The sequence below is a fragment of the Paracoccus chinensis genome, assembly GCF_900102885.1.
Classification (GTDB): domain Bacteria; phylum Pseudomonadota; class Alphaproteobacteria; order Rhodobacterales; family Rhodobacteraceae; genus Paracoccus; species Paracoccus chinensis.
In genome coordinates this window covers 55,631-111,028 of the sequence record NZ_FNGE01000009.1, presented here as the reverse complement: position 1 = coordinate 111,028, position 55,398 = coordinate 55,631, and the positions used below count along the sequence as shown (strand labels likewise).

Annotated in this window: 55 protein-coding genes and 1 pseudogene (1 of these 56 running past the window's edge); 37 read left to right on the top strand and 19 right to left on the bottom strand. The window is 68.5% G+C overall.

Features of this window, described 5'->3' with window-relative positions; genetic code table 11:
* The 3 genes from BLQ03_RS11045 to pdxH form a co-directional block, all read right to left on the bottom strand.
* Positions 1-132, bottom strand: the 5' end (the start) of a protein-coding gene (locus BLQ03_RS11045) for a DUF192 domain-containing protein (RefSeq protein WP_090755959.1). Its footprint begins 363 nt before the window's first position; the window shows 132 of its 495 coding nt (coding positions 1-132); it begins with the start codon at positions 130-132; its stop codon lies off the left edge, out of view.
* A complete protein-coding gene (locus BLQ03_RS11040; RefSeq protein ID WP_090755956.1) occupies positions 129-803 on the bottom strand; it encodes a cold-shock protein in 675 nt (224 codons plus the stop codon). The genes BLQ03_RS11045 and BLQ03_RS11040 overlap by 4 nt, the downstream gene beginning before the upstream one ends.
* Before the next feature lie 178 nt (positions 804-981).
* Positions 982-1,593, bottom strand: coding sequence for a pyridoxamine 5'-phosphate oxidase (gene pdxH / locus BLQ03_RS11035; protein WP_090755954.1), 612 nt, complete (start codon positions 1,591-1,593; stop codon positions 982-984).
* A 62-nt stretch (positions 1,594-1,655) separates the two neighbouring features.
* On the opposite strand from pdxH, the gene fabI reads away from it, so the two are divergent.
* The 3 genes from fabI to gpt are packed head-to-tail and all read left to right on the top strand — an operon-like array spanning position 1,656 to position 3,659.
* Positions 1,656-2,498 (top strand): enoyl-ACP reductase FabI, encoded by an 843-nt coding sequence (gene fabI / locus BLQ03_RS11030; RefSeq protein WP_090755951.1) that lies wholly within the window; start codon positions 1,656-1,658, stop codon positions 2,496-2,498.
* 10 nt (positions 2,499-2,508) lie between these two features.
* On the top strand, positions 2,509-3,120 hold the full coding sequence (locus BLQ03_RS11025; RefSeq protein ID WP_090755948.1) for a LysE family translocator: 612 nt from the start codon (positions 2,509-2,511) through the stop codon (positions 3,118-3,120).
* A gap of 14 nt (positions 3,121-3,134) precedes the next feature.
* Positions 3,135-3,659 carry a xanthine phosphoribosyltransferase gene (gene gpt, locus BLQ03_RS11020; RefSeq protein WP_090755945.1) on the top strand — a complete coding sequence of 175 codons (525 nt, stop codon included), beginning with the start codon at positions 3,135-3,137 and terminating at the stop codon, positions 3,657-3,659.
* A 33-nt stretch (positions 3,660-3,692) separates the two neighbouring features.
* Here gpt and BLQ03_RS18335 read toward each other — a convergent pair whose 3' ends face one another.
* On the bottom strand, positions 3,693-3,863 hold the full coding sequence (locus tag BLQ03_RS18335) for a hypothetical protein (RefSeq protein ID WP_175558846.1): 171 nt from the start codon (positions 3,861-3,863) through the stop codon (positions 3,693-3,695).
* Between the two features lie 18 nt (positions 3,864-3,881).
* Positions 3,882-4,067, bottom strand: a complete 186-nt coding sequence (locus BLQ03_RS11015; RefSeq protein ID WP_090755943.1) for a hypothetical protein — start codon at positions 4,065-4,067, stop codon at positions 3,882-3,884.
* Positions 4,068-4,175: 108 nt separating this feature from the next.
* On the opposite strand from BLQ03_RS11015, the gene BLQ03_RS18330 reads away from it, so the two are divergent.
* Positions 4,176-4,346 (top strand): hypothetical protein, encoded by a 171-nt coding sequence (locus BLQ03_RS18330; RefSeq protein WP_175558845.1) that lies wholly within the window; start codon positions 4,176-4,178, stop codon positions 4,344-4,346.
* A gap of 187 nt (positions 4,347-4,533) precedes the next feature.
* Here BLQ03_RS18330 and trpE read toward each other — a convergent pair whose 3' ends face one another.
* From trpE to BLQ03_RS10995, 4 genes are all read right to left on the bottom strand, one after another.
* Positions 4,534-6,036, bottom strand: coding sequence for an anthranilate synthase component I (gene trpE, locus BLQ03_RS11010; protein WP_090755940.1), 1,503 nt, complete (start codon positions 6,034-6,036; stop codon positions 4,534-4,536).
* Entirely contained in the window at positions 6,036-7,922 is a 1,887-nt protein-coding gene (locus tag BLQ03_RS11005; protein ID WP_245688843.1) for a peptidylprolyl isomerase, read from the bottom strand. The genes trpE and BLQ03_RS11005 overlap by 1 nt, the downstream gene beginning before the upstream one ends.
* 80 nt (positions 7,923-8,002) lie before the next feature.
* A complete protein-coding gene (locus tag BLQ03_RS11000; RefSeq protein WP_175558850.1) occupies positions 8,003-9,181 on the bottom strand; it encodes an aminotransferase in 1,179 nt (392 codons plus the stop codon).
* On the bottom strand, positions 9,178-10,374 hold the full coding sequence (locus BLQ03_RS10995) for a hypothetical protein (protein ID WP_139166701.1): 1,197 nt from the start codon (positions 10,372-10,374) through the stop codon (positions 9,178-9,180). The genes BLQ03_RS11000 and BLQ03_RS10995 overlap by 4 nt, the downstream gene beginning before the upstream one ends.
* Positions 10,375-10,556: 182 nt before the next feature.
* Here BLQ03_RS10995 and BLQ03_RS10990 point away from each other — a divergent pair, with 182 nt between their 5' ends.
* From BLQ03_RS10990 to BLQ03_RS10955, 8 genes and pseudogenes are all read left to right on the top strand, one after another.
* Positions 10,557-11,207 (top strand): anthranilate synthase component II, encoded by a 651-nt coding sequence (locus BLQ03_RS10990; RefSeq protein ID WP_090755931.1) that lies wholly within the window; start codon positions 10,557-10,559, stop codon positions 11,205-11,207.
* Positions 11,204-12,232 carry an anthranilate phosphoribosyltransferase gene (gene trpD, locus BLQ03_RS10985; RefSeq protein ID WP_090755928.1) on the top strand — a complete coding sequence of 343 codons (1,029 nt, stop codon included), beginning with the start codon at positions 11,204-11,206 and terminating at the stop codon, positions 12,230-12,232. Before BLQ03_RS10990 ends, trpD begins: the two co-directional genes overlap by 4 nt.
* A gap of 48 nt (positions 12,233-12,280) precedes the next feature.
* Positions 12,281-12,934, top strand: coding sequence for a uracil-DNA glycosylase (locus BLQ03_RS10980; RefSeq protein ID WP_090755926.1), 654 nt, complete (start codon positions 12,281-12,283; stop codon positions 12,932-12,934).
* Between the two features lie 123 nt (positions 12,935-13,057).
* On the top strand, positions 13,058-13,846 hold the full coding sequence (trpC, locus tag BLQ03_RS10975) for an indole-3-glycerol phosphate synthase TrpC (protein ID WP_090755923.1): 789 nt from the start codon (positions 13,058-13,060) through the stop codon (positions 13,844-13,846).
* Complete coding sequence (moaC, locus tag BLQ03_RS10970; protein WP_090755920.1) at positions 13,843-14,316, top strand: cyclic pyranopterin monophosphate synthase MoaC; 474 nt, start codon at positions 13,843-13,845, stop codon at positions 14,314-14,316. Before trpC ends, moaC begins: the two co-directional genes overlap by 4 nt.
* Positions 14,313-15,500, top strand: coding sequence for a molybdopterin molybdotransferase MoeA (locus BLQ03_RS10965; protein WP_090755917.1), 1,188 nt, complete (start codon positions 14,313-14,315; stop codon positions 15,498-15,500). Before moaC ends, BLQ03_RS10965 begins: the two co-directional genes overlap by 4 nt.
* 99 nt (positions 15,501-15,599) lie before the next feature.
* Positions 15,600-16,310, top strand: a complete 711-nt coding sequence (lexA, locus tag BLQ03_RS10960) for a transcriptional repressor LexA (RefSeq protein ID WP_090755914.1) — start codon at positions 15,600-15,602, stop codon at positions 16,308-16,310.
* 1,385 nt (positions 16,311-17,695) lie between these two features.
* Positions 17,696-18,490, top strand: a pseudogene (locus BLQ03_RS10955) (IS5 family transposase); the annotation flags it as partial.
* A 56-nt stretch (positions 18,491-18,546) separates the two neighbouring features.
* On the opposite strand, the gene recG reads toward BLQ03_RS10955, so the two are convergent.
* On the bottom strand, positions 18,547-20,862 hold the full coding sequence (recG, locus tag BLQ03_RS10950) for an ATP-dependent DNA helicase RecG (protein WP_090755911.1): 2,316 nt from the start codon (positions 20,860-20,862) through the stop codon (positions 18,547-18,549).
* Positions 20,838-23,075, bottom strand: a complete 2,238-nt coding sequence (ligA, locus tag BLQ03_RS10945) for an NAD-dependent DNA ligase LigA (protein ID WP_090755909.1) — start codon at positions 23,073-23,075, stop codon at positions 20,838-20,840. Before ligA ends, recG begins: the two co-directional genes overlap by 25 nt.
* Before the next feature lie 159 nt (positions 23,076-23,234).
* Here ligA and BLQ03_RS10940 point away from each other — a divergent pair, with 159 nt between their 5' ends.
* The 5 genes from BLQ03_RS10940 (at position 23,235) to BLQ03_RS10920 (ending at position 27,701) form a co-directional block, all read left to right on the top strand.
* Positions 23,235-24,233 (top strand): serine hydrolase domain-containing protein, encoded by a 999-nt coding sequence (locus BLQ03_RS10940; protein WP_175558844.1) that lies wholly within the window; start codon positions 23,235-23,237, stop codon positions 24,231-24,233.
* A 32-nt stretch (positions 24,234-24,265) separates the two neighbouring features.
* The gene (locus tag BLQ03_RS10935) at positions 24,266-26,077 is read left to right on the top strand and encodes an ABC-F family ATP-binding cassette domain-containing protein (RefSeq protein ID WP_090755904.1); all 1,812 of its coding nucleotides are present in this window, start codon (positions 24,266-24,268) and stop codon (positions 26,075-26,077) included.
* Positions 26,078-26,346: 269 nt separating this feature from the next.
* Positions 26,347-26,733, top strand: coding sequence for a 50S ribosomal protein L21 (gene rplU, locus BLQ03_RS10930; protein WP_090755902.1), 387 nt, complete (start codon positions 26,347-26,349; stop codon positions 26,731-26,733).
* Between the two features lie 3 nt (positions 26,734-26,736).
* The gene (rpmA, locus tag BLQ03_RS10925; protein ID WP_090755900.1) at positions 26,737-27,006 is read left to right on the top strand and encodes a 50S ribosomal protein L27; all 270 of its coding nucleotides are present in this window, start codon (positions 26,737-26,739) and stop codon (positions 27,004-27,006) included.
* 104 nt (positions 27,007-27,110) lie between these two features.
* Positions 27,111-27,701 (top strand): GNAT family N-acetyltransferase, encoded by a 591-nt coding sequence (locus BLQ03_RS10920; protein ID WP_090755897.1) that lies wholly within the window; start codon positions 27,111-27,113, stop codon positions 27,699-27,701.
* A 3-nt stretch (positions 27,702-27,704) separates the two neighbouring features.
* Here the strand turns inward: BLQ03_RS10920 and BLQ03_RS10915 are convergent, their stop codons facing one another.
* Positions 27,705-28,199 (bottom strand): hypothetical protein, encoded by a 495-nt coding sequence (locus BLQ03_RS10915; protein ID WP_090755894.1) that lies wholly within the window; start codon positions 28,197-28,199, stop codon positions 27,705-27,707.
* Between the two features lie 131 nt (positions 28,200-28,330).
* On the opposite strand from BLQ03_RS10915, the gene BLQ03_RS10910 reads away from it, so the two are divergent.
* Entirely contained in the window at positions 28,331-28,741 is a 411-nt protein-coding gene (locus tag BLQ03_RS10910) for a SufE family protein (protein ID WP_090755892.1), read from the top strand.
* A gap of 4 nt (positions 28,742-28,745) precedes the next feature.
* Here BLQ03_RS10910 and BLQ03_RS10905 read toward each other — a convergent pair whose 3' ends face one another.
* The gene (locus BLQ03_RS10905) at positions 28,746-29,294 is read right to left on the bottom strand and encodes a glutathione peroxidase (protein ID WP_090755889.1); all 549 of its coding nucleotides are present in this window, start codon (positions 29,292-29,294) and stop codon (positions 28,746-28,748) included.
* Positions 29,291-30,451: a tRNA 2-thiouridine(34) synthase MnmA gene (gene mnmA / locus BLQ03_RS10900; RefSeq protein WP_090755886.1), complete on the bottom strand. Its 1,161-nt coding sequence runs from the start codon at positions 30,449-30,451 to the stop codon at positions 29,291-29,293. The genes BLQ03_RS10905 and mnmA overlap by 4 nt, the downstream gene beginning before the upstream one ends.
* Before the next feature lie 150 nt (positions 30,452-30,601).
* Between mnmA and sciP the strand changes: the two genes are divergently transcribed.
* The 4 genes from sciP (at position 30,602) to BLQ03_RS10880 (ending at position 33,781) form a co-directional block, all read left to right on the top strand.
* Positions 30,602-30,913 carry a CtrA inhibitor SciP gene (sciP, locus tag BLQ03_RS10895; protein ID WP_090755882.1) on the top strand — a complete coding sequence of 104 codons (312 nt, stop codon included), beginning with the start codon at positions 30,602-30,604 and terminating at the stop codon, positions 30,911-30,913.
* A gap of 59 nt (positions 30,914-30,972) precedes the next feature.
* Entirely contained in the window at positions 30,973-31,686 is a 714-nt protein-coding gene (gene ctrA, locus BLQ03_RS10890; RefSeq protein ID WP_090755879.1) for a response regulator transcription factor CtrA, read from the top strand.
* A 197-nt stretch (positions 31,687-31,883) separates the two neighbouring features.
* Positions 31,884-32,849 (top strand): nucleoside hydrolase, encoded by a 966-nt coding sequence (locus tag BLQ03_RS10885; RefSeq protein WP_090755876.1) that lies wholly within the window; start codon positions 31,884-31,886, stop codon positions 32,847-32,849.
* A gap of 323 nt (positions 32,850-33,172) precedes the next feature.
* The gene (locus tag BLQ03_RS10880) at positions 33,173-33,781 is read left to right on the top strand and encodes a YitT family protein (RefSeq protein WP_090755873.1); all 609 of its coding nucleotides are present in this window, start codon (positions 33,173-33,175) and stop codon (positions 33,779-33,781) included.
* Positions 33,782-33,783: 2 nt separating this feature from the next.
* On the opposite strand, the gene BLQ03_RS10875 is transcribed toward BLQ03_RS10880, so the two are convergent.
* Entirely contained in the window at positions 33,784-34,137 is a 354-nt protein-coding gene (locus BLQ03_RS10875) for an arsenate reductase family protein (RefSeq protein WP_245688842.1), read from the bottom strand.
* Between the two features lie 89 nt (positions 34,138-34,226).
* The gene (locus BLQ03_RS10870; protein WP_090755867.1) at positions 34,227-35,597 is read right to left on the bottom strand and encodes a DUF3422 family protein; all 1,371 of its coding nucleotides are present in this window, start codon (positions 35,595-35,597) and stop codon (positions 34,227-34,229) included.
* Between the two features lie 131 nt (positions 35,598-35,728).
* Here BLQ03_RS10870 and BLQ03_RS10865 point away from each other — a divergent pair, with 131 nt between their 5' ends.
* Positions 35,729-36,238 carry a L,D-transpeptidase family protein gene (locus tag BLQ03_RS10865; protein ID WP_090755864.1) on the top strand — a complete coding sequence of 170 codons (510 nt, stop codon included), beginning with the start codon at positions 35,729-35,731 and terminating at the stop codon, positions 36,236-36,238.
* A gap of 75 nt (positions 36,239-36,313) precedes the next feature.
* On the opposite strand, the gene BLQ03_RS10860 is transcribed toward BLQ03_RS10865, so the two are convergent.
* From BLQ03_RS10860 to BLQ03_RS10850, 3 genes are all read right to left on the bottom strand, one after another.
* Positions 36,314-37,771 (bottom strand): NAD(P)(+) transhydrogenase (Re/Si-specific) subunit beta, encoded by a 1,458-nt coding sequence (locus tag BLQ03_RS10860; protein ID WP_090756121.1) that lies wholly within the window; start codon positions 37,769-37,771, stop codon positions 36,314-36,316.
* A 72-nt stretch (positions 37,772-37,843) separates the two neighbouring features.
* Positions 37,844-39,418 carry a Re/Si-specific NAD(P)(+) transhydrogenase subunit alpha gene (locus tag BLQ03_RS10855; RefSeq protein ID WP_090755861.1) on the bottom strand — a complete coding sequence of 525 codons (1,575 nt, stop codon included), beginning with the start codon at positions 39,416-39,418 and terminating at the stop codon, positions 37,844-37,846.
* A 180-nt stretch (positions 39,419-39,598) separates the two neighbouring features.
* Positions 39,599-40,201 (bottom strand): hypothetical protein, encoded by a 603-nt coding sequence (locus BLQ03_RS10850; protein ID WP_090755858.1) that lies wholly within the window; start codon positions 40,199-40,201, stop codon positions 39,599-39,601.
* Between the two features lie 163 nt (positions 40,202-40,364).
* Here BLQ03_RS10850 and pepN point away from each other — a divergent pair, with 163 nt between their 5' ends.
* The 14 genes from pepN (at position 40,365) to trpB (ending at position 55,375) form a co-directional block, all read left to right on the top strand.
* Positions 40,365-42,926, top strand: a complete 2,562-nt coding sequence (gene pepN, locus BLQ03_RS10845) for an aminopeptidase N (protein ID WP_090755854.1) — start codon at positions 40,365-40,367, stop codon at positions 42,924-42,926.
* Positions 42,927-42,968: 42 nt separating this feature from the next.
* Positions 42,969-43,916, top strand: coding sequence for a lysophospholipid acyltransferase family protein (locus BLQ03_RS10840; protein WP_245688841.1), 948 nt, complete (start codon positions 42,969-42,971; stop codon positions 43,914-43,916).
* Between the two features lie 194 nt (positions 43,917-44,110).
* Positions 44,111-44,827: a lipoyl(octanoyl) transferase LipB gene (gene lipB, locus BLQ03_RS10835; RefSeq protein ID WP_090755851.1), complete on the top strand. Its 717-nt coding sequence runs from the start codon at positions 44,111-44,113 to the stop codon at positions 44,825-44,827.
* Positions 44,828-44,922: 95 nt separating this feature from the next.
* Positions 44,923-45,444 (top strand): c-type cytochrome, encoded by a 522-nt coding sequence (locus BLQ03_RS10830; protein WP_090755848.1) that lies wholly within the window; start codon positions 44,923-44,925, stop codon positions 45,442-45,444.
* Positions 45,445-45,633: 189 nt separating this feature from the next.
* Positions 45,634-47,313, top strand: a complete 1,680-nt coding sequence (locus tag BLQ03_RS10825; RefSeq protein ID WP_090755845.1) for a cytochrome c oxidase subunit I — start codon at positions 45,634-45,636, stop codon at positions 47,311-47,313.
* 75 nt (positions 47,314-47,388) lie between these two features.
* Positions 47,389-47,901 (top strand): DUF2244 domain-containing protein, encoded by a 513-nt coding sequence (locus BLQ03_RS10820; RefSeq protein ID WP_090755842.1) that lies wholly within the window; start codon positions 47,389-47,391, stop codon positions 47,899-47,901.
* A 67-nt stretch (positions 47,902-47,968) separates the two neighbouring features.
* Positions 47,969-49,252 (top strand): TCR/Tet family MFS transporter, encoded by a 1,284-nt coding sequence (locus tag BLQ03_RS10815; protein ID WP_090755839.1) that lies wholly within the window; start codon positions 47,969-47,971, stop codon positions 49,250-49,252.
* Positions 49,253-49,280: 28 nt separating this feature from the next.
* Positions 49,281-50,180, top strand: a complete 900-nt coding sequence (locus tag BLQ03_RS10810; RefSeq protein ID WP_090755836.1) for an alpha/beta hydrolase fold domain-containing protein — start codon at positions 49,281-49,283, stop codon at positions 50,178-50,180.
* 144 nt (positions 50,181-50,324) lie between these two features.
* Entirely contained in the window at positions 50,325-52,040 is a 1,716-nt protein-coding gene (gene rpsA / locus BLQ03_RS10805) for a 30S ribosomal protein S1 (RefSeq protein WP_090756116.1), read from the top strand.
* A gap of 167 nt (positions 52,041-52,207) precedes the next feature.
* A complete protein-coding gene (gene ihfB, locus BLQ03_RS10800) occupies positions 52,208-52,504 on the top strand; it encodes an integration host factor subunit beta (protein WP_090755833.1) in 297 nt (98 codons plus the stop codon).
* Between the two features lie 100 nt (positions 52,505-52,604).
* Entirely contained in the window at positions 52,605-53,045 is a 441-nt protein-coding gene (locus tag BLQ03_RS10795; RefSeq protein ID WP_090755830.1) for a LapA family protein, read from the top strand.
* 3 nt (positions 53,046-53,048) lie between these two features.
* Positions 53,049-53,684 (top strand): phosphoribosylanthranilate isomerase, encoded by a 636-nt coding sequence (locus BLQ03_RS10790; protein ID WP_090755827.1) that lies wholly within the window; start codon positions 53,049-53,051, stop codon positions 53,682-53,684.
* A complete protein-coding gene (locus BLQ03_RS10785; protein WP_090755824.1) occupies positions 53,681-54,133 on the top strand; it encodes a GNAT family N-acetyltransferase in 453 nt (150 codons plus the stop codon). The genes BLQ03_RS10790 and BLQ03_RS10785 overlap by 4 nt, the downstream gene beginning before the upstream one ends.
* A gap of 15 nt (positions 54,134-54,148) precedes the next feature.
* Positions 54,149-55,375, top strand: coding sequence for a tryptophan synthase subunit beta (trpB, locus tag BLQ03_RS10780; protein ID WP_090755822.1), 1,227 nt, complete (start codon positions 54,149-54,151; stop codon positions 55,373-55,375).
* The last annotated feature ends 23 nt before the right edge of the window (positions 55,376-55,398 follow it).

Sequence of the window (55,398 nt, the reverse complement as noted above, 5' to 3'; positions counted from 1 at the left end):
CTCGACCGTGACGCGCTGTTCCCGGCCGTCGGGGGTCAGCAGGATCGCCGCATCCGGCGCGCAACTCGCTGCCTGTGCCACGCTGCCGGTCACGACCAGCGCCAGAGCGGCCAAGGCGGCGGCCCGTTTCATTGTGGGGCCTTGCTGTTCAGCGTCAGCTTGGGCCGGGTGGAGGTCGACAGCGTCCGCATCCGCTCCACGATCCTGGTTTCGCCCTTCCCCTCAGTGGAGCAAGCGCCGCCCTTGGGGGGTTCTCCTCTCGTGCCAAGCTCGTTTTCCGACACCGCCTTCTCCCACGCGACGATCTGGGCGGCGATCATGCCGCGCGCGGCCGTGAAGACGCGCAGGCCCACCGCCTCTCCGGGTACGAGATCGGCAAAGCCGCCGCGGCGCAAGACCTCGAGATGCAGGAAGACGTCGCCCTTGCGGCCGAAAAGATTGGCGAAGCCGAAGCCCTTGTTGCGGTCGAACCACTTGACCCGCGCGGGCAGCAGCGGCAGCGCGCGCAGCTCATCCTCGCCCAGTTCCTCAAGCTCCGCGATGGGCGCACCAGATTCGGAGGGCGCGGGCGCGATCGACAGCACCTCGGTCGCCTGACGGCCGCGCGCGGTCTGGATCGCCCGCACCTCGACCAGGGCGCCTTCCACCACCGAGCTTTGCCCGAAGTTCCGCAGGACATTCCCATGCAGCAGGACATCCGGCCCGCCGGTTATGTCAGCCAGGAAGCCGAACCCCTTCGCGGGATCGAACCACTTGATCTGCCCCTTTACATATTGTCCCAGCGTGGGGTCTTCGCCGTTCATCCCGACCAGCCTCATGTGTGCCCCGAGGTTTGTCCCGGCCAGGCATCACGTCCAAGTTGTAGATTGGCGCCGCCGAGCGAGCGCAGCGGCCAAGGTAACACAACCGTCCCGCGAGGAAACCCCTGCTCCCGCGTCAGTTCAGTAGAATCTTTCCAAATTGTTTCAAAACAGTCGCATCTCAGGGTTGCAGGCGAACTATATCCCAACCTTCATCCGTGTGCCGTGTCCAGCGGAACCGGTCATGCAGGCGGAAGGCACCGTCGGCCCAGAACTCGATCTGGACGGGCGTGATGCGGAAACCGCCCCAGAAGGGGGGCCGCTTCGGGTTCAGCCCGTGACGCAACCCTTGACGCGCGACCTCGGCCATCAGCGTGCCCCGGCTGTCCAGCGGCTGGCTCTGCCGGCTGGACCAGGCGCCGATGCGGGATTCGAGCGCGCGGCTGGCGTAATAGGCGTCGGCCTGAGGCCCCTCCTCGCGGGTGACGGTGCCGCGGACCCGGACCTGCCGGCGCAGCGACTTCCAGTGCATGACAAAGGCGGCCTTGCCGGTTTCCGAGATCTGGCGGCCCTTGGCGCTGTCATAATTCGTGTAGAAGACGAAGGCGCCCCGCGGCCCGGGCTCGATTTCCTTCAGCAGGACCATGCGGACGTCGGGCAGGCCCTCGGCATCCACGGTGGCCAGCGCGATGGCGTTGGGGTCGTTGGGCTCGGTCCGGGTGGCCTCGTCCAGCCAGCGGCGGGCGATGGCAAAGGGATCGTCGCCTTCGAAGATGCCGGTGCGGTCGCTCATCTTGATGCCCCTCTGGCTTTGCCCTAATCCTCACCAAAGGTTGAAATCGCGAGGGACGACCCATGTCAAGCGAAGCCCCGGCAGCGGGTCTGATGGCGGGAAAGCGGGGCCTCATCATGGGGCTGGCCAACGACAAGTCGATCGCGTGGGGCATCGCCCGCGCGCTGGCGGACCAAGGCGCGGAACTCGCCTTTTCCTATCAGGGCGAGGCGCTGAAGAAGCGGGTCGAGCCGCTGGCCGCGCAGCTGGGCTCGGACATCGTGCTGCCCTGCGACGTTGCGGACATGGACTCGGTGGATGCGCTGTTCGCGTCGCTGAAGGACCGCTGGGGGCAGTTGGACTTCCTCGTCCACGCCATCGGCTTTTCCGACAAGGAAGAGCTGCGCGGCCGCTATGTGGACACGACGCGCGACAACTTCCTGATGACGATGGACATCTCGGTCTATTCCTTCACGGCCGTGACGCAGCGGGCGGTGGCGATGATGCCGCGCGGCGGGTCCGTCCTGACGATGACCTATTACGGGGCCGAGCGGGTGATGCCGCATTACAACGTCATGGGCGTGGCGAAGGCCGCGCTCGAGGCCTCGGTCCGCTACCTGGCCGAGGACCTGGGCAAGGACGGCATCCGGGTGAACGCGATCTCGGCGGGTCCGATCAAGACGCTGGCGGCCTCGGGGATCGGGGACTTCCGCTACATCCTCAAGTGGAACGAGCTGAACTCGCCCCTGCGCCGGAACGTCACCACCGAGGACGTGGGCAAGTCGGCGCTGTACCTGCTGTCGGATTTGGGGTCGGGTGTCACGGGAGAGACGCATCACGTTGACGCGGGTTACCACGTCGTCGGCATGAAGGCGGTGGATGCGCCCGACATCGACGCGGTCACGGGGCGCAAGGCCGCCGAATGATGCGCCGCTGATGGCCGCGATCACCCTGCCCGCGCTGGGACTGTTCGTCACGACCCTGGGCGTGGCGATCCTGTCGCCCGGCCCTGCGATCATTGCCGCCAGCCGCTCGGCCGCCGCGCGCGGGCGGCAGGCGTCGATGCCTTATGCGATGGGGCTGGCGATCGGGGCGTCCTTCTGGTGCCTGTTTGCGCTTTTCGGCCTGACGGTGCTGTTCCGGGTCCTGCCGCAGTCCTACACGGTCCTGCGCTTCCTAGGCGGCGCTTACCTCCTCTGGATCGCCATCCAGATGTGGCGCCACGCCGCCGACCCGCTGGCGATGGAGGGCGAGTCGGTCGCGGGTCCAGGCTTCCGGCAGGGGCTGGCGCTGAACCTGTCCAACCCCAAGCCCGCGCTGTTCTACGCGGGCGTCATCATGACGATCTTCCCTGCCCTTTCGACGGCGGGCGCGGCCGTCATTTATCTGGTGGCGCTGTCCGTCGAGGTCTGCTTTTACGCCGCCGTGACGGTTCTGATGGCGACAGGCCCCATGCGGCGCGGCTATCGTGCCGCCAAGACGGCGATCGACCGCATCGCCGGCACCCTGATCGGAGCGCTTGGCCTGACGCTGATCCTCCGCCACTGAAAAGGAGTTCGCCCATGTCCCGCCCCGAGGGCCGCCCGGAACGCCTGCCGCATGAACGCGGCTTCCATGTCAGCTGGGACCAGATGCACCGCGACGCGCGGGCGCTGGCCTGGCGCTTGCAGGACAAGGCCCCGCAGGGCGGCGGCGACTGGCGCGCGGTGGTGGCGATCACGCGGGGCGGCATGGTCCCGGCGATGATCGTCGCCCGGGAACTCGACATCCGCACCATCGACACGATCAGCGTGAAATCCTATCGCAAGGGCGAACAGGGTGAGTTGCAAGTGCTGAAGGCCCCCGACCCCGCGATGATGGGCGACGGCGAGGGCGTGCTGGTCGTGGACGATCTCGTGGACAGCGGCCGCACGCTGGAACTCGTGCGCCAGATGTATCCCAAGGCGCATTTCGCGACGGTCTATGCCAAGCCCAAGGGCCAGCCGATGGTCCAGACCTACATCACCGAGGTTAGCCAGGACACCTGGATCTTCTTCCCCTGGGACCTCGCGCTGCAATATGTCGAGCCCTACCGCGGCAGCGACTAGGCGAAAGGCCGGGGATCTCCCCGGCCTTCTTCGTCATCCCGCGGCCTTGCCCGCGTCGGCTGGGGGCACGTTGCCTTCCTTGGTCTGGGGATCGCGGATCGCCGCCTCCTGCTCGGTCTGCTGGCGCTTCATGCGCTCGGCATTGTCGCGGCTCACGTCCTCGGTGCGCTGATAGCGGACGTTTTCGGCGTCAAGGTTTCCCATGTGACTTTCCTTCTCGGTTCAGGCGCCGACATCGTCGGGGCCGCGTGCTTCGGTCGGCTGGGTGCCGTTCGCGGGGATGCCGTCGCGCACCGAGTCGCCCGTGTATTCGTTCTGCAGCGACGGCGCCGGCTCATCGGCGGACTCGCCCCGCTTGACGTCGCTGTTCGCGTGGCGCGGCTCGGTCGGATTTTCGGGATGGGGCATGATCGTCTCCGTTGTCATGGGGACAGAACCGGCACAACGTGGGGGTGGTTCCCCGGAACCGCGAAACACCCCGGACGTTCGTCTGATCCACCATGCAGGGAGGAAAGCATGGCCAAGGAAATCCGCCGCTACGAACTGGCGCTGGACACCGACGAGGAGGAGGCTGGCCTGATGAAGGCGCGGATGCGGGTCGAGGAGGCCCAGCGCATCCGCCGCGAGCAGGAGGAGGCGGCGCCCTCCCCGAAGATCAGCGCGACCCGAACCGCCCGCGCAGGCTGATCGTCAGGGCGGAAGCGCAGATCAGCATTGCCGCTGCGCCGAATCCCGGCGCAGCGCGTCTACCGTTTGCCACGCATGGCCTGCTCTCCAGAGAGCAGCCCCGTTCTTCTTTGCGCAAATATACCGAGATCGTCGTATACGATGATGGGGGCCAGCCCCCGGTCCGGTGCCTCGACCCAGCGCCGCGCTATCCGTTCCCGCGAACGAAGCGGCCCGCGCCCTCGGCCGCGCGGACCATGGCGCGCGACTTGTGGACGCATTCCATGAACTCGGCTTCGGGGTCGCTGTCATAGACGACGCCGCCGCCCGATTGGACGTAAAGCGTGCCGTCCTTGACCACGCCGGTCCGCAGGGCGATGCACATGTCCATCTCGCCGTTAGCCGCGAAATAGCCGATAGCGCCGCCGTAGATGCCGCGCTTCTCGGGCTCCAGCTCGTCTATGATCTCCATCGCGCGGACCTTGGGGGCGCCGCTGACGGTGCCCGCGGGCAGACCCGCCAGCAGCGCGGAAAGGGCGTCCTCGTCCTCGCGCAGTTCTCCCACTACGTTCGAGACGATGTGCATGACGTGGGAATAGCGCTCGATGATGAACTCCTCGGTCGGGCGCACGGTGCCGAGTTTGGCCACCCGGCCCACGTCGTTGCGGCCGAGGTCCAGCAGCATCAGGTGCTCGGCCAGTTCCTTTTCGTCGGCCAGCAGGCTCGCCTCGTTGGCGCGGTCCTCGTCGGGAGTCGCGCCGCGCGGCCGGGTGCCCGCGATGGGTCGGATCGTCACCTCGCCATCGCGGACGCGGACGAGGATCTCGGGGCTGGCGCCCACGATCTGGAAGCCGCCCATGTTCAGGAAGAACATGAAGGGAGAAGGATTCGTCCGCCGCAGGCTGCGGTAGAGCGCAAAGGGCGGCAGCGGGAAGTCGATGGCCCAGCGCTGCGAGGGCACGCATTGGAAGATGTCGCCCGCACGGATGTAATCCTTGGCCCTTTCCACCGCCGCGACATAGCCGTCGCGGGTGAAGTTCGACCGGGGCTCGCCGATGGTGCCGGTGTCGCCCAGCGCGCGGGGCTCGGCCGGCTGGCGGTCGAGCGAACGCAGCGCCTCCATCACCCGCTCGGCGGCCTGGGCATAGGCCGCGCGCGCGGGGACGCCCGCGTCGTGCCAGGCGGGGGCGCAAAGCAGCACCTCGCCCTTCACCCCGTCCAGCACGGCCACGACCGAAGGGCGCAGCAGCATGGCGTCGGGCACGCCGATGGGATCGGGGTTCACATGCGGCAGATGCTCGACCAGCCGGATCATGTCGTAACCGAGATAGCCGAACAGCCCCGCGCCGCTGGCTGGCACCCCTTCGGGCATCTCGATGCGGCTTTCCGCGATCAGCGCGCGCAGGGATTCCAGCGGCGGGCGCGGGTCGTCCTCGAAGGTGTCGGAATAACGCGCCTGCCGGTTGATGCGGGCCCGCGTGCCCCGGCATTCCCAGATCAGGTCGGGCTTCATGCCGACAATGGAATAGCGGCCCCGCACTTCGCCCCCGGTCACGCTTTCCAGCATGAAGGACAAGGGCGCAGCCTCGGCCAGCTTCAGCATCAGACTGACGGGCGTATCGAGATCGGCGGCCAGCCGGATGGTTACAAGCTGGTTGCGGCCCTCGGCCCAGGCGCGCTCGAAGGCCGCGAAGTCGGGCGTCAGCTCCATCACTGGATCCGCGCGTCGGCGGCGGCCAGCGCCCCGTCGTTCAGCGTGATCCCGTGCCTGGCCTGAAGCGCGCGGGCATAGGCCTGGAACAGGTCGGATTGCAGCGAGTCCGTCAGGCGCTGGGTCACGCCGGTCATGACCGGCGCGGCTTCCTCGGTGGTCAGGTCGGCGGACGTGATGTGGTCCAGCCGGATCATGAAGACGCGACCCTCGGCCTCGACCACGGCGACCTCGCCCGGCTCGGCCAGGCGGAAGCCCTGGGCGACGACGGCCTGCGGCACACCTTCGATGCCGGTGTCGCGCTCGACGTCCGTCGCGGCCTGGAAGGTCGTGGCGGGCGCGGGCTCGGTGCCCTCGGCGGGGGCGGGAAGATCGCCGTTCGCGGCGGATTCCACCAGCAGCTTGCGGTCCTCGGCGCGGGCCTTCAGCTCGCGCCGGGTCTCGGCGGCGGTCCAGTCGGCCAGCACCTCGTCGCGGACCTCCTCGAAGGGGATCAGCGCGGGGGCCACGACCTCGTCCAGCCGCAGGGCGAAGACCCCGCCATCGTCGAGCTGGAAGACCTGCGGGAAGTCGGTGGGCGTCACGGCGCGGGCGCGTTCACGGAAGGCCTGGTAGGCGGCGATGCCCTCGGACGGCGTCTCGGCCGAGAACTCGATGCTGCCCAGCTCCATGTCGGTGGCCTCGGCCAGTTCCTCCAGCGTGGCGCCGCCCGCGATGCGGTCCTCAAGGTCGGCGGCCTGTTCCTCGATCACGCGGCGGGCGCGGTCGGCGGCGGCCTCGGCGCGCAGGTCCACGACGGCCTGCTCGAAGGGGATGTTCACGGGTTCGAGGATCGCGTTCATCGAGATCAGCGCGGGTCCGAGATTGGTCTGCACCGGACCCACGACGCCGGGCTGGTCCAGCGCGAAGACGGCGGCGCCCGCTGCGCCCAGCTCGGCCTCGGACACCTCGCCTAGGTCGATATCGGACAGCGTCAGCCCGCGCTCGGCGGCAAGCTGCTCGAACGTCGCCTGCCCCGCGTCGAGCCGGGCCTTGGCGGCGGCGGCAGCCTCCTCGCTTTCATAAACTAGCCTCTCCACCATGCGGCGCTCGGGCTGCTGGAACTCGGCGATGCGCTCCTGATACAGGTTACGCAGCGCGGTTTCGTCCAGTTCGACGGACGCTTCCAGCATCTCGGGCGTCAGCCAGGCATAGGTGATGCGCCGCACCTCGGGCGCGGTGAAGCGGTCGGCGTTGGCCTTGTGCCAGGCCGTCAGCGTCTCGTCGTCCGGGGCGGTGACGGGGGCAGCCAAGTCCTCGGCGGTCAGCTCGTCCCAGGAAAAGTCGCGTTTTTCGAGAATCCAGGCGGCAGTGCTCTCGAGCAACGTCGGGGGCGCGGTCACGCCGCCGATCACGGCGCGCTGCAGGATCAGGCGAGCAGCGTCCATGCGGACGTCCTCCTCGAACTCGGCCGGGCGCAGGCCTTCCTGGCGCAGCACATCCTGGTAGCGGGCGGGGTCGAACTGGCCCCCCGTGGTCTGGAAGCCGGGGGCCGCCGTCAGGTCGCGCAGCACGGTTTCGTCGCCCACGGACAGGCCGATGCGGCGGGCTTCCTCCTCCAGCGCGGCGGCAGTGAACAGGCGCGCCTGCACGGTCTGGGGGATCCCGAAGGTGCGGGCCTGCTCGGGGGTCAGATTCTGGCCGGTCTGCGCGGCAAAGCCTTGGATCTCGGAGCGGATGCCGCGCAGGTAGTCGTCGGCGCTGATCTCGGTGTCGCCGACGGCGCCGATCGAGGCCGTGCCGGTGCCGGAGAAATTGGTGATCCCGAAGCCGCCCAGGCCCAGGAGCAGCATCCCCATCAGCAGCCAGACCACCGTGGATTTGCCCTTGGTCCGCAAGCTGGTCATCTGCTGTTCCTTTGTCTGGTGCAGTCTCGGCCCGGCGTGTTTAGGGCCGGGCCTGCCATCCGGCAAGGCCGCAGCGGGCCTTACCCCCGAAAGGCGGCCAGCCGGTCCGCCAGCGAGGCGATGCCGCCCCCGTCCACGTTGGCAAAAGCGATGCGGACATGGCGCGGACCGTCCGTGTCGCCCTCGGGCATGAACATGGTGCCCGGCAGCAGAAGGACGCCCGCCTCGCGCACGAGCCTCGGCGCCAGCGTGGCCGAGCTTTCTGCGAAGGGATGTTCGGCCCAGGCGAAATAGGCGCCGCAACCCTTCAGCCGCCAGCCGTCCAGCCCGGCCATCGCGCGGGCCATTGCATCGCGGCGGCGCAGGATCTCGGCGCGTTCGCCCGCAAGCCAGTCCCCCAGGTTCCGCATCCCCCACAAGGCGCCGATCTGCCCGAGTTGCGAGGCGCAGATGGCCAGCGTGTCCAGCACCTTCTCCACCTCTGCCTGCCGCTCGGCCCCGGCGACAAGCGCGCCGACCCGGTGCCCCGTCAGGCGATAGGCCTTGGAAAAGGAATAAAGCTGGATCAGCGTGTCGCCCCACTCGGGGTCGGCAAACAGGTCATGCGGCGCGCCCTCCCGCGAATCGAAGTCGCGGTAGGTTTCGTCGAGGATCAGGGCCAGGCCGCGCGCGCGGGCGATGTCGAAGAAGCCGCGCACCACCTCGGCCGGATATTCCGCGCCCGAAGGGTTGTTGGGGCTGACCAGCACCAGCGCGCGGGTGCGCGGCGTGACAAGCGCGGCTGCAGCCTGCGGGTCGGGCACCATCCCCGGCCCGCAGGACAGCGGCACCGCCCGGATGCCCTGCATGTCCAGCCACATCTTGTGATTGAAGTACCACGGCACAGGGATGATGACCTCGTCCCCAGCCCGCGCGACCGAGGCAATGGCCGCGCAGAAGGCCTGGTTGCAGCCTTGGGTGATGGCGACGTTGCCGGCCGTCAGGCCCGCGCCGTAAGCACGGTTCCATTCGACGGCGACTGCCTCGCGCAGCTCGCCGTTGCCCAGGACAGGACCATACAGATGTGCCTCGGCCTGGGTCAGCGCGGCCTCGGCGATGGCGCGGCGCAGCCCTTCGGGCGGCGGATCGATGGGCGCGGCCTGGCTGACGTTGATCAGCGGGCGCTGCGGGTCGGGCGCAAGCCCCTGCAGCCATCGCCGCGCCTCCATCACCGGGGGACGGAAGGTAGCGGCGAGGTCGGGGTTCAGGGGCAGCATCAGCGGGAAGCTCCGGGTTTCAGGTCGGACAGGTCGGGTGCGGGCGGGGTCCCGCCGGCGGGCTGGGGCAAGGCAGGGGCCATGCGCGAGGCGCCGGGCGCGACGAAGGCCTGCGGAATCGAAAGGTCGGGCGCGGGCCGGGGCGCGCGGTTCGCGGAAGGCGTGGCAGCCGAAACGCGGGCTTCGGTTGCGGCGGGGCGGTTCGCGGCGGACGCGTCATCCCGGCGCTGGAGGCTGTCAATCGCGGCCGAGCGGTCCTCGGAGGGGCCGGAGGGCTGTTGCGGCGCCTCGGTGTTAAGGGGCGCGGTTGCGGCTGCGCTGTCGGGCTGCGTGAAGGCCGCAAGGTCAGATGGCGCTTCCGGCGCCTCGGGGCGCTGCGGGTCCGCCGTCACCGTGCTGACCGCGTCGCGGGGGGCATCGGCTGCGGGCTCCTGATCCTGTGCGGCAAGGGCCGTTTCGGGGGCCGGCTCTTCAGTGCGCGTGGCCTCGTCCGCCCCGGCATCGGCGCCACCAAGCACGGGCGCAGCCTCCATGGCCGCCACCGGCTCGGGCCGGCTGGGCCGGGGCAGCGCATCCTGCGCGGCATCGGCGACGCGGCCAGGCTGGGCGGGCGTCACGGGCGTTTCCATCTGCGGCCGGTCGAGCGGCTCGGGCTCGGCGGGAAGGCCGATCCCGGCGGGGGCGGCGGGCGCGACCAGCACGCGCGGGTTCTCGGCGGGGATCGCGGCAGGCGCGGGCGCGGGCTCCGGCCCGGCGGCAAGGCTGCGCGGGGCCTCGCCCGGCGGGGGCGCGGGAGAGGCGGCCGGGGCGCGTGGCGGGTCATCCGAGCCCCGGCGGAAATCCGAGCCGATGGGATCGGGCAGCGGTTGCAGCGCGGGGCGCTCAGTCTCGGCAGCGGCAGGAGCGTCGTCCACTTCCGGGCCAGCAGCGGCCCCGTCCAGCGCCGGACCACGCGAGGGCACCGCCGCTGTAACTGCAGATGACGGTGCGGGCGTCAGAGCGGCCTCCGGTGCCGGGGCCTGCGGTTGCGCCGCAGGCAAAGACGCCTGTTCCCTTGGCTGGGGCGCGGAGGCCTGCCCCTGTGGCACAGTCGCGTCCTGCTCCTCCCCACTGCGGGGAAAGGCCAGCGACAGCACGGCCAGCGTCGCGCCGCATACCAGCGTGCCGTGAACCAGCCCGGTCCAGAAACCCGCCATCGCCCTGCCCTCTGCCTTGCCCTGTGGTCCTGTTGCGCGGCCTCGTGACCGTGCGGCACGCCCGGCGGGCTTGACCCTCCGCGCGGCTTGGGAGCATCTATAGCCTACCGCCGCCGGCGGGCCAGCCCCTTCCGGCGCCGGCCGGCGATCCCGTTCCTGCCCCCTTTTCCTGCGAGGCGCCGATGACCCCCACGGCTATTGTCCGGCCCCATCTTCCGCCGTCCCCGGGCGTCCGGCCTTCGATCCTGATGATCGACAACTACGACAGCTTCACCTGGAACCTCGTCCATTACCTGGGCGAGGCCGGGGCCGAGGTCGAGGTCATCCGCAACGACGCCCTGACGGTGGACGAGGCACTGGCCCGCCGCCCGGCCGGCATCCTCGTGTCGCCCGGCCCCTGCGCGCCGGCGCAGGCGGGGATCATCGTGCCCCTGATCCGCGCCGCGGCCGAGGCGGGCGTGCCGCTGATGGGCGTGTGCCTGGGCCACCAGGCGATCGGCGAGGCCTTTGGCGGCCGCGTCGTCCGCGCAACCCGCATCGTCCACGGCAAGACCGACGAGATCGCGCATGACGGCACCGGCGTCTTCGCGGGCCTGCCCTCGCCCCTGCGCGCCACCCGCTATCATTCGCTGACGGTTGAACCCGAGAGCCTGCCCGACAGCCTGCGTGTCACGGCGACCGCCGCCGACGGGACGATCATGGGACTGGCGCATCGCAGCCTGCCCATCGAGGGCGTGCAGTTCCATCCGGAAAGCATCCGCTCGGAACATGGGCACGAAATGATCGGCAACTTCCTGCGCCGCTGCTCGAACGCGGCGGGGGTGGCGGCATGAGCGCGGCCACCGACATCCGCCCGCTGATCGGCGTGGCCGCCGCCCGCCCCCTCACCGGCGAGGAGGCCGAGGCCGCCTTTGGCGCGCTGTTTGATGGCAAGGCCACGCCCGCGCAGATCGGCGGGCTCTTGATGGCGATGCGCGTGCGCGGCGAGACGGTGGACGAGATCGCCGCCGCCGTCCGCGCCATGCGCGCCCGCATGAACCGCATCACCGCGCCGGACGGGGCCATCGACATCGTCGGCACCGGGGGCGACGGCAAGGGCACGCTGAACATCTCGACCGCGACGGCCTTCGTGGTGGCAGGCGCGGGCGTGCCGGTCGCCAAGCACGGCAACCGCAACCTGTCGTCGAAATCGGGCTCGGCCGACGCGCTGACGCATCTGGGGCTGGACGTGATGGGCGGACCGGCGCTGGCGCAGCGCTCGCTGGACGACTGCGGCATCTGCTTCATGATGGCGCCGACCTACCACCCGGCGATGCGCCACGTCGGCCCGGCCCGGCATGAACTGGGGACGCGCACGATCTTCAACCTGCTGGGACCGATGACGAACCCGGCAGGCGTCAGGGCACAACTGACCGGCGCCTATTCCGCCGACTGGCTGCGTCCCATGGCGGAAACGCTGCGGGAACTCGGGTCCACCTCGGCCTGGCTGGTCCACGGCGGCGACGGCACGGACGAGTTGTCCATCGCCGAGCCCAGCCGCGTGGCGCAGCTGAAGGACGGCGAGGTGACCGAGTTCGAGGTCTCGCCCGAGGACGCGGGCCTGCCGGTCCACCCCTTCGACGAGATCGTGGGCGGCGAGCCTGCCCAGAACGCCGCCGCCCTGCGCGCGCTGCTGGACGGAGCGGCGGGGGCCTATCGCGACGCCGTCCTGCTGAACGCGGCGGGCGCTCTGGTGGTGGCGGGCCGCGCCGCCGACCTGCGCGAGGGTGTCGAGATCGCGCGCGAGTCGATCGACTCGGGCAAGGCCAGGGAACGCTTGGCGCGCCTGGCCGCCATCACCGGCGCACCTCCGGCGTAAGCGCATGTCCTCTTCTGTCCCCAACTCTCCCCGGCGGAGGCTCCGGCCGTGACGGACCCGGTCCCTCCGCAAGCCTGGGCGCGTCTGCCCTTCTTCGCCGAAGCCTGGCCCGCCATCCGCGACCGCCTGCGGGACCGCGACTGGCTGCCCGGGCCTCAGCGGGTCTTCGCCGCGCTCGAAGCGCTGGCACCGCCCGAGGTGCGCGTCGTGATCCTGGGCCAGGACCCCTATCCGACGCCGGGCCATGCCAACGGACTCGCCTTCTCGGTCAACCCCAGCGTGCCGCTGCCGCGATCCCTGGCCAACATCTTCAAGGAACTCCAGGCCGACACCGGCGCGCGCCCCTCTTCTGGCGACCTGACCCCCTGGGCGCGGCAGGGCGTACTGCTGCTGAACACCGCGCTGTCGGTCGAGCCCGGCCAGGCCGGCGCGCACGCCCGTTGGGGGTGGGAGCGGCTGGCCCGCCAAGCCATCGCCGAAGCGCAGCGCCACCACCCGCTGGCCTTCGTCCTCTGGGGCGCCCATGCGGCGAAGGTCGCCGAAGGACTGCCCCGGCCCGAGGACCTTGTGGTGCAAAGCGCCCATCCCTCGCCCCTTTCGGCCAAGCGGGGGTTCTTCGGCTCGCGCCCCTTCAGCCGGGTGAATGGCTGGCTGGAGGAACGGGGCGAGCCCCCGATCGACTGGTCAGGCGAAACGGCCTGAGCCGCAGCGTGGGGTCTCGCGCCCTCGCACCACCGCAGATAATCAAGCAAAGAGAACGTCCATTCGCCCGGGCCTTGAGGTTGGCCCGTTGCCTCCACGGCCTGTCAGGGGCTAACTGCCCGCATGGACATTCTGGAACGCATCAAGAGCTACAAGCTCGAGGAAATCGCCGCCGCCAAGGCCGCCCGTCCCCTTTCGGACGTCGAGACCACGGCGCGCAGCGCCCCGCCCGTCCGGGGCTTCGCCCGCGCCCTGACCGACAAAGCCGCCACCGGTCCCGCACTGATCGCCGAGATCAAGAAGGCCAGCCCTTCGAAGGGCCTGATCCGGCCCGACTTCGACCCGCCTGCGCTGGCCCGCGCCTATCAACAGGGCGGCGCGGCCTGCCTGTCGGTGCTGACCGATGCGCCCTCCTTCCAAGGCGCGCCCGAGTTCCTGATGGCGGCGCGCGAGGCCTGCGAGTTGCCGGTGCTGCGCAAGGACTTCCTGCACGACCCCTATCAGGTCGCCGAGGCCCGCGCCTGGGGGGCCGACTGCATCCTGATCATCATGGCCTCGGTGGACGACACTCTAGCCGCCGAGCTTGAGGACGCGGCGCTCCACTGGGGCATGGACGCGCTGCTCGAGGTGCATGACGCGGATGAACTCGACCGCGCCCTGCGTCTGAAATCGCCGCTGATCGGGATCAACAACCGCAACCTCAAGACCTTCGACGTCGATCTTGAGACGACGCTGAAGCTCGCACCGCGCATTCCGGCGGGCCGGGACGTTGTCTGCGAAAGCGGGCTGTTCACCGCCGACGACCTCGGCCGGATGATGAAGGCAGGCGTGCGCCGCTTCCTGATCGGCGAAAGCCTGATGCGGCAGGCGGATGTCACCGCCGCCACCCGTCAGATCCTGGGGGCCGTATGACGCTGACCCATTTCGACGCCGCCGGTCAGGCGCATATGGTGGATGTGTCCGGCAAGGAGCCCACCGCGCGCGAAGCCGTGGCCGAGGCACTGGTGCTCATGTCCCCCGAGACGCTGGCGCTGGCCCAGGGTGGCGCGGCCAAGGGCGACGCGCTGGGCGTGGCGCGGTTGGCCGGAATCATGGGGGCCAAGCGGACGGCGGACCTGATCCCGCTCTGCCACCCTCTGCCGCTGGACAAGGTGGCGCTGGACCTGGTGGTCGATCCGGCCCTGCCCGGCATCCGCATCACGGCAACCGCCCGCACCACCGGCCGGACGGGCGTCGAGATGGAGGCGCTGACAGCCGCCACAGTCGCCGCGCTGACCGTCTACGACATGCTCAAGGCCGCGCAGAAGGACATGCGGATCGAAGGCGTGCGCCTGCTGAAGAAGACCGGCGGCAAGTCCGGCACCTTCGAGGCCGCGCCATGAGCCTTCTGTCCGTCGATCAGGCGCTGCAGATGGTCCTCGGCCTCGCGCACCCACCCCGCGCCGAGGACGTGGACATCCATGATGCGCTGGGCCGGGTTCTGATGCGGGACGCGCTGTCCACGCTCACGCAGCCGCCCTTCGACGCGGCGGCGATGGACGGCTATGCGCTTCGCAGTGCGGACCTGCCCGGACCCCTGCGCATCGTGGGAGAAGCTGCTGCGGGCCGCCCCTGGCCGGGAACCCTCGGCCCGGGCGAGGCGCTGCGCATCTTCACCGGCGCCCCGGTGCCCGCAGGCGCCGACCGCGTCGTGATGCAGGAGGACACCGCCCGCGACGGCAACAGCGTCACGGTGACAGGAAAGGTCGGGCGCACCCACATCCGGCCTCGCGGCAACGACTTCGCCGAAGGCGAGGCGGTGCCGGCCGGGCGCAAGCTCTCGGCCGTCGATCTCGCGTTGCTGGCGGCGATGAACGTGCCGCGCGTGACCGTGGCACGGGCGCCGCGCGTGGCCGTGCTGGCAGGCGGGGACGAACTGGTGCGTCCGGGCGAGGTTCCGGGGCCCGGCCAGATCATCAGCTCGAACGACATCGCCGTGGCAGCCTTGGCGCGCGCCGCGGGGGCCGAAGCGCATATCCTGCCGCTCGCTCGCGACAGCGAGGAAAGCCTGCGCGCCGCCTTTGACGAAGCCCGGGGCGCGGATCTGGTCGTGACGATCGGCGGAGCCTCGGTCGGCGACCACGACCTGATCGGCCGTGTCGCCGCAGGGCTGGGGATGGATCGCGCCTTCCACCGCATCGCCATGCGTCCGGGCAAGCCGCTGATGGCGGGGCGGCTCGGGGACTCGGCCATACTGGGACTGCCCGGCAATCCTGTCTCGGCCATCGTGACGGCGGTGCTGTTCATGCAGCCGCTGATCCGGCGGATGCAGGGACAGGCCGAGGCGGCGGCGCCCCTGGGGCACGGCATTCTGGGCCGCAGCCTTCCGCCCGAAGGCGACCGGCAGCATTACCTGCGCGCGCGGCTAGGCGAGGACGAGCGTGGAACGGTGGTCGAGCCTTTCGAGGACCAGGACTCCGCCCGGCTGAAGCTGATGGCCGAGGCCGACGCCCTGCTGGTCCGCCCCGCGGGCGATCCCGCGCGCGAGATCGGCAGCCGAGTATGCTACATTCCCCTGAGCCGTTAACCGAATCTTCACCCGAATCAGGTTAGTCGTTGACCTGAAAGGTGAACGTGTCTAGAACAATCAATGAACTAGGCCCGTCATTCGAGGGGACGACACGCCGTGCTGACCAAGAAGCAGATCCAGTTGCTGGAATTCATCCAGGCCCGCATGGCCCGAGATGGCGTTCCGCCGTCCTTCGACGAGATGAAGATGGCGCTGGACCTGCGCTCGAAGTCGGGAATTCACCGGCTGGTGACGGCCCTCGAGGAACGCGGCTTCATCCGCCGCCTGCCCCATCGCGCGCGTGCCCTGGAAATCCTGCGCCTGCCCGACGCGTTGATGCGGGGCGAGGGCGAGGAAGGGGCCTTCAGGCCTCGGGTGATCTCGAACGACCGTCCCCTGCCCGCACCGCGTCCGCGTGGCGCGATGCCGATCGTGGACAGCCCGGCGGTCGAGCTTCCGGTGATGGGTCGCATCGCTGCGGGCGTGCCGATCGAGGCGATCTCCGAAGTGTCGCACCACATCGGGGTGCCCGGCTCGATGCTGTCGGGGCGCGAGCATCACTATGCGCTCGAGGTCAAGGGCGACTCGATGATCGAGGCGGGGATCAACGACGGCGACGTGGTGGTGATCCGCGAACAAGACACGGCCGAGAACGGCGACATCATCGTGGCGCTGGTCGAGGGGGCCGAAGCGACGCTGAAGCGCTACCGCCGCCGGGGCGGCATGATCGCGCTTGAGGCCGCGAACTCGGCTTACGAGACGCGCGTCCTGCCTGAGGACAAGGTTCGCATCCAGGGGCGTCTGGTCGGGCTGATCCGCAGCTACTAAGGCCCTTTGCCGTTGATCTGACTACCCGTCAGCGGGGCGACAGGTGGCAAGCATCCTTGTCAGAAGAACAAGGGTCCGGCTCACTGCTGCGAGCCGCATGCCGATCTGACAGCATAGTGCCCAAGTGCGTGAACCACGGGCTCTTGCCTTGTCCAAGTGCTCATCCGACTACCCCTGCATCTGCTGGCAGACTGACGTGCTGCAAGCTGCACCTACGTGCACATCATGGCAAAGGGCGCAGTCGTCCTTCGCCCAAGCCTTTCCTACCGGCGTGACGGCATCTTTCGCTCGCATGCCTGGAAAGCTGCCGAGTGCTCCATCTAACGAACAGTCCCTGCTTGGCGCTGCCACGCTTCATGGATTGAACAGATCTCACCTTTAGGACTCACTGTTCCAGTTCGGCAAGTTCTACCTTTTCAGATGTTCGCAGTGCGCTTCCCTGTGCGCCTTGATGCCCCTGCATTGCTCCCCTACCCGATTCATAAAGGCACAGAACCGTATCAAAAGCGGTGTTCTGAAGGACGACCCCGGGAGCAATCAGGCCAGAGCGGGTAGCCACAACACGGCGATAATTGCGACCGAAATGGCTGCTGCCCCGATCATGTCGGCAAGAACATCAGGCAGATCAAACATGCGTTTCATAGGAAGCCTCCATTGATGTTAACGCTTTGTTCTCATTTTGGAGCGAGTCTGTAAAGAACTTTTAGTGAACATCAGTGGGCTTGTTGCTTGCTCTCCTTCACCTCACGGCCACGGAAGGCAGTCCGCTGCGCCTTTCGGCATGTGCCTCTCTGATCAGATTGTCAGGTGCCCTCGGCCTTCCTCGGGCAGGAAGGACGGTGCTGCACGTGCATGCCCGGGCTCGGGGCAGCCGAAGGACCGGTTTACAGCCCGCATTCACCAAGCCGGACGGCGGCAAGGATCACGCGGCGCTCTCCTTTGGCTTGTCACGAGGCTGCATTCCTTCGCAGGCGACTGGCGAGCTCATGCAGCCCTGGCGAGGGCGACCAACTTCTCGTGGCCTGACAAAGGCATTGGCACCTGCTGCCTTGGTCGCAATGCTGCTCAAGCCCCAGATCGGTCCTGTTCAGACGGAAACGGACGCGCTTGTCCGTTTCCGTCTGAACAGCCTCACGCGGCGTTGCCTTTGCCCCGCTAAGCAATGGTGCCCAACCATGAGTGGATTGCTGGAACTACCTCGCGCGAGGCCTGTTGGGCAAGCTCACCTTGTCCCAGACGGGTCGGGCCGAAAGCGCATGGCCACAAGACGCGGAAAGCTGCCTTTGCCTGCTGCTCGCCGGCACAGTTAGCTGAGTCCCGGTTGCATCTCGCCATGTAGGTTCTTGGAGCACCTGACAAAACCGCTGCTCATGCGTTGACAGGCCGTGAGCAGGCTCCTTGTATCCGATGACCTGTGGGAGGCGATTGCGCCCGTCCTGCCAGGGGAGCGGCCGAAGCCCAAGGGTTGCCTACCTTGATGCGCTGACCTCTGGCCTTAGCCGGCATCATCTTCGTTCTGCGATCCGGCATTCCCCGGGAGATGTGGCCCGGGCGAGTTTGGCTGCTCAGGCATGACCTACTGGCGCAGGCTGCATGGCTGGCAGGCAGTGGGCGTTTAGGCCAAGCTCCATCGCGTGCTGCTCGAGCAGTTGTCGAAGGCCGGGCACCTGGACTAGAGCCGGACCTCCCTTGACAGCGCCGCCGTTGCCACGAAAAGGGTGGGTGGCATAACAGGCCCGAACCCGGCGGATCGCAAACCAAACCGGGCACGAAGCGCCACCTTGTGGTCGATCGGCAGGGCACCTTCGGGGTGCGGCTGAGCCCGGCCAACCGGCACGACAGCCAGATGCTGACGCCGACCCTCGACGCCGTGCCAAGCGTGCGCCACGGCCGCAGCCGTCCCCGCAAGCGACCGACAAGCTTCATGCTGACAAAGCCTAAGACCACCGCCGCCGCTGGATCGAATGCCGGAAGCGTGCCATCAAGCCCCGCATTGCCGGCGAGGCATGGACAGCAGCGAGAGGCGGGGCCGACGCCGCTGGGTCGTCTAGCGAACGCTGGCACGGCTCAACCGCTTTCGCCGCCTCGCCATCCGTTACGAGCGATGTGCCGACATCCACGAGGCTTTCGTGATCCTCGGCTGCGCCCTCATCTGCCTCAACCAGATCAGAAGGTTTTGTCAGATGCTCTTAGCCAGACCCAAGCGGCACCCTCTGCCTGCAGAGGCCAAGGACCCTTATCCCGCCGCCATCAGCCCGATCGCGCGGTCCTGTTCCATCAGCCACAGGAGCAGGCGGATGGCCTGGCCGCGCTCGCCCGAAAGCTCGGGGTCCTGATCCAGCAGCAGGCGGGCGTCCTGGCGCGCGGTGGCCAGGAGTTCGGCCTGGCGTTCGAGATCCGCGACGCGGAAGCGCGGCAGGCCGGACTGGGCCGTGCCGATCACGTCGCCTGCGCCGCGCATCGCAAGGTCTTCCTCGGCAATGCGGAAGCCGTCCTCGGTTTCACGCAGGATCTGCAATCGGCGGCGCGCGGTTTCGGAGAGCGGCTCGTGGTAGAGCAGCAGGCAGCTCGACGCGCCCTCGCCCCGACCCACCCGGCCGCGCAGCTGGTGCAACTGCGCGAGGCCGAAGCTTTCGGCCCGCTCAATCACCATGATCGTGGCCTCGGGGACGTTGACGCCGACCTCGATCACGGTCGTGGCGACCAGCAGTTGCGCGCGCCCCGCCGCGAAGTCGGCCATCGCCACGTCGCGCGCTTCAGGCGGCATCTGGCCGTGGACCAGACGCACCCGGTCGCCAAAGCGCGCTCGCAGCATCTGGAAGCGGTCCTCGGCGGCGGTCAGGTCCACGATCTCGCTTTCCTCGACCAGCGGGCAGACCCAGTAAGCGCGCGCGCCACGGTCCATCGCGGTCTGAAGGCGGGCCGCGACTTCCTCGATGCGAGTGTCCGGGAGAACGGTCGTGACCACCGGCTTGCGGCCCGGCGGCTTCTCATCCAGAACCGACAGGTCCATGTCGCCGTATTGCGCCAGCGCGAGGCTGCGCGGGATCGGGGTTGCTGTCATCACCAGCATGTCCGGACGCAGGCCCTTGGACGCAAGCTCCAGCCGCTGGGCCACGCCGAAGCGGTGCTGTTCGTCGATCACCGCCAGCCGCAGATCGTGGAAAGTGACGCCGGGCTGGAAGACGGCATGGGTTCCGACCAGCACGCCGATGCGGCCCGCGGCAAGGTCACCCAGCACGGTTTCCCGCGCCTCGCCCTTGTCGCGGCCCGTGAGCAGCGCGATGCGGACGCCCGCAGCCTCGGCCAACGGCGCCAGGGCAGCGAGGTGCTGGCGGGCGAGGATCTCGGTCGGTGCCATCAGCACGCCCTGCCCGCCCGCCTCGACGGCTGCGAACAGCGCGAGCGCCGCGACCAGTGTCTTGCCCGAGCCCACGTCGCCCTGCAGCAGGCGGTTCATGCGCTGGGGGCTTGCCATGTCGGCGGTGATCTCGGCCACGGCGCGGGTCTGCGCTCCGGTGGGCGGCCAGGGCAGCGCCTTCAGGACGCGCGCTTGCAGGCGTCCTTGGGCTTGCGTAACGCGCCCCGCCGTGCGGCGGCGGTCGCGGCGGACCAGCGCCAGCGTCATCTGGTGGGCGAGCAGTTCGTCATAGGCCAGCCGCGCGCGTGCGGGGGACAGGGGCGAGAGGTCGTCCATGCCCTTGGGATCATGCGCAGCCCGGACTGCTGCAGACCAGTCGGGCCAGCCGCGCGCGGCGCGGACCGAGGGCTCGATCCATTCCGGCAAGGGCGGGGCACGGTCGATGGCGGCAGCGACAGCGCGGGCGACCACGCGCTGCGTCAGCGTGCCTGCCAGCGGATAGACCGGCTCGAAGCCCGAGGGCGGGGGATCCGAGGGCGACAGGATGTGGTCGGGGTGGACCATCTGCGCAAGGCCGTCGAACAGCTCGACCTTGCCTGAGACGACACGGGTAGCGCCGATGGGAAGCTGCGATTCGATCCAGGGTGCGCGGGCGTGGAAGAAGACCAGCGCGAGGTCGCCCGAGTCGTCCGCGCAGATCACCCGCCACGGGCGACCCCGGCTTGCGGGCTGGTGGTGGCGCAGGACGCGCACGGTGACGGTCGCGATCTCGGGCGGGCGCAGGTCCGCGAGGCAGGCAACCGTACGGCGGGCGATGCCTGCGACGGGCAGGTGGAACAGCAGGTCGCGCGGGCGGGTGACGTTCAGCGCGGCGAAGGCCTCGGCGGCCTTGGGGCCGACACCGGGCAGTGTCTCGACGCCCGCGAAGAGGGGGAACAGGACCGGGGGGCGGCCCTTCGGCGCGGAAGGACGCGAAGGATCGGCAGACGCCGGGTTGCGCGGCGCGGCAGGTCCCGTGTTCGGATCGGCGGCCGAGCGCGTCGTGGCGGGGCGCACGAACAGGTCGTCCTGCCCTGCCCCTCCTTGCGCCTTGCCCACGTCGCGCTCGGCCTGCGGAGGTTCGGCGCCGCTGCGTTGGCCAATGTCGTCCGGCGGCCTGGACCCGTTCAGCCCCGGGCGATCGCCAGCCATTGGTCCTCGTCGATCACGCGGATGCCCAGTTCGGCCGCCTTCGCCGCCTTCGATCCCGCGCCCGGCCCCGCCACCAGCAGGTCTGTGCGCGCAGAGACGGAGCCCGCGACCTTGGCGCCCAGCGCCTCGGCCCGCGCCTTGGCTTCTGCGCGGGTCATCTTCTCCAGCGTGCCGGTGAAGACGATGGTCAGCCCGGCAATGGCGCTGTCGGCCTTTGCCACGGGGGTTGCGGGCTCGATGGTCAGGTGGGCGACCAGACGGTCGATCACGGCGCGTTCAGCGAGCTGGGCGAAGCTGGCAGTCAGCGACTCGGCCAGAACGGCCCCGATCCCTTCGATGCCGGTCAGGTCGTCCCACGCGGCGCGGGAGTCGGGCGGCACGGGTGGGTTGGCAGCCCAGACAGCAGCGCGCACGGCCGACACGGAGGCGCGGCGCCCCTGCGTAGCAGCGGCTGCGCGTTCGGCGGCGACCGCCTCGTCGGCGGCGCGGTGGCGCGAGGCGGCGGGGGCGGCAGCATCCAAGGCCGCGACCAGCGCCTCCCACGTGCCATAGTGGCGGGCGAGCGTTGCCGCGGCGACCTCGCCCACATGGCGGATGCCGAGCGCATAGATCAGGCGCGCGAGCGGGATCGTCTGCCGCTCCTCGATGGCGCGGAACAGGTTCTCGGCGGACCGCTCGCCCCAGCCCTCGCGGTTCTTCAGCCGCGCGAGCCCCTTCGCGTCGCGGCTGGCGAGGGTGAAGATGTCGGCGGGCTCTCGGATCGGCAGGGTCGCGTCGGCGAAGAATGCCTCGACCTGCTTGGCGCCCAAGCCCTCGATGTCGAAGGCGGCGCGGGACACGAAGTGGCGCAGCCGCTCGATGGCCTGCGCGGGGCAACCCAAGCCGCCCGAGCAGCGGCGGACAGAGTCGCCCGGCTCGCGGATCGCCTCGCTACCGCATTCGGGGCAGGTCGTGGGGAAGACGTAGGGTTCCGGGTTGTCGCGGCGCGACAGGTCCACGTCGGCGATCTTGGGGATCACGTCGCCCGCGCGATAGACCTGCACCCAGTCGCCTTCGCGGATGTCGCGCCCCTCGCGGATGGGCTGGCCGCGGGAATCGTGGCCGGCGATGTAGTCCTCGTTGTGCAGGGTCGCGTTCGAGACGACGACGCCGCCGACCGTGACGGGCGTCAGGCGAGCGACGGGGGACAGCGCGCCGGTGCGGCCGACCTGGATCTCGATGCGGTCGAGGCGGGTCCAGGCGATCTCGGCCGGGAATTTGTGGGCCAGCGCCCAGCGCGGCGTGGTGGCGCGGAAGCCCAAGCGATCCTGCAATGCGATTTCGTCGACCTTGTAGACGACGCCGTCGATGTCGAAGCCCAGCGTGGCGCGGCGCTGTTCCAGGTCGGACCAGACGGCTATCAGCTCATCGACGCTGTGGCAGAGGCGCGGATTCGTGGTCTGGAAGCCCAGTTCCTCCAGCCGGGCGATGGCGCCGGACTGGGTGGGGGCCAGAGGCGCGCTGACCTCGCCCCAGCCATAGGCGAAGAACCGCAGCGGACGGCGGGCGGTAACGGACGGGTCAAGCTGGCGCAGGGAGCCCGCCGCCGCGTTCCGGGGGTTGGCGAAGGTGCGGTCGGCGCCGCTTTCGTTCAGGCGTGCGAAATCGGCATGGGTCATGTAGACCTCGCCCCGCACCTCAAGCACCTCGGGGGCGCCGGTCAGGGTTTGGGGGATATCGGCGATGGTGCGGGCGTTGGCCGTGACGTTCTCGCCCACGGTGCCGTCGCCGCGGGTCGCGGCCTGCACCAGTTGGCCGTCCTCGTAGCGCAGGGACAGCGAGAGGCCGTCGATCTTGGGCTCGGCGGTCATCGGCACGGGCGCGGCGGCGGGCAGGTTCAGGAAGCTGCGGACGCGGGCTGCGAACTCGGCCACCTCCTCGCGCGAGAAGGCGTTGCCCAGCGACATCATGCGCTGGGCGTGGCGGACCTTGGCGAAGCGCTCGGACGGAGTAGCGCCGACGGTCTGGGTCGGGCTGTCGGGGGCGGCAAGCTCGGGGTTCTCGGCTTCCAGCGCGGCGAGGCGGCGCTTGAGCGCATCGTACTCGGCATCCGAGATGATCGGCGCGTCATCGCGGTGATAGGCGAGGTCGGCCTCGGCCACGCGCGCCCGCAGCGCCTCGATCTCGGCGGCGGGGTCCTGCAAGTGATCCGCCGTGCTGTCCAGCCCTGCCATGTATTCCCGCCTGCGATGGTGTCCCCATGCGCGGGGACGCCTGTCGGGTTTACCGAGGCGCGGGAGCGCTTGTCCAGCCGGAGGCCCGCGCCGGGCCATCGCTTCACCGTGACGCGAGCGAAACTTGTGCGAGGGCCGGACGCACCCGACATCGCCTGCATGACATTGTCCCGCCGCAGCCTGCTTGCCCTCGGCCTTGCCGCCCCCGCCCTTGCGCTGCCTATCCGCGGCGAGGCGCAGGAGACGGTCGCGCCAGTCCTCGACGCCGCCAGCACGCATGACCAGCTGCGCGCCATCGCCATTTGGCGGGACGGCAGCGAGGTGGCGGCGCAGGGTTATCACGGCTTCACCCCGGACCGTCCGACCAACATCAAGTCGGCCTCGAAGTCGATCGTCTCGGCGCTGGCCGGCATCGCCATCGAGCGCGGCGTGCTGAAGGGCGCAGACCAGCCCGTGGCGGACGTTCTGCGCGACGATTTTCCGACAAGCCCCGACCCGAGGCTGTTCCGTCTGACTCTGGGTAACCTCCTGTCCATGCAGGCGGGGCTGGAACGGCAGTCGGGCCGGAACTACGGCGCATGGGTCAGCAGTCGGAACTGGGTCCGCGCGGCGCTGGCGGCGCCCTTCGTGACGGAACCGGGCGGACGGATGCTCTATTCCACCGCGTCGAGCCATCTTGTCTCGGCCATGCTGACGCGGGCTTCGGGGCGCTCCACGCTGGCCTTGGCGCGCGAGTGGCTGGACCTGCCCGGCTTCGAGATCGGCGGATGGGAGCGGGACCCTCAGGGCATCTATCTGGGCGGGAACCAGATGGCGATGAGCACGCGTTCGCTGCTGGCCTTCGGCGCGGCTTATGCGGAAGGCGGCGCGGGCGTGATCCCGCCGCGCTGGATCGCGGAAAGCTGGCGGCCGAGGACGCAGTCGATGTTCACGGGCTCGGGCTATGGCTACGGCTGGTTTCTGGCGCGGATGGCCGGGCGGCCGGTCAACTATGGCTGGGGCTACGGCGGGCAGATGATCTATGTCGCGCCTGCTGTTCGAGGGCGGCCTGCGGTGGCGATCGCGATGACCTCGGACCCCGATCAGCCCTCGGGGCGCACGGGCTACCGCGACGAGTTGCACGGGCTGGCCTCGCGGCTGCTGACCGCGCTTGGTTGACGGGCTGACGGCACACGGATAGTCGCCCGGACATGGCGCGCGCACCCCTTCTGCAACTCACCGACATATCGCTCACCTTCGGTGGCAACCCCGTGTTCGACGGGCTGTCCCTGACCGTCCAGCCCGGCGACCGGGTGGCTCTGGTCGGGCGCAACGGCTCGGGCAAGTCCACGCTGATGAAGGTCATGGCCGGGCTGGTCGAGCCCGACCGGGGCGAGGTGATCGTCCCCACCGGCACCACCGTCGGCTACATGGAGCAGGACCCGGACCTCTCTGCCTTCGCGACGCTGGGCGAATTCGCAGCGGCCGGGCTGGGTCCGGGCGAGGAATACCGCGTCGAGATGGCGGCCGAGGGGCTCAAGTTCGACCCGCATCGCCTCGTCGCCACTGCTTCGGGCGGCGAGCGCCGTCGGGCGGCGCTGGCGCGGCTGCTGGCCGAGGCGCCGGAACTCATGCTGCTGGACGAGCCGACCAACCACCTCGATATCGAAGCGATCGGCTGGCTGGAACAGCAGCTGTCCGAGACGCGGGCGGCCTTCGTCCTGATCTCTCACGACCGCGCCTTTCTGCGGCGGCTGACGCGGGCGACCCTGTGGATCGACCGGGGCGAGGTGCGCCGGCAGGAACGCGGCTTCGACGCCTTCGAGGAATGGCGCGAGGAAACCTGGGCCGCCGAGGACGAGGCCCGCCACAAGCTCGACCGCAAGATCAAGGCCGAGGCGCGCTGGGCCGTGGAAGGCATCAGCGCCCGGCGCAAGCGCAACATGGGCCGGGTCCGCGCGCTGCAGGCGATGCGGGCGGAACGCGCGGCGCAGATCCGGCGGCAGGGCACGGCCGCGATGGCGCTGGAATCTGGGACCCAGTCGGGCAAGCGGGTGATCGAGGCCAAGGGGATCTCCAAGACCTTCGGCGACCGGGTGATCCTGCGCCCCTTCGACCTGCGGGTGCTGCGGGGCGACCGCGTGGCCTTCGTCGGTCCGAACGGCGCGGGCAAGACCACGCTGATCAAGATGCTGACGGGCGAGATCGCGCCCGATACCGGCACGGTGACGCATGGCACCAATCTGGAGATTGCCGTCTTCGACCAGGCGCGGGCGTCCATCGACGACAGCGCGACCCTGTGGGAGGCGCTGACCAACGACTCGGCCATGCGGGTTTCCGGGCGGTCCGACCAGGTGATGGTACGCGGGCAGCCGAAGCATGTCGTGGCCTATCTCAAGGACTTCCTGTTCGACGACGCACAGGCGCGGGCTCCCGTCGGCAGCCTGTCGGGCGGTGAGAAGGCGCGGCTGCTCTTGGCGCGGATCATGGCGCGGCCCTCGAACCTGCTGGTGCTGGACGAGCCGACCAACGACCTCGACATCGAGACACTGGACCTGCTGCAGGACATCCTCGGCGAGTATGACGGCACCGTGCTGCTGGTCAGCCACGACCGCGACTTCATTGACCGCGTGGCGGATACCACCGTGGCGATGGAGGGCGACGGCCGCGCCGTGATCTACGCCGGCGGCTGGAGCGACTATCGCGCCCAACGCGGCGAGGATGACCCAGAGGCGGCCCCTGCCCCTGCCCGACCCGCCAAGGCTGAAACCGTCAAGGCAGAGGCACTGCCCCGGAACGGGCTCAGCTTCACCGAGAAGCATCGGCTGGACTCGCTGCCCGCGATCATGGAGCGGCTGGAGGCCGAGATCGCGAAGCTGTCCGAGTTCCTGGCCCAGCCGGACCTGTTCCAGACCGCGCCTGCCAAGTTCGCCAAGGCCTCGGAAGGCTTGGCCGAGCGGCAGGCGGCGCTGGCGGCGGTGGAAGAGGAATGGCTCGACCTGGCCGAGCGTGCCGAGGGCTGAGGCGTCGATTGGGGGCTTTGCGCCCCATCGCCGTATACGACGATCCCGCGGATATTTGCGCGAAGAAGATGAGGCCTCCGCCGCATCCGCGTTGACTCGGGCGCCCCGATTTGCCATATACCTGCGACCGGCCGGGCTTGCGCCCTTGGCCGGCTGTTCATTTTAACACCACCCCGCAAGGGTGCGCTGTCCGAAGGCTGGGGCCGCAGGGTCCGACGAACGCCGGGAAACCGGGGCCACAGGGCGCGGCAGACGAAAGAGACGAGACGATGTTCGCAGTCCTGAAGACGGGCGGCAAGCAGTACCGGGTCCAGCCTGGTGACGTGCTGCGCGTCGAGAAACTGGCCGCCGAAGCCGGCGACAAGGTCCAGTTCAACGAAATCCTGATGATCGGCTCGACCATCGGCGCGCCCCTGGTCAGCGGCGCGGGCGTGGTGGCCGAAGTCATCGACACCATCAAGGCCGACAAGGTCATCACCTTCCACAAGCGCCGCCGCAAGCACTCGTCGCAGCGCACCCGTGGCCACCGCCAGCAGCTGACCCTGCTGCGCGTGACCGAGCTGCTGGAAACCGGCGCCGACGCTTCGGACGTCAAGCCCGCGACCGGCGCACGCGTCAGCCGCAGGACTGCCGCCACCACCGCTCAGGAGATCTGATCCATGGCACACAAGAAAGCAGGCGGCTCGTCCCGGAACGGCCGCGACTCCGCTGGTCGCCGCCTTGGCGTCAAGCTGTTCGGCGGCCAGTCGGCTCTGGCCGGCAACATCATCGTTCGCCAGCGCGGCACCCAGTGGTGGCCGGGCCAGAACGTCGGCATGGGCCGCGACCATACCCTGTTCGCCCTGACCGAAGGCACCGTGACCTTCCGCAAGGGTCTGAAAGGCCGAACCTTTATTTCGATCGAGCCCACGGCCGCCGCGGCCGAGTAAGCCGACCGGCGCACAAGCATCGCAACGGGGATCGGCGCAGCCGGTCCCCGTTGTCGTTTCGGAATGCCGCCGCCCGGGAACGCGGCGGCCACAGGGAAGCACTGATGGACCAGTCCAATCTTCTGGCTGACGACAAGACCGAGGCGCTCCGGGCCGGGGGCGCCACCCAGTTCGACATCGACGCCCCGATCCCTGCCGGGCGCTTCGTGCTGCGACCCCTGCGCGCGTCGGATGCGGGGCTGATCCGGCACTACACCTCGGACCGCCGCGTGGCCGAGGGAACACGGGCCATTCCCCACCCCCTGCCCCCCGGCGCGGCCGAGCAGTATGTGGCGCGCGCCATGGCCGCGAACCGGACCGAGGACGTCTGGGCCATCGACGCCAGCGGCTCGGGGCTTGGAGAACTGCTGGGCGTGGTCTCGCTGACCCGGATCGAGCCCGAGCAGTCGGAACTGGGCTTCTGGATCGGCTCTGGCTTCTGGAACACGGGCTTTGCGACCGAGGCCGTGCAGGCGCTGGTCAAGGCCAACCCGCACAACTCGCGCACGCTGTTCGCCGAAGCGTTCCAGGACAACCCCGGCTCGGCCAAGGTGCTGACGAACGCGGGTTTTGCCTACCTTGGCGACGCGGAAAGCTGGTCGGTGGCCCGCGACGCGCGTGTGCCGACCTGGACCTACCTGCGCAAGATGACCTGAGGGTCAGACGCCCAGCGAGACCGCGTTCGTGCCGCCGGTGACGACCACCGTGCCGATGTCACGCAGCGCGGTCGAGCTGAGCGGGAAGGCCACCGTCAGCGTGTCCGCGCCCGGCTGGGCGGGCATCCGCGCGGTGGTGCTGTCGGCCGGCGGCGGCGCGCCCACCAGCCGCAGCCGCAGCACCCCGTCGGCATCCGGACGGATCCGGTCGGCGGGCTGCGGGGTTTCCGGCACAAGGGCGATGTCCCACCACCCCTTGGTCGGCGCGATGGCGGTCACGACCAGCAACCTGCCCTCTACCGTCTGCTCCCACTTGGCCGAAAGCACCTGCGCGACGGGCAGGCGGGTGTCGGGTTTTTCCTGGTAGCCCTTGGGCGGCGCAAGGGTCTCGACGCGCGGCGCGCGCTCGCCCCCGAACCAGCGGGTCGGGTTGAAGCGGCTGTCGCCGCAGGCCGACAGGACCAGACAGGCGGCGATCGGCCAGAGTGCACGGTTCATTGATCGCCCTTCCCAAGCTTGCGTCGGGCACTTGATAGGCCATCGCCCGCGGTCCCGGAAGGGGGCGCTTTGACCTGCGCGCGCCAAGGCGCTATCCAGACCCGCCGCACCAGCCCGCAGGACCTTCCGCCATGGCAACGCCCGCCTTCGAAGACATCGCCGAGACCTTCGACTTCCTCGACAACTGGGAGGACCGCTATCGCCACGTGATCGAACTGGGCCGCGCCATGCCGCCGATGGACCCGGCGCTGCAGGTGCCCGCGACCAAGGTCGAGGGCTGCGCCAGCCAGGTCTGGATCATGCCGCAGATCGAGAACGGGCGCTTCGATTTCCAGGGCGACAGCGACGCGCTGATCGTGCGCGGGCTGATCGCGGTGCTGCATGCGCTTTATTCCGGCCTGCCGGTCGGCGAGGTGCCCAAGGTGGACGCCCCCGCCGAACTGGGGCGCCTGGGGCTGGACGCGCATCTGTCGGCGCAGCGCTCGAACGGCTTGCGCGCGATGATCAAGCGCATCCGCGACACCGCGGAAGCGGCGGCCTGAGCCTTCAGGCCGGCTGCGCCAGGGCCCGATCGATGGCCGCGACCAGCCGCGGGTCGTCCGCCGCCACGTCGGGCGCGAAGCGGCCCACCACGGTCCCGTCGCGGCCGATCAGGAACTTCTCGAAGTTCCACTGGACCTCGGGTGCCGGGTTCAGCGCGATTCCGAAGCCTTCCAGCCGCGTCCGCCAAGGGCCGTCACCGTCAGCCTGCGGCGCATCGGCGATCAGGCGGGCGTAAAGCGCGTGCTTCTCGGCGCCCACGACCGAGGTCTTCGAGGCCAGCGGGAAGCTCACATCATAGCGCGTCTGGCAGAAGTCCAGGATCTCGGCGTCGGTGCCGGGCTCCTGCTGCTTGAAGTCGTTGGCGGGGACGCCCACGACCACCAGCCCCTCGTCCTTGCGGGCGCGGTACAGCGCCTCGAGCCCTTCGTACTGCCCCGTCAGCCCGCATTTCGAAGCGACGTTAACGACCAGCACGACCTTGCCGCGCCAGTCGGCAAGGCGCGCCGGGCCGCCGTCGTTCATCCTGATCTCGATGTCTGCAAGCTCGGTCATCGGCGGGTTTCCCTTTTGGTGATCCAGCCGCCGCCCAGAACGCGGGTCGAGCCGGCCTCGTAGAAGACGCAGGCCTGGCCGGGGCTGACGCCCTCCTCGGCTTGGGCCAGGACAACCTCGGCCGTGGTCGGCCCGGTCGGACGCAGGATCGCGGGCGCGGGCGGACGGGTCGAACGGATGCGGACGGCGATCTCACGCTCGGCCATGTCGGTGAAACGGCCGTCGCCCAGCCAGTTGACCTCGGCCACGGGCACGATCTGGGTTGCCAGCGCCTCGCGCGGGCCCACGACGACGTGACGCGCCTCGGGATCCAGCCGCACGACATACAGCGGGTCGCCCAGGCCGCCGATGCCCAAGCCGCGGCGCTGGCCGATGGTGTAGTGGATCACGCCGCGGTGGCGGCCCAGCACGTTGCCCTGCAGGTCCACGATGTCGCCCGGATCGGCGGCGCCGGGGCGCAGCTTCTCGATCACGGCGGCATAGTTGCCCTCGGGGACGAAACAGATGTCCTGGCTGTCGGGCTTGTCGGCCACGACCAGCCCGTGCTGCGCGGCCAGCGCACGCGTTTCGGCCTTGCTGGCCAACCCGCCCAGCGGGAAGCGCAGGAACTCGAGCTGCTCGGAGGTGGTCGAGAACAGGAAATAGCTCTGATCGCGGTTCGGGTCGGCGGCCATGTGCAGCTCGGCCCCGTTCGGCCCTTCCATCCGGCGGATATAGTGCCCCGTCGCCATGCAGTCGGCGTCGAGTTCCCGCGCGGTTTCCAGCAGGTCGCGGAACTTCACCCGCTCGTTGCAGCGGATGCAGGGAACCGGAGTCGCACCGGCGAGATAGGCGTCCGCGAATTCCTCGATAACCGACTCGCGGAACCTGTTCTCGTAATCCAGCACGTAATGCGGGATGCCGATGCGTTCGGCCACGCGGCGGGCGTCGTGGATATCCTGGCCCGCGCAGCAGGCGCCCTTCTTCTTCAGCGCCGCGCCATGGTCGTAAAGCTGCAGGGTGACGCCGATCACGTCATAACCCTCGGCCTTCAGCAGCGCGGCGACCGCCGAACTGTCCACGCCGCCCGACATGGCGACGACTACCCGCGTGTCGGCGGGGGCGCGGGCAAAGCCAAGGCTGTTCAGGGCGCGCGTGGCAGGGCGCGGATCGTGCATTGTCACGGGAGAAAACCGTCCGGGGCGGAGCAGTGGGAAAGACGTGCGGAACATAATGAAAATCCGAAATGTTTCAACCCGGCCGTTCACCGCGCCTTAAGGCAGGTCATGGCAAGCAAGGCAGGTCATGAACGTCCAGGGGGATCCGACATGTTTGTCCGAAAGTCCGCGCGCCCGCGCACCGTGATGCTGGAGGACGGCTCGGTGCTGACGCTGGCCGACCTGCCCTCGGGGACGGAACGCTGGGTCGCGCGCCGCAAGGCCATCGTGGTCGAGGCGATCGGCCACGGATTGCTGTCCCGCGACGAGGCGATCGAACGCTACCGCCTGACCGAGGAGGAGCTGGACGGCTGGATTTCAAGCGCCTCGCGTTTGGGCTTGGCAGGGCTGAAGATCAAGGCGATCAAAAAAAATCGCCTTGAGGCAACTGCAAGTGGATTAAGCCATGGCCCGCTAACCTGATGTTAACTTATATGTCCCATTCGTAGAGCATCACGGGCGGCGAATAGGGAGATCAAGCCATGCGGATCCTGCTGATCGAGGACGATCCGACCACGGCGCGCAGCATCGAGCTGATGCTCAACCACGCGAATTTCAATGTCTATCTGACCGACATGGGCGAAGAAGGCGTGGATCTGGCGAAGCTGTATGACTACGACCTGATCCTGCTGGACCTGGACCTGCCCGACATGAACGGGATGGAGGTTCTGCGCCAGATCCGCCTGTCGCGCGTGGACACCCCGATCCTGATCCTGACCGGCTCGGACGACACCGAGGTCAAGCTGCGCGGCTTCGGCTTCGGCGCCGACGACTACATGACCAAGCCCTTCCACCGGGAAGAACTGGTCGCCCGCATCCAAGCCATCATCCGCCGCTCCAAGGGCCACAGCCAGGCCGTGATCCGCACGGGCCGCATGGTGGTCAACATCGACGCCCGCTCGGTCGAGGTCGATGGCCGCACGGTGAACCTGACCGGCAAGGAATATCAGATCCTCGAACTCCTCAGCCTGCGCAAGGGCACGACGCTGACCAAGGAGATGTTCCTCAACCACCTTTACGGCGGGCTGGACGAGCCGGAGCTGAAGATCATCGACGTCTTCATCTGCAAGCTGCGCAAGAAGCTCTCCGAGGCACTGGGGGGAGAGAATCACATCGAGACGGTCTGGGGCCGCGGCTACGTGCTGCGCGACCCGCAGGAATCGACCAGCGCGGAACGCATCGCGGTAGGGATGTAGGCTCCCGATCCTCGCCGCAGCGGCCTAGGGCGGCTAGCGCCGTTCAGGGCGGCGAGCGGTGCAGCCTTGCTGACTACAGGTCCCCTGCCCCTTTCCTGCCGCCGCCACATGGGTCAGGGTGGCTGGCGTGAGATGCGCCCCTTGCCCGTGCGATTGCCAGGCGTGCGGGGGCAGGACCAAGGACGAAAGGCCGCACGATGCCGCAGAAGATCATCATCGACACGGACCCGGGACAGGACGATGCCGTGGCGATCCTGCTGGCTCTGGGCGCGCCCGAGCTGAAGGTTCTGGGCCTCACCGTGGTGGCAGGGAACGTGCCCCTGGACCTTACCCTGCGCAACGCCCTGCGCATCTGCGAGCTGGCGGGCCGGACCGATCTTCCCGTCCATGCGGGCTGCGGGGGTCCGCTTGAAGGCGAGCTGGTCACGGCCGAGCATGTTCATGGCGCCTCGGGCCTCGACGGCGTGGACCTGCCCGAGCCCACGATGCAAGTCGCCCCCGGCCATGCCGCAGATTTCATCGTCAACACGCTCCGGCGCGAGCCCGAGGGCAGCGTGACGCTGGTGCCGATCGGACCGCTGACAAACATCGCCGAGGCTTTCCGCCGCGCCCCGGACATCGTGCAACGCGTCGGGCGGATCGTGCTGATGGGCGGCGGCACCTTCGGCAACGTCACCCCTGCGGCCGAGTTCAACATCCATGTAGATCCGATCGCCGCCGCCGAGGTCTTCGCCTCGGGCGCGGATATCGTCGTCTTGCCGCTCGACGCGACGCACAAGGCGCTGACCAGCCCCGACTGGATCGAGACGATGCGTGCAAGCGGCCCTGTCGGGCAGGCCGTCGCGGGCTGGACCTCCTCCTACGAACGCTTCGACCGCGAGAAATACGGTGCCCAGGGCGCCCCGCTGCACGACCCCTGCGCCGTGGCCTGGATGATCGAGCCCGGGATCTTTTCGGGCCGCCGCGTCAATGTCGAGATCGAGACCGAGGGACGCTGGACTCGCGGCATGACCGTCGCGGACTGGTGGGGGGCGCTGGATCGCGCGCCGAACGCGCTGTTCATCCGCGACCTGGACCGGGACGCGCTGTTCCGGCTGATGACGGACCGGATCGGTCGGCTGGACAGACAAGGACAAGCCGCTGCCAGCAAGTTGATGACCTAAGCGCTACCAACAGTCTGGCTTCGGCTTCGGCGTATCGCGTGGCAAGGAGTTCCTAGGTGCAATCCTGATGGGACAGGCGGTTCTTGGTGTGCACACGCCGCCCCGGAGAGTCATTTCTGCACGCCGAGCTCAGCCTTGTAACTGGTTGTAGCGGGCCGCTCGATAACTTCCGCCCTGTGCTTGGACCTCGCCACCGCATGGCGTGATTCGACCGCCCACGGATTCGTTGCGCACAAACGCTTCCTCTGGACAGCGCCCCCGCCCTTGGGCATGTCCCCCGGGCGCCATCCGCGCCACTCCTGTTTTCAGCAAGCCGAGATGACATGCAGACCTCGTCGGGCATCCACCCCCACAGCCGGCTCGAGGATGCGCAGGGCGTCCTGTTCGGCTCGGTCATGGCGGCTTTCGGGGCGATGCTGCTGGGCAGCGCGGGACTGATCACCGGGCAGCTGGCCGGACTTGCGCTGCTGGTCGCGCAGGCGACGGGATACGGCTTCGGGCCGGTCTACCTCGTCCTCAGCCTGCCCTTCTACGGCTTCGGCTACCGGCGCATGGGACTGGGCTTCCTGCGCCGCACCGTCGCGGCGGTGCTGCTGATGGTCGCGACCTCGATGCTGCTGCCGCAGCTAGTCGCCTTCGACGCGCTGCATCCGGGCGCGGCGGCTGTGCTGGCGGGCTTCGTCTCGGGCGCGGGGCTGCTGGCGCTGTTCCGTCACCGCACCAGCCTGGGCGGGATCGGCGCGGTCGCGCTGGACCTTCAGGACCGGCTGGGCCTCAAGGCGGGCTGGGTCCAGATGGGCTTCGACGCCGTGCTGTTCGCGGCCGCGCTGGCGGTCCTTCCGCTGGACCGGGTGCTGTGGTCGGCCCTGGGGGCGGCGGTGCTGAACCTCGTGATTGCCATTAACCACCGCCGCGACCGCTATATCGTCTGACCTCAGGCGGGCAGGCCCAGCCCCCGCTTGACGTTGGCCGTCCATCCCAGCAGCCGCTGGTCCCCCGCGACAATGGCCGGGCGCTTCATCACCGAAGGGCGCGCACCCATCATCGCCACGGGATCCTCGGCACGCTCGGCCTCTGACATGGCGCGCCAGGTCAGGCTTGCCCGGTTGATCAGCTTGTCACCGAAATCGGCCAGCAGGGTCTCGCGCTCGGCTTGCGAGAGGGGTGCGTCCTTGACGTCGCGGAACTCCACCGTCCAGCCAGCGTCTTCCAGCGCAACCTGCGCCTTCTGGCAGGTCGAGCAATGCGAAAGGCCGTACATGGCGAGCCGCCGGTCCTGCCCTGCCATCAGATCACCGGCACGAAGGGAACGTTGCAGGCGGCAAGTGCAAGCAGGGCGGACAGGGCAAGCAGGGTCTTCATTGTCGTTTCTCCGTTTCAAAGGTCGCCGTGGCCGGCGTGGCTGCCTGCGGCATCATGCAACCGCGCGCGCACCCGGCGCATCGCCAGCCACACGAACAGAATAACCAAGGGGGTCAAGGCCGCGATCACGATGCCGCGCTCGATCCCCGCCGCCTCAGCCAAGGGATAGACAGCATAACCCAGAAGACCCACGGCGTAATAGCTGATCGCCACGACCGACAGCCCCTCGACCGTGTGCTGCAGGCGCAGTTGCAGGTCGGCGCGGCGGTCCATGCGTTCCAGCAGCGCCTGGTTCTGGCCCTTGCGCTGGACATCGACGCGGGTGCGCAGCAATTCGCCCGCACGGGCGGCGCGGTCCACCATCGCGTCCAGCCGCCGCTCGGCCGACTGGACGGTGCGCATGGCAGGCTGGAAGCGGCGGACCATGAACTCGGTCAGGGTCTGGCGGCCTTCGAACCGCGTCTCGCGCAGCGAGGCGATGCGGTCGTGGACGATCGCCTCGTAGGCGCGGGTGGCACCGAAGCGGAAGCCGTGCTGCGTGGCTTCGGATTCGAGCCGCAGCGACAGGCTGAGAAGCTCGTCCAGCATCGGCTCGGCCGGACCTTTCTCGTCTCCCAGACGCTCGACCAGGGCGGTCAGGCGGGTTTCCAGTGCGTTCATGGCGGCATTCAGCGCCCGGACGCGGGGCAGGCCCAGCATGGACATGGCGCGGTAGGTTTCCAGTTCCAGCAGGCGCTGGACGATGCGGCCCAGCCGGCCCGGACCAGTGTCCGGCGCGGCAAAGACGGCAAAGCGCATCCAGCCCGAGGAATCGATGCGGAAGTCGGTGGCGACCACCGCCGCGCCGTCCAGCACCTGCACCGCAACCAGCCCGTCGGCAGCAAACCACGAGGCGAGGAGCGGCGCGATCACCGCGGGGTCGTCAGGCATGGGGACAAGATGGACCATCGCCGCGGCCACCCTTCGGCCCGGCGCGCGCGCCTGCCAGTGGGCGGGGAAAACCTCGGCCAGCGCGGGGTCGAAGGGCCGGTCGGGCTGGCCGGGCGTGAAGCCCGCGTAGCTGACGAACTCGGTATGGCTTTCCCAGCGCAGCTCGTGCCGCCCCAGTTGCGCGGCATAATGCCCCGCGCCCGCCGGCGGCGCGGGTGCCCCGTGGCGCGTGACCAGCTCGGCCAGATGAGCGAGGTCCAGGCTGCGGTCGCGGTTCGCGGCGTCGCGCGGCTCCTTGAAGGCGATGTAGACGGCCGTGCAGGGCGCAGCCAGCCGGGGCGAGGGCCGGGCGTGAAGTTCGTTCACCATCTCGTAGCGCAGCGGGTGGTCCAGCGGTGTCGGCGCGAGGTCCGGCTGGTGACGGGGCTGCGGAGGATGGGAAAGCGGCTGGGTCATGGCGCGACGAAAGCCGCAAACGGGGGCTGCGCGCAAGCCGTCCCTTCCGATGAGGCGTTCGTGATCGGCACCGCCGTTGCGTGGCAGGAACGGTTTCGGCAGAGTCAGCCGAAAAACGGCGGGACAGGATAATGAAACGCAGCCTGAAACTGACGATAGCCGCGGCTCTGGTGGCGCTGGCAGCCTCTTGCGCGCCCAGCAAGTTCAAGAGCTACAACGGCCCGCCGGTCACGCAGATCGTGGTCAACAAGTCGGCCCGGCAGATGCTGTTCCTCAGCGGGTCGAGCATCATCGGCGCCTACAACATCGGCCTGGGGAACGAGCCCATCGGACACAAGCAGTTCTCGGGCGACGGCAAGACGCCGGAGGGGCTGTACTACATCGACCGGCGGAACCCCAACAGCCGCTATCACCTGTCGCTGGGGATCTCGTACCCGAACCCGCAGGACGTGTCCTTCGCGCTGGCGCAGGGCAAGCATCCCGGCAACGACATCTTCATTCATGGCCAGGGTCCCGAGGGGCGCGTCCTGGCCCCCATGAAGCGGGACTGGACGGTGGGCTGCATCGCCGTGTCGGACGACGAGATGGAGGACATCTATGCCATGGTCCGCGACGGCACACCGATCCTGATCAATCCCTGAGGTTTCAGGGCCAAGGCCCGCAATTGAAGAACCCCCGCACGATGGCGGGGGTTCCTTTCGTCTCGAGTGCCTGCCTCAGTCGATCATCGGCAGCAGGGCGTCGATGGACTTCTTTGCGTCGCCATAGAACATCCGCGTGTTCTCCTTGTAGAACAGCGGGTTCTCGATGCCCGAGTATCCGGTCCCCTGCCCGCGCTTGCTGACAAAGACATGCTTGGCCTTCCAGACCTCCAGCACCGGCATCCCGGCGATGGGGCTGTTGGGATCGTCCTGCGCGGCCGGGTTCACGATATCGTTCGAGCCGATGACGATCACCACGTCGGTCGAGGGGAAGTCCTCGTTGATCTCGTCCATCTCGAGGACGATGTCATAGGGGACCTTGGCCTCGGCCAGCAGCACGTTCATGTGGCCCGGAAGGCGGCCGGCGACGGGGTGGATGGCGAAGCGCACCTCTTTTCCGGCGGCACGCAGCTTGCGGGTCAGTTCCGACACCGACTGCTGCGCCTGCGCCACGGCCATGCCGTAGCCGGGGACGATGATGACGCTGTCGGCCTCGTTCAGGGCCGCCGCCACGCTTTCGGCGTCGATGGCGATCTGTTCGCCCTCGATCTCCATCGCCGGGCCCGTCTCGCCGCCGAAGCCGCCGAGAATGACCGAGACGAACGAACGGTTCATCGCCTTGCACATGATGTAGCTGAGGATCGCACCCGAGGAACCCACCAGCGCGCCCACCACGATCAGCAGGTCGTTCGACAGCGTGAAGCCGATCATCGCCGCGGCCCAGCCCGAGTAGCTGTTCAGCATCGAGACCACGACCGGCATGTCCGCGCCGCCGATCCCCATGATGAGGTGCCAGCCGATGAAGCCGGCGACCAGCGTCAGCAGGATCAGCCACAGCATCGCCGGGCCCCAGCCCGCGACGTAAAGGATGACCAGCAGCAGCGACAGGATCGCCGCGCCGAGGTTCAGCATGTGCCCGCCGGGCAGCTTCCTCGGCTTGCCGTCGATCTTTCCGGCCAGCTTGCCGTAGGCCACGACCGATCCGGTGAAGGTCACGGCGCCGATGAAGATGCCCAGACCGACCTCGACCTTGAGCATGGCGATCTCGGCCGGGGACTTGTGCGCCAGAACGGCGGCAAAGCCTTGGAACAGGTCGGTCGCCTCGTTCAGGCGGGCGCGGATCACGCGGCCCAGCTCGATCTGCGCGTTCAGGCCGATGAAGACGGCGGCAAGGCCCACAAGGCTGTGCATCGCCGCGACGAGCTGCGGCATCTCGGTCATCTGGACGCGGGTGGCCAGCAGCCAGCCGCCGACGCCGCCCAGCGCGATCATCAGGATCGACAGCCACCAGTTGCCCCATCCGGGGCCGAACAGGGTCGCCAGAACCGCCAGCGCCATGCCGACGATGCCGTACCAGATGGCGCGCTTGGCGCTTTCCTGGCCCGAAAGGCCGCCCAGCGACAGGATGAACAGGACGGCGGCCACGACATAGACCGCGCTGGTGAAGCCATAGGCCGGCAATGCCTCGACCATCGAGGCGGGTGCCACGACCGGGTCCATGCCGGCGGGCGGGGTGGTGATTACGGTGGTCTCCATCGACGCCCCTTACGACTTCTGGAACATGGCAAGCATCCGGCGCGTGACCAGGAAGCCGCCGAAGATGTTGACGGCCGTCATCAGCACGGCCAGCGCGCCCAGGATGACGATCAGCGCCGAACCCGAGCCGATCTGCAGCAGCGCGCCCAGGATCACGATCGACGAGATCGCGTTGGTGATCGCCATCAGCGGCGTATGCAGCGAATGGCTGACGTTCCAGATCACCTGGAAGCCGATGAAGACCGACAGCACGAAGACGATGAAATGCTGCAGGAACGAGGCCGGGGCGAAGAGCCCGACCAGCAGCATCAGCACGCCGCCCGTGACCAGCATGCCGACCTGGCTGCGGGTCTGGCGGCGGAAGGCCAGCGCCTCGGCAGCGCGGCGTTCTTCGGGCGTGGGTTCCTTGACCTTGGGCTTGGGTTTCTGCGCGGCAATCGCCTGCACCTTGGGTGGCGGCGGCGGCCAGGTGACGTCGTGGTCGCGCGTGACGGTCGCGCCGCGGATCACGTCATCCTCCATGTTGTGAACCAGCGTGCCGTCCTTGGCAGGCGTCAGGTCGGCCAGCATGTGGCGGATGTTGTTGCCGTAAAGCTCGGAGGACTGCGCCCCCATGCGCGAGGGGAAGTCGGTGTAGCCGATGATCGTGACGCCGTTCTCAGTCACGATCTTGGCGTCGGGCACGGTCAGATCGCAGTTGCCGCCGCGCTCGGCGGCCAGGTCCACGATGACCGAGCCCGGCTTCATCATGCGGACCATGTCCTCGGTCCACAGCTTGGGCGCGGGACGGCCGGGGATCAGCGCCGTGGTGATGACGATGTCCATGTCCGGCGCAAGCTCGCGGAACTTTTCCAGCTGCTTGGCCAGGAACTCGGGGGACGAGGGCGCGGCATAACCGCCGGTCGCGGCGCCGTCCTGCACTTGGTCGGCGAAGTCGAGGAAGACGAACTCGGCGCCCATCGACTCGATCTGCTCGGCGACCTCGGGGCGGACGTCGAAAGCATAGACCTGCGCGCCCAGCGAGGTCGCGGCGCCGATGGCGGCAAGGCCCGCGACGCCCGCGCCCACGACCAGCACCTTGGCCGGGGGCACCTTGCCCGCCGCCGTCACCTGGCCCGTGAAGAAGCGGCCGAAGTTGTTGGCGGCCTCGATCACCGCGCGGTAGCCGGCGATGTTGGCCATGGACGACAGCGCGTCCATCTTCTGCGCGCGGCTGATCCGCGGGACCATGTCCATCGCGATGGCGTTCACGCCCAAGTCGCGCGCGCGTTCCAGCAGCTCGGCATTCTGGCCGGGATAGAAGAACGAGATGAGCGTCTGCCCTTCCCGCATCCGGCCCAGTTCCTCGTCGGTCGGCGGGCGGACCTTGACGACGACATCCACCGCCTCGGTCAGCGCGGCGGCGTTCGGATGAACGGTCACCCCGGCCCCTTCATAGGCCGCATCCGAAAAGCCCGCGCGGGCGCCCGCGCCCGATTCGACGTGAACCTCATGCCCGAGCTTCTGCAGATGCCCGGCCGAGGACGGTGTGACGGCGACCCGCGCCTCACCGTCGAAAGTTTCCTTCAACGCGCCAATTCTCACCGAGCCGGCCCCCTCTCGTCTTGTGCTGCAACCGCATTATCATTGCGCAACAATCTTTCACAAGCGGGTGAGGCGCAGGACAAGGTCGGCAAACGGAAGGGGTCCGCACGAGAAAAAAAGAACCGCCGCGCAAAGGCGCGGCGGTTCCATTTTCCGGCCGGGAAGGCCGGCGAGGGAAGATCAGTTGGTCGAAGGCGTGGTGACCGGAACCGTTGTCGTGGTCGAGGCGGCGGCATCGGCCGCGTCGCTGGCAGCCTCGGCGGCCGTGTCGGCGGCAGCGTCAGCCGCGGCGCCGGTCGCCGTGGCGGCGTCCTGGGCAGCCTCGCCGGCAGCTTCGGCAGCTTCACCCGCGGCGGTGGCGGCATCGGCCCCGGTGGTCGCGGCGCCAGTCGTGGCCGTGCCGGTGGTGGCGGTGTCGGTCGCGGTGCCGGTCGTGGCGGTGTCGGTCGTCGCGGTGTCGGTGCCCGTCGTCGCAGCCGGAGCGGTCGTGGTCGCCGTGTCCGTCGTCGTGGTGGTCGCCGTATCGGCAACAGGCGCCGTGGTCGTGGTGGTCGCGGTTTCGGTATCGACCGCCTCGTCATTGCCCATGAAGCTGGACAGCAGCCACCAGGCAAGCGCCAGGGCCAGCAGGATACCGATGATCAGCGGCAGCGGCGAGGCCTTCTTCTCGACCGGCTCGACGTAGGTCTCGGTCACGACGGTGTTGCGACCGCTGGGATCGACGGGGCGATGCGGATCGGTGGCGTCGGTGCGGCGCGGATCGTTCGGGTCGTAGTTGGCCATGACTGGTCTCCTTGAAGCTGCATGATCTGGCGGGTTCGCCTTGCCCTCAATCCTCTGCACGCGCAACTGAGGCCTTGGCTTGCGACCCGGTAATCAGGCGCTTAACACTCGGCTTTGACACAAGTTCCGCGCGTGCAGGACTTTTTCTGGAACGAGGGATATCATGGCGGAAACCCGCTTTCTTCGCGATTACAGCCCCTATCCGTTCCGGGTCCGGGAAACCCGTCTCGATGTGACATTGGCGCCACAAGGCACGGTTGTCTCATCCCGGATCGAGTTCGAGCGGACCGGCGCGGGTCCCCTGGTGCTGGACGGCGGCACGGGGCTGCGGACGCGGTCCGTGACTATCGACGGCGCCCCCGTGGACGCCGCGCATCTGGCGATGACGGGCGAGACGCTGACGGTCGCCGAGGCCGCCCTGCCCGACCGCCCGTTCACCTTCGCCGCGCAGGTCGAGATCGACCCCGAGGCGAACACAGCGCTGGAGGGGCTGTATCTGTCGGGCGGCATCTTCTGCACCCAGTGCGAGGCCGAAGGCTTCCGCCACATCACTTGGTATCCCGACCGGCCCGACGTGATGGCGGCCTTCCGGGTGACGGTCCGGTCCGACCTGCCGGTGCTACTGTCCAACGGCAACCCCGTGGCACAGGGCGAGGGCTGGGCCGAATGGCACGACCCCTGGCCCAAGCCCGCCTATCTCTTTGCGCTGGTCGCGGGCGACCTGAAGGCGGTCAGCGACAGCTTTACCACCATGTCGGGGCGCAACGTCGCGCTGAATGTCTGGGTGCGGCCGGCGGATCTGGACCGCGCCGGCTTCGCCATGGAGGCGCTGAAAACGTCCATGCGCTGGGACGAGACGGCCTACGGGCGCGAATATGACCTCGATGTGTTCAACATCGTCGCCGTCGACGACTTCAACATGGGGGCCATGGAAAACAAGGGGTTGAACATCTTCAACTCGAAACTGGTGCTGGCCTCTCCCGAGACCGCGACCGACGCCGACTATGAGCGCATCGAGGCAGTGATCGCGCATGAGTATTTCCACAACTGGACCGGCAACAGGATCACCTGCCGCGACTGGTTCCAGCTCTGCCTCAAGGAAGGGCTGACGGTCTTCCGCGACCAGCAGTTCACGGCGGACGTGCGCTCGGCCGCGGTGAAGCGGATCGAGGACGTGGTGACGCTGCGCGGGCGCCAGTTCCGCGAGGACGCGGGGCCGCTGGCGCATCCGCCCCGGCCCGACCGTTATGAAGAGATCAACAACTTCTACACCGCCACCGTTTACGAAAAGGGCGCCGAGGTCATCGGGATGCTCAAGCGGCTGGTAGGGGATGAGGGCTACCGCAAGTCGCTGGACCTGTATTTTGACCGCCATGACGGGCAGGCCTGCACCATCGAGGACTGGCTGAAGGTCTTCGAGGACGCCACCGGCCGCGACCTTGCGCAGTTCAAGCGCTGGTACACCGACGCGGGCACGCCGAAGCTGACGCTGGCCGAGAACTGGGATGACGAGGCGGGCCGCCTGACCCTGCGCTTTTCGCAGGCGACCGCACCCACACCGGGCCAGCCCGACAAGCCGGCGCGCGTGATCCCCATTGCGGTTGGCCTGATCTCGCAGAACGGCGACGAGGTACTGCCAACCCGCGTGCTGGAGATGACGGAAACTGCGCAGGACTTCGGCTTCGATGGCCTCGGCTCGCGCCCCGTGGTGTCGCTGCTGCGAGGCTTTTCCGCCCCCGTGACGGTGGACCGGAAGATGACCACGGTCGAGCGTGCGATTCTGCTGGCGCATGACACGGATTCCTTCGCCCGCTGGCAGGCGGGGCACGATCTGGCGATGGACTCGCTGGTCGCGATGGCGCGGGGCGGCAGCGTCGATCCGGTCTTCACCCATGCGCTGGGCGGCGTGCTGGACGATGAAAGCCTCGACCCGGCCTTTGTGGCACTGGTCCTGCGCCTGCCCGGCGAGGACGAGATCGCGGCCGAGATCGCCACGCGCGGGGCAACCCCCGACCCTGACGCCATTCACCAGGCACGCGATGCGCTGGCGGCCGAACTCGCGGCCGAGCACGAGCGCGGCCTGTCCGCCCTTTACGACCGGATGGAAGTGCCCGGCCCCTATTCGCCCGAGGCCGGGCCTGCGGGACGGCGCTCGCTGCGGCTGGCGGCGCTGGGGCTGCTGTCGCGGCTCGACGGCGGCGCGCGGGCGCAGTCGCTGTGGGACTCGGCCTTGAACATGACCGAGAAGATGGGCGCGCTGGCGGCGCTGGTCCGTCTGGACCGCGCCGGCCCCGCCCTTGCCGAGATGGAGGCGCGCTTCGGCGGCAACCGGCTGGTGATGGACAAGTTCTTCAGCGTCCAGCCCATGGCCGCCCCGCCTGCCCGTGCGGTGCCCGTGGCGAGTGAGCTGGCAGAGCGTCCCGACTTCGACTGGAAGAACCCGAACCGCTTCCGCTCGCTGATTGGCGGGCTTGCGGCGAACCATGCGGCTTTCCATGCAGGCGACGGATCCGGCTATGATTTTGTTGCGGACTGGCTGATGCGGCTGGACCCGGTGAACCCGCAGACGGCGGCGCGCATGACCACGGTCTTCGAGACTTGGCCGCGCTATGACGCGGATCGCCGGGCAAAGGCGCGGGCGGCGCTGGAACGGCTGGCCGCCCTGCCGTCGCTGTCGGGCAACACCGGCGAAATGGTGCGGCGCATTCTTGCCGCGGGAACCTGATGACGCTTGCGAGCGTCAAGTCTCAGGGGATAGGTGCACGTCATGAGCCACGCGCCCACGAACACGCCTGATCCGGGCCGCCTGCCCGCCCGGGTCGAGATGCAGGAACGGCTGGACCCGCTGATCGCCGAACGGGCGCCCTGGCTCTATTCCGGCAAGCCGCATCACACGCTGGCCAAGCGGCTGATGATGCGGCTCTTGCGCTATCCCCGTTCCATCGATCTCGCGGCCGAGTTCCGCGACCTGCCGACCGAGGAGATCATGCGCCGCATCTCGGCGCTGATCGTGCGCGACCTGCGGGTGGACGGGCTGGAGAACATCCCCGCGACCGGCCCCGCGCTGATCGTGGCAAACCATCCGACGGGGATCGCGGACGGGATCGTTCTGCACGCGGTCGTCTCGGCCGTGCGCGACGACCTGTTCATCTACGCCAACCACGACATGATCCGCGTCCTGCCCCAGACCGAGGAGCTGATCGCCCCGGTCGAATGGCGGATGGAGAAGCGCAGCCACGCCAAGACGAAATACACGATGGACTACACCCGCGCCGCGCTGGGCCAGGGGCGGATCGGGCTGATCTTCCCCTCGGGGCGGCTGGCCAAGCGGCACGGGCTGAAGCTGCACGAGCGGCCCTGGATGGCCAGCGCCGTGATGATCGCGCGCAAGTTCGGCGCGCCCGTCATCCCACTGCACATCCGGGCGAGGAACTCGGCCCTGTTCTACCTGCTGGACGCGATCCACCCGACTCTGCGGGACGTGACGCTGTTCAACGAGGTGCTGAACAAGGCGGGCCACACCTACCGCATCACGGTCGGAAAGCCGATCGACCCGGCGAGCCTGCCCGCGAAGTCCGAGGAAGGAATCGAGGCGCTGCGCCGCGCCGTCCTGGACCTGCCCCCGCCCGGCCCCAACGCCGCGCACATGTCGCACCTGCGCGAGGTGCGTCGGCGCCGGGCGCAGATCCGGCAGCCGATGGGCGAAAAGCTCTAGTCTTTCGTTTGCCTGACCTCCGGACCGGGGCGCTGCCCGATCGGGCTCCGCCCCTTCCTCGCCCAAAACAGTCCACCGGACTGTTTTCCGGGGCTCGGAAGACTGGGGATATATGGGCAAGGAGGAAAAGGCTGCGGCAGCCCGGGGAGGCTGCGCTTGCTTATCGGCATGGCTGGCGTCATCTGTGGCGCGTCATGACCGAACTTCCCACTTCCGACACGCAGCGACTGCCCTCGGCCCCACCCGGCCCCGAGTGGCTGCTGACCCCCGGCCTGTTCCCCCACCCCGAGGCGGTGGCATGGATGGAGGCGCGCGTCGCCGCCATCCATGCGGGCGAGGCGCCGGAGGCCATCTGGCTTGTCGAGCATCCGCCGCTTTACACGGCGGGCACCTCGGCCCGGCCCGAGGACCTGACCGATCCCGGCCGCTTTCCGGTCTTCCCCACCGGGCGCGGCGGCCAATACACCTATCACGGCCCCGGACAGCGCGTGGCCTATGTCATGCTGGACCTCAACCGCCGCGGCCGCGACATCCGCGCCTTTGTCCAGTCGCTGGAGGCATGGGTGATCGCCGCCTTGGCCGAGTTCGGGCTGCGCGGCGAGATCCGCGAAGGCCGCGTGGGCGTCTGGATCGCCCGGCCCGACAAGGCCCCGCTGGCGGACGGCATCATGCGCGAGGACAAGATCGCCGCCATCGGCATCAAGCTGCGTCGCTGGGTCAGCTTCCATGGCATCTCGATCAACGTGGAACCCGACCTGTCGCATTATGGCGGCATCGTTCCCTGCGGGATCAGCGGCCACGGCGTCACCAGCCTGGTCGATCTCGGCCTTCCGGTGACGATGGCCGATCTGGATCACGCGCTGATGACCAGCTTTTGCAAGGTTCTTGGTGAACCAAATGCGGGTCTATGACCTTTGTTCTCTTGCGAAAGCGCGCGCGATGATATGCCCTGTGCCCGAGAGAGACCGCTCTCGTCACGAATGATCCGTTGAGGAAGGACGATCCGATGAAGACCAGCCTGTTTGCCACTCTCGCGACCTTCGCCCTTGCCATGCCCGCCCTGGCCCAGGATGCGGCCGGCGACCCGGCCAAGGGCGAGGCAGAGTTCAAGAAATGCAAGGCCTGCCACATGATCCAGGCGCCGGACGGCACGGACATCGTGAAGGGCGGCAAGACCGGCCCCAACCTGTATGGCGTGGTCGGCCGTCCCTATGCCGCCGAGGAGGGCTACAAGTACGGCGAGGGTCTGATCGAGCTGGCCGAGAAGAACCCCGACCAGGTCTGGGACGCGGCCCACCTGATCGAGTACATCACCGACCCGACCGCCTATGTGAAGGAATACACCGGGGACACCGCCGCGAAGTCGAAGATGACCTTCAAGCTGGCCAAGAACCAGGCCGACGTGGTCGCCTTCCTGGCGCAGCACTCGCCCGATGCCGGCGCGGCGGCGGACGGCGATGCGGCGGCCGCAGCGGCGCCTGCGGCCGGGGGCGACGCGGCAGCGGCGGCGCCTGCGGCCACGAACTGACGCACCTGTCTTCCCGCAACGGGAACGGCACCTGAATCGGCCCCCGTCCGCGCCTGCGGGCGGGGGACTTTTTTGTCGCACCGGCCCCCGCGCGACGCATTGCCGCAAGGGGAATCCTGTTCTAGAACGAGCCTCAGCCAGTCCGCCCGGCCAGCCGCCGCGACGGCACGATTCTGAGGAGAGCTTCGCATGGCAGATGCCGCCGTTCACGGCCAAGGTGCGCAGCATGACACCCGCGGGTTCTTCACCCGCTGGTTCATGTCCACCAACCACAAGGACATCGGTGTCCTTTACCTCTTCACCGCAGGTCTGGTGGGGCTGATCTCGGTCAGCTTCACCGTCTACATGCGGATGGAGCTGCAGCATCCCGGCGTGCAGTACATGTGCCTCGAAGGCGCGCGCTTCCTTGCCGCCGGCGTGGACGAGGTCTGCACCCCTAACGGCCACCTGTGGAACGTGATGATCACCTACCACGGCGTCCTGATGATGTTCTTCGTCGTCATCCCGGCGCTGTTCGGTGGTTTCGGCAACTACTTCATGCCGCTGCACATCGGTGCGCCGGACATGGCCTTCCCGCGGCTGAACAACCTGTCCTACTGGCTGTTCGTCTGCGGCGTGGCGCTGGGCATCGCCTCGATCCTGGCGCCGGGCGGTAACGACCAGCTCGGCTCGGGCGTGGGCTGGGTGCTTTATCCGCCGCTGTCCACCACCGAGGGCGGCTATTCGATGGACCTGGCGATCTTCGCCGTCCACGTTTCGGGCGCCTCGTCGATCCTGGGCGCGATCAACATCATCACCACCTTCCTGAACATGCGCGCCCCCGGCATGACGATGTTCAAGGTGCCGCTGTTCGCCTGGTCGGTCTTCATCACCGCCTGGATGATCCTGCTGGCCCTGCCGGTGCTGGCCGGCGCCATCACCATGCTGCTGATGGACCGCAACTTCGGCACCAACTTCTTCAACCCGGCCGGCGGTGGCGACCCGGTGCTGTACCAGCACATCCTGTGGTTCTTCGGCCACCCCGAGGTCTACATCATCATCGTGCCGGGCTTCGGCATCATCAGCCACGTGATCTCGACCTTCTCGCGCAAGCCCATCTTCGGCTACCTGCCGATGGTGCTGGCCATGGCCGCGATCGCCATCCTGGGCTTCGTCGTCTGGGCGCACCACATGTACACCGTCGGCATGTCGCTGACCCAGCAGGCCTATTTCATGCTGGCGACCATGACGATCGCGGTGCCCACCGGCATCAAGGTCTTCTCGTGGATCGCGACGATGTGGGGCGGCTCGATCGAGTTCAAGACGCCCATGCTCTGGGCCTTCGGCTTCCTGTTCCTGTTCACCGTGGGCGGCGTCACCGGCGTCGTGCTCTCCCAGGCTCCGCTGGACCGCGTGTATCACGACACCTACTATGTCGTGGCGCACTTCCACTACGTGATGTCGCTGGGCGCCGTCTTCGCCATCTTCGCCGGCGTCTACTACTGGATCGGCAAGATGAGCGGGCGCCAGTACCCGGAATGGGCGGGCAAGGTCCACTTCTTCGCCATGTTCATCGGCTCGAACCTGATCTTCTTCCCCCAGCACTTCCTGGGCCAGCAGGGGATGCCGCGCCGCTACATCGACTATCCGGATGCCTTCGCCTACTGGAACAACATCTCGTCGATGGGCGCCTATCTCGCCTTCGCCTCGTTCCTGTGGTTCATCGGCGTAGTGTTCTACACGCTGTTCGCCGGCCAGCGCGTGACCGAGAACAACTACTGGAACGAGTTCGCCGACACGCTGGAATGGACCCTGCCCTCGCCGCCGCCCGAGCATACCTTCGAGCAGCTGCCCAAGCGCGAGGACTGGGACCACGCCCGCGGGCACTGATCCCTTCGACCTGAACCCTGCGGCCCCGGAGCGATCCGGGGCCGTTTTCCGTGGAAGACCCTGGATGCGGACCCCATGCCCTACGCCTGGCAGCCCGACGACCCCGACGGCACCCGCCGCCTGCTGATCTGGCGCCACCGCTCGCTGACGCCCGAGGGCTTCGCCTGGGTGATCGGGATTTCGGCGGCAACGCTGGCGCTGCCCCTGCTGGCAGTCATCGGCTCGGCCGTCATGTGGGGGCTGCTGCCCTTCGCCCTGGCGGCGCTGGCGGGACTGTGGTGGGCGGTCCAGCGGGGCTGGAAAGGCGGCGGCGCGTTCGAGGAAGTCGCGCTGAACCCGGCCGAGATGTCGGTCACCCGCCACGACCCCGGCCGTCCGGCCCGCCGCTGGCAGGGCAATCCCTACTGGGTGCGGCTGACCCTGCGGCGCGACGGGCCGGTCGAGGATTACCTGACCCTGTCCGACGGCCGGCGCGAGATCGAGCTTGGCGCCTTCCTCAGCCCCGAGGAGCGGCGCAGCCTGCGCGCCGACCTCGCCGCCGCCCTGTCCGATCTGGTGCGCCCCGCAGAAAGCCGCCTGCACCCCTGAGGGCGGGGCCGCTTTCGCTCGCACCCCGTTCATGGCAGAGAGGCGCCAGCGTCCCTGCGAGTGCCAGATGTCCCAGATTTCCGTCAGAACCCGCGCAGACCGGCGCCGCGCGGCCTTCCGCCGCAAGGCCGGACGGGCGGCGCGCATCTTCGTGCTGCTGACGGTGCTGATCGACGCGACCGGCATGGGGCTGATCTTTCCTGTCATGCCCGACCTGCTCGAGGAACTGACCGGCCAGAACCTGTCTGGCGCCGCCGTCTGGGGCGGCATCCTCGGCACGGCCTATGCGGCGATGCAGTTCCTGTTCGGCCCCGTCGTGGGGAACCTGTCGGACGCCTATGGCCGCCGCCCGGTCATGCTGACAGCGCTATTCGTGATGACGCTGGACTATGTGCTGCTGGCGGTCGCCCATACCGTTACGCTGATCCTGATCGGCCGCATCATCGGCGGCATCATGGCCGCGACCCACGCGACGGCAGCCGCCTACATGGCCGACATCTCGACGCCCGAGGAAAAGGGCCGCAACTTCGGCCTGATCGGGGCGGCCTTCGGGGTGGGCTTCGTGCTGGGGCCGGTGCTGGGCAGCCTAGCCTCGACCATCGACCTGAGGGCACCCTTCTGGATCGCGGGCGGGCTTGCCTTTGCCAACATGGTTTTCGGCTATTTCGTCCTGCCGGAAACCGTCACGCGGTCGATCCGCCGCCCCTTCAGCTGGCGGCGCGCCAACCCGCTTTCCTCGTTCTCGGCCGTGGGCAAGCTGCCGGGGATCGCGCCGCTTCTGGCGGTCTTCGCGCTCTTCAACCTTGCCGGCTATGTCTATCCGGCGGTCTGGAGCTTCTTTGGCAAGGCCCGCTTCGGCTGGGACCCGCTGCATATCGGCCTGTCGCTGGCGGCCTTCGGCATCGCCATCGCCTTCGTGCAGGGCGTGCTGGTCGGCCCCGCGATCCGGCGCTTCGGACCGGGCCGCACGGTGGTCCTGGGCTTCGTGCTCGAGATCGCGGCCTTCGTCTTCTACGGCTTCGTCACCAGCCCGCTGTGGGCCCTGGCCCTGACACCCCTGGCCGCCATCGCCGGGCTGGGGGGGCCCGCGCTTCAGCAGATCATGTCGAACCTCGCCCGCGACGACCAGCAGGGAGAGTTGCAGGGCGTCCTGTCCTCGGTGGCGGCCATCGCCATGGGCGTCTCGCCGCTGATCATGACCGCGATCTTTGCGTTTTTCACGCGTGAGAATACGCTGGTCTATGCGCCGGGGATGCCGTTCCTGGCCGCCGCCGCGATGATGCTTGTGGCGCTGGCGATCTTTGTCCAGGCGCGGCGATCCAGGCACCGGACAGGTGAAAGGAGCAGCTGATGACGCATTTCCCCAAGGCCCTCACCCGATGACCGCCGCCGGGTCGCGCGAGATGCGGCGTCTGGGCCGGATGGCCCGCCTCACCATCCAGCCCTTCGCCCGTCGCCCCCGGCTGATCCGTGCCCTGATGGCGACGGGGCTTCTGTCCCGCGACTTTCCCCTGCCCCGGCGGACGCGGCGGGAACTGGACACGGTCAGGCGCAAGCTTCAGGGCCGCCCCGTCTGGACGCTTTCGCCCAAGGACGTGGCGCAGGACGCGCCGATGGTCCTTTATCTGCATGGCGGGGCCTATGTCTGCGGGATCGCCCCACCGCACTGGCAGTTTCTGACCACGCTGGCCCAGGGGGGCGCGGTGATCGAGGTGCCGCTTTACGGGCTCGCGCCGCAATACGACGTCCGCCACGCATTCGCATTGCTGGACGGCCTGTGGGCCGAGATCGCCCTTCGCCATCCTGGCCGTCCCATCACGCTGATGGGCGATTCCGCCGGGGGCGGGCTGGCGCTGGCCTTCGCCATGCACCTACGCGACCGGGGACAGGCGCTGCCGGGAAAGCTGGTCCTGCTCGCACCCTGGTCCGACATCACCTGCAGCGACCCCGAGGTTGACGAGCGCAGGCAGGACGACCCCATGCTGGCCCGGGCGGGCGCGCTGCTGGCGGGCGAGGTCTGGGCCAATGGCGCGGACCCGCGTGACCCGCGCCTCAGCCCGATGAACGGCGAGATGGCGGGCCTGCCGCCCACCGACATCTACCAGGGCACGCGCGACATGTTGCGCCCGCAGGTCGAGGCGCTGGCCGACCGGATGCGCGCGGCGGGGGTGCAGGTGGACCTGACGCTCTGCCCCGGCGGGCTGCATGTCTACCCGATCTTCGACGCGCCCGAAAGCAACGCCGCCACGGCCCGGATCTCGGCACGGCTGCCGGGCTGAACCCTTGCCAGATGCGGGGATTTGCGCTATAGGCGCGCCCAAGTCTTGTGAACGACATGGCCAGAACAGGCCGCTTTGGAATGGGTCGGGCCTTATGCTGCGACCCTTTCGCGTTACGCAAGGCAGACCGGCGGAGCCAACCGCATGGCCAGCAACCCGACCAAAGGACACACCTGCCGCATGGCGAAACAAACATCCATGGAGGAATTCGAAGCCCTCCTCAACGAAAGCTTCGAGATTGACACTCCGGACGAAGGTTCGGTCGTCAAGGGCCGCGTCATCGCCATCGAGGCGGGGCAGGCCATCATCGACGTCGGCTACAAGATGGAAGGCCGCGTCGATCTGAAGGAATTCGCCAATCCGGGCGAAGAAGCCAACCTGTCGGTCGGCGACGAGGTCGAGGTCTATCTGGACCGCGTGGAAAACGCCCGTGGCGAGGCCTCGATCTCGCGCGAGAAGGCTCGCCGCGAGGAAGCCTGGGACCGTCTGGAGCAGGCCTACGCCAAGGAAGAGCGCGTCGAAGGCGCCATCTTCGGCCGCGTCAAGGGTGGCTTCACCGTCGATCTGGGCGGCGCCGTGGCCTTCCTGCCCGGCTCGCAGGTTGACGTGCGCCCCGTGCGCGACGCCGGCCCCCTGATGGGTCTGAAGCAGCCGTTCCAGATCCTCAAGATGGACCGCCGCCGCGGCAACATCGTCGTGTCGCGCCGCGCCATCCTGGAAGAAAGCCGCGCCGAACAGCGCGCCGAGGTCATCTCGAACCTGCACGAAGGTCAGGTCGTTGACGGCGTCGTCAAGAACATCACCGAATACGGCGCCTTCGTCGACCTGGGCGGCGTGGACGGCCTGCTGCACGTCACCGACATGGCGTGGCGCCGCGTGAACCACCCGTCCGAGATCCTGTCGATCGGCGAGACCGTCAAGGTCCAGGTCGTCAAGATCAACAAGGAAACCCATCGCATCAGCCTGGGCATGAAGCAGCTCCAGTCCGATCCGTGGGACACGGTGGCCGACAAGTTCCCGATCGGCTCGGTCCACAAGGGCCGCGTGACCAACATCACCGACTACGGCGCGTTCGTCGAACTGGAAGCCGGTGTCGAGGGTCTGGTCCACGTTTCGGAAATGAGCTGGACCAAGAAAAACGTCCATCCCGGCAAGATCGTCTCCACCTCGCAGGAAGTGGACGTCATGGTGCTGGAGATCGACGAGCAGAAGCGCCGCGTCAGCCTGGGCCTCAAGCAGACCCAGCGCAACCCGTGGGAAGTCTTCGCCGAAACCCACCCGGCCGGCACCCCGATCGAGGGCGAGGTCAAGAACATCACCGAGTTCGGTCTGTTCGTGGGCCTGGAAGGCGACATCGACGGCATGGTTCACCTGTCCGACCTGTCGTGGGACCAGCGTGGCGAGGATGCGATCCAGAACTACCGCAAGGGCGACGTCGTCCGCGCGGTCGTGCAGGAAGTCGATATCGACAAGGAACGCATCAGCCTGTCGATCAAGGCCATGGAAAACGACACCATGTCCGAGGCCGTTGACGGCGTGAAGCGGGGCGATGTCGTCACCGCGGAAGTCACCGCGATCGAGGATGGCGGGATCGAGGTGGAATATAACGGCGTCAAGTCGTTCATCCGCCGCTCGGACCTGGCGCGCGACCGTCAGGACCAGCGCCCCGAGCGTTTCTCGGTCGGCGACAAGGTCGATGTCCGCGTGACCAACATCGACACCAAGACCCGCCGTCTTGGCCTGTCGATCAAGGCCCGCGAGATCGCCGAGGAAAAGGAAGCGATCGACCAGTACGGCTCGTCCGATTCGGGCGCCTCGCTGGGCGACATCCTGGGCGCGGCGCTGAACCGCCGCGGCTGAGCGCCCGATCTGCCGGCATCCTTGGGCCGTCCCCTTCGGGGGCGGCCTTTCTCATGCGGTAAGGGCTGGAGTTGCAGCAGAAAACCTGCAACCTTATCAGTCCGGTCGCGTTGGGAACCCATGCCATTGCCGCGCGCGGACCAAGCCATAGGTAGAACAGGGCGACCATGATCCGTTCCGAATTGATCCAGAAGATCGCCGAGGAAAACCCCCACCTCTTCCAGCGCGATGTCGAACGGATCGTCGCCACCGTTTTCGACGAGATCATCTCGGCCATGTCGCGGGGCGAGCGGGTCGAGTTGCGCGGCTTCGGCGCCTTTTCGGTCAAGCAGCGCCAATCCCGCCAGGGCCGCAATCCCCGCACGGGTGAAACCGTGCAGGTGGATGAAAAGCACGTCCCCTTCTTCAAGACGGGCAAGCTGCTGCGCGACCGCCTGAACGGGCTGGACCAGTCCGACGAGTGACGCGCCCGACCGCGCGAGGCGGTTGCACCCGACGCCGCGATGAGTGAGATTGAGCCCGCTCAATCGACCCCGTGCGGGTCTGCAGGAAAAGGTCGTTCCGATGCGCTATGTCCGGATGCTGCTTGTCGCGCTGCTGGCCATCATCCTGGTCGGGGTGGCGCTGGCCAACCGGCAGCTGGTCACGGTCAGCCTGTTTCCGGGGCGGCTGGACCGCTACATGGGCGGCGACTGGCAGGTGCAGATGCCACTGTTCCTGGTCATCATCCTGGCGCTGCTCGCGGGCATGGTCCTGGGGCTGGTCTGGGAATGGATGCGCGAGACCACCGTGCGCCAGGAATCCGCCCGCCGCGCGCATGAGCTGCAGCTGCTCGAACGCGAGGTGCGTGGCCTGCGCGTGACGCACCATGCGCCGCGCGACGAGGTTCTGGCGATCCTCGACGCCCCCAAGCCCGCGCCTGCCCCGGCAGCGGCCCCTGGTGCCACGGTTCCGGCCAACACCCCCCTGCCCGCCAGCCCGGCCGCGCTGCCCGCGCGCCGCTGACCGATGGCCCAGGTCAAGATCTGCGGCATCACGCGCCCGGAGGACCTTTCCGCCGTGGCAGAGGCGGGTGCGCGCTACGCAGGCTTCGTCTTCTTCCCCAGATCGCCCCGCAATCTCTCGGTCGAGGCTGCCGCCGCACTTGCCGCCGAGGTACCGCTTGGGGTGGCGCGCGTGGGACTGTTCGTGAACCCTGACGATGCGACGCTGGACGCGGTGCTGGACCGGGTGCCTCTGGACATCATCCAGCTTCACGGCAGCGAAACGCCCGCACGCGTGGCCGAGGTCAAGGCGCGCACCGGTCTTCCGGTGATGAAGGCAGTTGGCATTTCCGTGCCTTCGGACCTGGACGCGCTGTGGGACTACGGGCTTGTCGCCGACCTGCTGCTGGTGGACGCCAAGGCTCCGCCTGATGCGGCGCTGCCCGGCGGCAACGGGCTGTCCTTCGACTGGCGGCTGCTGGCCGGGCGCCGGATGCTCAAGCCCTGGATGCTGGCCGGGGGGCTGACGCCCGCCAACGTGGCCGAGGCCGTGCGGCTGACCGGCGCGCCGATGGTGGACGTCTCCTCGGGGGTCGAGGCCGCGCCCGGACAGAAGGACCCGGCCCTGATCCGCGGCTTCGTGACCGCGGCGCAGGAATGACCGCCGCGCCCGTCTTCCGCGAGGCGACCCGAGAGGATGTTCCGGCGGTCGTGGACCTTCTGTCCGACGACGTGCTGGGCCGCACGCGCGAGGGCGCGGGCCTCGACACCTATCTGGCCGCCTTCGACGCCATGCAGGCCGAGGGTCACAATCACCTGATCGTCGCCGAGCAGGAAGGCCGTGTCATCGCCTGCTACCAGATGATCACCATGTCGGGCCTGTCCCTGTCCGCCAGCCGCCGGGCCGAGATCGAGGGCGTGCGCGTCGCGTCAGACCTGCGCGGCCAAGGACTTGGCGCCCTGCTGGTGGCCGACGCCGAAGCGCGGGCGCGCGCCGCTGGCTGCACGCTGATCCAGCTGACCAGCAACGCCACAAGGACCGATGCGCTGCGCTTCTACGAGGGGCTCGGCTTTACCGGATCGCATATCGGCTTTAAGAAGCCCATCTGACTGCGGGGGACCATCATGGCCGAAGACCTCATCAACAGCTTCATGACCGGGCCGGACGAACAGGGCCGTTTCGGCATCTTCGGCGGCCGCTTCGTCAGCGAGACGCTGATGCCGCTGATCCTCGACCTTCAGGCGGAATACGAGAAGGCCAAGACCGACCCCGCCTTCAAGGCCGAGATGGACGAGCTGTGGACGCATTACGTCGGCCGCCCGTCGCCGCTCTACAAGGCCGAGCGGCTGACGGAACGGCTGGGCGGCGCCACGATCTACATGAAGCGCGAAGAGCTGAACCACACGGGCAGCCACAAGATCAACAACGTGCTGGGCCAGATCCTTCTGGCGCGCCGCATGGGCAAGACGCGGATCATCGCCGAAACCGGCGCGGGCCAGCACGGGGTGGCGACGGCCACCGTCTGCGCGCGCTTCGGCCTGAAATGCGTGGTCTACATGGGTGCCGAGGACGTGCGGCGCCAGCAGCCCAACGTCTTCCGCATGAAGCTGCTGGGGGCCGAGGTCGTGGCCGTCCAGTCGGGCCGGGGCACGCTCAAGGACGCGATGAACGACGCCCTGCGCGACTGGGTGACGAACGTCCGCGACACCTTCTACTGCATCGGCACGGTCGCGGGGCCGCATCCCTATCCGGCCATGGTCCGCGACTTCCAGCGCATCATCGGCGAGGAAACGAAGGCCCAGATCCTTGAACGCGAGGGGCGCCTGCCCGATACCGTCATCGCGGCCATCGGTGGCGGCTCGAACGCCATGGGAATCTTCCATCCCTTCCTCGACGACCGCTCGGTGCGGATCATCGGGGTCGAGGCCGGCGGCAAGGGCGTGGACGAGACGATGCAGCATTGCGCGTCCCTTACAGGAGGCCGTCCGGGCGTCCTGCACGGCAACCGCACCTACCTGCTGCAGGACGACGAGGGGCAGATCCTCGAAGGCCACTCGATCAGCGCGGGGCTGGACTACCCGGGCATCGGGCCCGAGCATGCCTGGCTGCGCGACATCGGCCGCGCCGAATATGTCAGCGTGACGGATGACGAGGCGCTGGCGGCCTTCACCCTCTGCTGCGAGACGGAAGGGATCATCCCGGCGCTCGAGCCCAGCCATGCACTCGCCCATATCGCCAAGATCGCGCCCGAGCTGCCGCCCGAGCACCTGATCGTGATGAATCTCAGCGGCCGGGGCGACAAGGACATCTTCACCGTTGCCCGCCACCTGGGTGTGCAGGTCGAAGCGTAAGCCTCAGCGCGTCAGCAGCACGT

Coding starts and splice junctions, on each gene's coding strand:
- BLQ03_RS18335 (WP_175558846.1), bottom strand. CDS start 3,863: ATGGGAAACCTTGACGCCGAAAACGTCCGCTATCAGCGCACCGAGGAC.
- rplU (WP_090755902.1), top strand. CDS start 26,347: ATGTTCGCAGTCCTGAAGACGGGCGGCAAGCAGTACCGGGTCCAGCCT.
- BLQ03_RS10865 (WP_090755864.1), top strand. CDS start 35,729: ATGAAACGCAGCCTGAAACTGACGATAGCCGCGGCTCTGGTGGCGCTG.
- recG (WP_090755911.1), bottom strand. CDS start 20,862: ATGGCTGGCGATCGCCCGGGGCTGAACGGGTCCAGGCCGCCGGACGAC.
- ligA (WP_090755909.1), bottom strand. CDS start 23,075: ATGGCAGGGCTGGACAGCACGGCGGATCACTTGCAGGACCCCGCCGCC.
- rpsA (WP_090756116.1), top strand. CDS start 50,325: ATGGCCAGCAACCCGACCAAAGGACACACCTGCCGCATGGCGAAACAA.
- trpD (WP_090755928.1), top strand. CDS start 11,204: ATGAGCGCGGCCACCGACATCCGCCCGCTGATCGGCGTGGCCGCCGCC.
- ihfB (WP_090755833.1), top strand. CDS start 52,208: ATGATCCGTTCCGAATTGATCCAGAAGATCGCCGAGGAAAACCCCCAC.
- BLQ03_RS10920 (WP_090755897.1), top strand. CDS start 27,111: ATGGACCAGTCCAATCTTCTGGCTGACGACAAGACCGAGGCGCTCCGG.
- gpt (WP_090755945.1), top strand. CDS start 3,135: ATGTCCCGCCCCGAGGGCCGCCCGGAACGCCTGCCGCATGAACGCGGC.
- trpC (WP_090755923.1), top strand. CDS start 13,058: ATGGACATTCTGGAACGCATCAAGAGCTACAAGCTCGAGGAAATCGCC.
- BLQ03_RS10995 (WP_139166701.1), bottom strand. CDS start 10,374: ATGGCGGGTTTCTGGACCGGGCTGGTTCACGGCACGCTGGTATGCGGC.
- moaC (WP_090755920.1), top strand. CDS start 13,843: ATGACGCTGACCCATTTCGACGCCGCCGGTCAGGCGCATATGGTGGAT.
- BLQ03_RS10815 (WP_090755839.1), top strand. CDS start 47,969: ATGTCCCAGATTTCCGTCAGAACCCGCGCAGACCGGCGCCGCGCGGCC.
- BLQ03_RS10965 (WP_090755917.1), top strand. CDS start 14,313: ATGAGCCTTCTGTCCGTCGATCAGGCGCTGCAGATGGTCCTCGGCCTC.
- rpmA (WP_090755900.1), top strand. CDS start 26,737: ATGGCACACAAGAAAGCAGGCGGCTCGTCCCGGAACGGCCGCGACTCC.
- BLQ03_RS18330 (WP_175558845.1), top strand. CDS start 4,176: ATGGCCAAGGAAATCCGCCGCTACGAACTGGCGCTGGACACCGACGAG.
- mnmA (WP_090755886.1), bottom strand. CDS start 30,451: ATGCACGATCCGCGCCCTGCCACGCGCGCCCTGAACAGCCTTGGCTTT.
- BLQ03_RS10880 (WP_090755873.1), top strand. CDS start 33,173: ATGCAGACCTCGTCGGGCATCCACCCCCACAGCCGGCTCGAGGATGCG.
- BLQ03_RS11025 (WP_090755948.1), top strand. CDS start 2,509: ATGGCCGCGATCACCCTGCCCGCGCTGGGACTGTTCGTCACGACCCTG.
- BLQ03_RS10990 (WP_090755931.1), top strand. CDS start 10,557: ATGACCCCCACGGCTATTGTCCGGCCCCATCTTCCGCCGTCCCCGGGC.
- BLQ03_RS10790 (WP_090755827.1), top strand. CDS start 53,049: ATGGCCCAGGTCAAGATCTGCGGCATCACGCGCCCGGAGGACCTTTCC.
- BLQ03_RS10885 (WP_090755876.1), top strand. CDS start 31,884: ATGCCGCAGAAGATCATCATCGACACGGACCCGGGACAGGACGATGCC.
- pdxH (WP_090755954.1), bottom strand. CDS start 1,593: ATGAGCGACCGCACCGGCATCTTCGAAGGCGACGATCCCTTTGCCATC.
- fabI (WP_090755951.1), top strand. CDS start 1,656: ATGTCAAGCGAAGCCCCGGCAGCGGGTCTGATGGCGGGAAAGCGGGGC.
- BLQ03_RS10825 (WP_090755845.1), top strand. CDS start 45,634: ATGGCAGATGCCGCCGTTCACGGCCAAGGTGCGCAGCATGACACCCGC.
- BLQ03_RS10860 (WP_090756121.1), bottom strand. CDS start 37,771: ATGGTCGAGGCATTGCCGGCCTATGGCTTCACCAGCGCGGTCTATGTC.
- BLQ03_RS10850 (WP_090755858.1), bottom strand. CDS start 40,201: ATGGCCAACTACGACCCGAACGATCCGCGCCGCACCGACGCCACCGAT.
- sciP (WP_090755882.1), top strand. CDS start 30,602: ATGTTTGTCCGAAAGTCCGCGCGCCCGCGCACCGTGATGCTGGAGGAC.
- BLQ03_RS10905 (WP_090755889.1), bottom strand. CDS start 29,294: ATGACCGAGCTTGCAGACATCGAGATCAGGATGAACGACGGCGGCCCG.
- pepN (WP_090755854.1), top strand. CDS start 40,365: ATGGCGGAAACCCGCTTTCTTCGCGATTACAGCCCCTATCCGTTCCGG.
- BLQ03_RS10830 (WP_090755848.1), top strand. CDS start 44,923: ATGAAGACCAGCCTGTTTGCCACTCTCGCGACCTTCGCCCTTGCCATG.
- BLQ03_RS10810 (WP_090755836.1), top strand. CDS start 49,281: ATGACCGCCGCCGGGTCGCGCGAGATGCGGCGTCTGGGCCGGATGGCC.
- BLQ03_RS10820 (WP_090755842.1), top strand. CDS start 47,389: ATGCCCTACGCCTGGCAGCCCGACGACCCCGACGGCACCCGCCGCCTG.
- lipB (WP_090755851.1), top strand. CDS start 44,111: ATGACCGAACTTCCCACTTCCGACACGCAGCGACTGCCCTCGGCCCCA.
- BLQ03_RS10910 (WP_090755892.1), top strand. CDS start 28,331: ATGGCAACGCCCGCCTTCGAAGACATCGCCGAGACCTTCGACTTCCTC.
- BLQ03_RS10875 (WP_245688842.1), bottom strand. CDS start 34,137: ATGGCAGGGCAGGACCGGCGGCTCGCCATGTACGGCCTTTCGCATTGC.
- BLQ03_RS10940 (WP_175558844.1), top strand. CDS start 23,235: ATGACATTGTCCCGCCGCAGCCTGCTTGCCCTCGGCCTTGCCGCCCCC.
- trpB (WP_090755822.1), top strand. CDS start 54,149: ATGGCCGAAGACCTCATCAACAGCTTCATGACCGGGCCGGACGAACAG.
- BLQ03_RS10870 (WP_090755867.1), bottom strand. CDS start 35,597: ATGACCCAGCCGCTTTCCCATCCTCCGCAGCCCCGTCACCAGCCGGAC.
- ctrA (WP_090755879.1), top strand. CDS start 30,973: ATGCGGATCCTGCTGATCGAGGACGATCCGACCACGGCGCGCAGCATC.
- BLQ03_RS11015 (WP_090755943.1), bottom strand. CDS start 4,067: ATGCCCCATCCCGAAAATCCGACCGAGCCGCGCCACGCGAACAGCGAC.
- BLQ03_RS10935 (WP_090755904.1), top strand. CDS start 24,266: ATGGCGCGCGCACCCCTTCTGCAACTCACCGACATATCGCTCACCTTC.
- BLQ03_RS10840 (WP_245688841.1), top strand. CDS start 42,969: ATGAGCCACGCGCCCACGAACACGCCTGATCCGGGCCGCCTGCCCGCC.
- trpE (WP_090755940.1), bottom strand. CDS start 6,036: ATGGAGCTGACGCCCGACTTCGCGGCCTTCGAGCGCGCCTGGGCCGAG.
- BLQ03_RS11040 (WP_090755956.1), bottom strand. CDS start 803: ATGAACGGCGAAGACCCCACGCTGGGACAATATGTAAAGGGGCAGATC.
- BLQ03_RS10915 (WP_090755894.1), bottom strand. CDS start 28,199: ATGAACCGTGCACTCTGGCCGATCGCCGCCTGTCTGGTCCTGTCGGCC.
- BLQ03_RS11005 (WP_245688843.1), bottom strand. CDS start 7,922: ATGACCAGCTTGCGGACCAAGGGCAAATCCACGGTGGTCTGGCTGCTG.
- BLQ03_RS10785 (WP_090755824.1), top strand. CDS start 53,681: ATGACCGCCGCGCCCGTCTTCCGCGAGGCGACCCGAGAGGATGTTCCG.
- BLQ03_RS10795 (WP_090755830.1), top strand. CDS start 52,605: ATGCGCTATGTCCGGATGCTGCTTGTCGCGCTGCTGGCCATCATCCTG.